Origin of the sequence: Streptomyces novaecaesareae (genome assembly GCF_000716875.1) — a bacterium.
GTDB lineage: Bacteria > Actinomycetota > Actinomycetes > Streptomycetales > Streptomycetaceae > Kitasatospora > Kitasatospora novaecaesareae.
On record NZ_JNWQ01000034.1, the window covers coordinates 1 to 57,289 of the forward strand.

A 57,289-nucleotide genomic window follows, 5' to 3' on the forward strand; every position below is an offset into this window, starting at 1 on the left:
CGCGTACGCCTTGGTGGTCACCTCGCCGGCCACGTGCACCTGGCCGGTGGTGATGAGCGTCTCCACGGCGACCCGGGAAGTCGGGTCCTCACGCAGGAGAGCGTCAAGGATGGTGTCGCTGATCTGGTCAGCGATCTTGTCGGGGTGTCCCTCGGTCACGGACTCCGAGGTGAACAGGCGGCGAGACACAGCGCTCCCTGGGGTTGCAGCGGCTGCTGACTGAAGTTCCCCGGGTGGACCGGGGAACTCCGGAAAGACTTGATTCCTGGATTCTAACGGTCTGGTTCCGTCGAACGTCACCCGCTTCAGGAATTCTCGAACCTTCCGCGGGCACTTTCGATCAGTTGCCGCCCGGTTCCAGCCGCTTTGCGACCAGGTCCCAAACCACGTCCGCGAGCGCCTCCTTCGGACCGACCGGAACGGCCGTCTCACTGCCGTCCGCGCCCAGCACGACGGCCTCGTTGACGTCCGTGCCGAAGGCCTTGCCGTTGCCCACCTCGTTGACGACGAGCAGGTCGCACCCCTTGCGGGCGAGCTTGGCGCGGCCGTTGGCGAGCACGTCGTCGGTCTCCGCCGCGAAACCCACGACCAGTTGGCCCGAACGGGTCCGGTGGGCCGACAGCTCGGCCAGGATGTCGGGGTTGCGGACCAGCGCGACCGGCGCCGGCTCGATCCCCTCGACCTTCTTGATCTTGCCGGTCGCGTACTCGGCGGGTCGGAAGTCGGCCACGGCGGCGGCCATCACCACCGCGTCCGCGTCCTCGGCGGCCTTCAGCGCCGCCTCGCGCAGCTCCAGCGCGGTCGAGACGTGCACCACGTCCACCCCGGCCGGGTCCGGCAGCTCGGCGTTGGCCGAGAGCAGGGTCACCCGGGCCCCGCGGGCCGCGGCCGTCACCGCGAGCGCGTAGCCCTGCTTGCCGGAGGAGCGGTTGCCGAGGAAGCGCACCGGGTCCAGCGGCTCCCGGGTGCCGCCGGCCGAGACCACCACGTGCCGGCCCGCCAGGTCGTGCGCCACCGCCCCGCCGCGGCGCAGCACGGCCCGGCAGGCGTCGAAGATCGCGGACGGCTCGGGCAGCCGCCCCTTGCCGGTGTCCTTGCCGGTGAGCCGCCCGACGGCCGGCTCCAGCACGATCACGCCCCGGCGGCGCAACGTGGCGACGTTGTCCCGGGTGGCGGGGTGCTCCCACATCTCGGTGTGCATGGCGGGCGCCACGACGACCGGGCAGCGGGCGGTGAGCAGGGTGTTGGTCAGCAGGTCGTCGGCCAGGCCGTGGGCGGCCTTGGCGATCAGGTCCGCGGTGGCCGGGGCGACCACGACCAGGTCGGCCTGCTGCCCGATCCGTACGTGCGGCACCTCGTGGACGCGCTCCCAGGTCTCGGTGGCGGCCGGGCGGCCGGACAGCGCGGCCCAGGTCGCCTCGCCGACGAAGTGCAGCGCGGCCTCGGTGGGCACCACGGTGACCTGGTGGCCGGACTCGGTGAACCGGCGCAGCAGCTCGCACGCCTTGTAGGCGGCGATCCCGCCGCTCACGCCGAGGACCACGCGGGGGGCGTCCGCTGGAGCGCTCATCTACCGACCTTTCTCCGCATCGGGAACCCGCCCACCCTACGGCCCGCCGGCCGCCACCCGCGCGGGTGCCCCACCCCCAGGCCGGAAAGCCCCCGGGAAGCCCCGGAACACCCTGGGCCACCCCCGAGACACCCCGGACACACGGAAGGGCCCGGCGGAAACGATTCCGCCGGGCCCTTCCGGAAACCAGGAAACTATCGACCGCCTCAGGCGGCCTCGACCGCCTCGGCGGTCAGCATGCCGGCGTTGATCTCGCGCAGCGCGATCGACAGCGGCTTCTCGTGCACGTGGGTGTCGACCAGCGGGCCGACGTACTCCAGCAGACCCTCACCGAGCTGGGAGTAGTACGCGTTGATCTGGCGCGCGCGCTTGGCGGCGTAGATCACGAGGCTGTACTTCGAGTCGGTGGCCTCAAGCAGCTCGTCGATCGGCGGGTTGATGATGCCCTCGGGCGCGGTCATGGAAGAGGACACGCGAAAACCTTCCGAAAGGGTGGAAAAGACAGACAGGTCAGGCTACACCGAGCAAGGCTAGCAGTTCGGTCGCTACCTGCTCGACCGAGGTGTTGACAAGGGTCGTGTCGAACTCGGGCTCGGCGGCGAGCTCGATCTTGGCGGCGTCGAGCCGCTTCTCGATCACGTCCTGCGCCTCGGTGCCCCGGCCGGTCAGCCGGCGGACCAGCTCGTCCCAGCTCGGCGGGGCCAGGAAGACCAGCTGGGCGTCGGGCATCGACTCGCGCACCTGCCGGGCACCCTGAAGGTCGATCTCCAGCAGCACGGGCTCGCCGCGCTCCAGCTTCTCCAGTACGGCCGCGCGCGGGGTGCCGTAGCGGTTCCCGGCGAACTCGGCCCACTCCAGCAGCTCGCCGTTGGCGACCAACTTGTCGAACTCGTCGTTGTCGACGAAGTGGTACTGGACCCCGTTCTTCTCGCCGGGCCTCGGGTGGCGGGTCGTCGCCGACACCGAGAGCCAGACCTCGGGGTGCATCTTCCTCATATGAGCGACGACCGTGCTCTTGCCGACCCCCGAGGGGCCGGAGAGCACGGTCAGCCGCGGACGCTCACTCATGCACCGATTATCCCGGATCGCGGAGCTTCCCGGGACCACCGGGGCACGGTCAGGCGGCACCCCCGCCGAACTCCCGCTCCAGGGAGGCGATCTGGTTCGTGCCGAGACCCCGGACGCGCCGGCTCTCGCTGATGCCGAGGCGCTCCATGATCTGCTTGGCGCGGACCTTGCCGACGCCCGGAAGGGACTCGAGCAGTGCCGAGACCTTCATCTTGCCGATGACGTCGTTGTCGGCCTTGCCGGCCTTGATCACCTCGTGCAGGGAGGCGCCGGAGTGCTTGAGCCGGTTCTTGACCTCGGCGCGCTCCCGGCGAGCCTCGGCGGCCTTGGCGAGCGCGGCGGTGCGCTGTTCAGGGGTAAGGGGCGGAAGAGCCACGCCGTTCACCTCAGGTGTGGATGGAAGGGATTGAGCTAGGACTGGTTCGGTACCGAGGACACCGTCCGCAAGGGGAACCACAAGGCCCTGACCTGCGGGAGACGCGTAAATCGCGGCTCGCCGATGACCTATCGCCGGACACTACCCGGATTGCGGCGCCACGTCAGGAAAAGAACACGAAAAGTCCTGGTCAGCCAAGGCCGACCAGGACTTTCCCGGGCAAAATGACCGCGATTGCGAGACTTTGACACTTCCGATGTGACGGCGCTCACGTCGACTCCGCGACGGCGCCGCCGTCCTGCGGACACTCCACACGGTCACCGGGCGGCTACCAAAGCCCCGCCTTCCGCAACCAGGCGGACGCCCTCCGTTACTTGACGGCCTCCGCGAACTCCCCGACGAAGCGGTCCGCCGCCTCCCGCAGCGCCGTCACCGAGGGGCCGTGCTTGAGCACGTCCCGGCTCACGCTGGGCACCACGTTCAGCACCGAGGCGCCGAACACCCGCGGCAGGTCCGCCATGGTCGCGCCCTGGGCGCCGATCCCGGGGGCCAGCAGCGGGCCGTTGATGGCCAGGTCCACGCCCGCGTCGGCCAGCGTCGCGCCGACCACCGCGCCGAAGGAGCCCAGCGGCTCGGCGCCCGCGTTCTCGGCCGCCAGCTGCCGCAGCACCGAGGCCGCGACCGGCTCGCCGTCCGCGCCCACCGCGCGCTGCACCTCGGCGCCCTCCGGGTTGGAGGTGAGCGCGAGCGCGAAGACGCCGCAGCCCTGCTCGCGGGCCAGGTCCAGGGCCGGGCGCAGCGAGCCGAAGCCCAGGTACGGGCTGACCGTCACGGCGTCCGAGAACAGCGGGCTTCCGGGCGACAGGAAGGCCTCGGCGTAGGCGGCCATGGTGGAGCCGATGTCGCCGCGCTTGGCGTCCATCAGGACCAGCGCGCCGGCCGCCCGGGCCTCCTCGACGGACTTCTCCAGCACCGCGATGCCCTTGCTGCCGAAGCGCTCGAAGAACGCGGCCTGCGGCTTGAGCACGGCGACCCGGTCGGCCAGGGCCTCGACCACGGTGCGGCTGAAGGTCTCCAGCCCGGCGAGGTCGTCGCCGAGCCCCCAGGCGGCGAGGAGGGAGGCGTGCGGGTCGATGCCGACGCAGAGCTGGCCGCGGGTGTCGAGGGCCTGGCGCAGCCGGGTGCCGAACGGGGCGAGGGTCATGTCGTCCTTTCCAGAGTTTCCGGAGTTTCCGGACTTTCCGGGACCGGTCGGGCCGGATCCGATGAGCGGGGTCACGAGCTGCGCACGGCGCTGCCGACGGCGGAGGCCAGGTCGTCGAAGCCCGCGGCCCGGAGCCGGGCGGACAGGCCCCGGTGGATCCGCCGGCACCAGAGCGGGCCCTCGTAGATGAAGGCGCTGTAGCCCTGGACCAGGTCGGCGCCGTGGATGATCCGCTGCCAGGCGTCCTCGGCGGTCTCGATGCCGCCGACCGAGACCAGGGTCAGCCGGCCCTCGGTGCGGGCGCGCAGCCGCTGCAGGACCTCCAGGGCGCGGGCCTTGAGCGGGGCGCCGGACAGGCCGCCCATGCCGATCTCCTCGACCCGCCCGGCGTCGGTGCGCAGGCCCTCGCGGCCGATCGTGGTGTTGGTGGCGATGATGCCGTCCAGGCCCAGCTCCAGGGCGAGGTCGGCGACGGCGTCGACGTCCTCGTCGGCCAGGTCGGGGGCGATCTTGACCAGCAGCGGCACGTGGTGCGCGGTGGTGCGGTCGGCGGCCTCGCGGACGGCGGCGAGCAGCGGGCGCAGGTGGTCCACGGCCTGCAGGTTGCGCAGCCCGGGGGTGTTCGGCGAGCTGACGTTGACCACCAGGTAGTCGGCGTACTTCGCCAGCCGCTCGGTGGACTTGACGTAGTCGGCGACGGCGTCGGCCTCCTCGACGACCTTGGTCTTGCCGATGTTGACGCCGATCACCGGGGTCGAGCTGGTGTGCGGGCGGGCGGCCAGCCGGGCGGCGACCCGGGCCGAGCCCTGGTTGTTGAAGCCCATCCGGTTGATCAGCGCGCGGTCCTCGACCAGGCGGAACAGCCGGGGCGTCGGATTGCCGGGCTGGGGCTCGCCGGTGATGGTGCCGATCTCGACGTAGTCGAAGCCGAGCATGGCCAGGCCGTCGATGCCGACGCCGTTCTTGTCGAAGCCGGCCGCGAGGCCGAACGGGCCGGGCAGGTCGAGGCCGAGGGCGCCGGTGCGCAGGGCCCGGTCGCGCGGTGCGAGCACCAGCCGCACCAGGGTGCGCAGGCCCGGCACCGAGGAGGCGAGCCGGATCCAGAAGAAGGCCAGGTGGTGGGCCTTCTCGGGGTCCATCTTCTTGAAGACCAGGTCGAACAGAAGCTTGTACAAGGGGGTCAACTCCCGGGTCCCGCAATGAACGTGGGCATGGAAGTGGGGGGCACCCGACTGGCTTCGGTGCCCCCCACTGCGGTGGTGCTACTTGCGGCCGGCGTTGATCAGCTCGGCGTGCTCCTGGAGCGACATCACCCCGACCTCCTCGCGCAGCAGCCGGTCGATGCCCTGGACGGCCGCGCCCATCGCCTGGACGGTGGTCAGGCAGGGCACCGCGCGGGCCACGGCCGCGGTGCGGATCTCGTAGCCGTCGAGGCGACCGCCGGTGCCGTACGGCGTGTTGATGATGAGGTCGACCTCACCGTCGTGGATCAGCTGGACGATCGTCTTCTCGCCGTTCGGGCCCTCGCCCTCGCTGTGCTTGCGCACCAGCGTGGACGGGATGCCGCCGCGCTGCAGCACCTCGGCGGTGCCGGCGGTGGCGAGCAGCTCGAAGCCGAGGCCGACCAGCGCGCGGGCCGGGAAGACCAGGTTGCGCTTGTCCCGGTTGGCGACGGAGACGAAGACCTTGCCCTTGGTGGGCAGCGCGCCGTAGGCGCCGGTCTGCGCCTTGGCGTAGGCGGTACCGAAGACCTTGTCGATGCCCATGACCTCACCGGTCGAGCGCATCTCCGGGCCGAGCACGGTGTCCACGCCGCGGCCGTGGATGTCGCGGAAACGGCTCCACGGCATCACGGCCTCCTTGACCGCGATCGGCGCGTCGGCGGGCAGCGTGCCGCCGTCGCCCTCGGCCGGGAGCAGGCCCTCGGCGCGCAGCTCGGCGACGGTGGCGCCGAGCGAGATCCGGGCGGCGGCCTTGGCCAGCGGCACGGCGGTCGCCTTGGAGGTGAACGGGACGGTCCGGGAGGCGCGCGGGTTGGCCTCCAGGACGTACAGGATGTCGCCGGAGAGGGCGAACTGGATGTTGATCAGACCGCGGACGCCGACACCGCGCGCGATGGCCTCGGTGGAGGCGCGCAGGCGCTTGATGTCGTGGCCGCCGAGGGTGATCGGCGGCAGCGCGCAGGCGGAGTCGCCGGAGTGGATGCCGGCCTCCTCGATGTGCTCCATGACGCCGCCGAGGTACAGCTCGGTGCCGTCGTAGAGCGCGTCGACGTCGATCTCCACCGCGTCGTCCAGGAAGCGGTCGATGAGCACCGGGTGCTCGGAGATCAGACCGGCGTGCCGCTCCAGGTAGGAGGCGAGCGAGGCCTCGTCGTAGACGATCTCCATGCCGCGGCCGCCGAGCACGTAGGACGGGCGGGCGAGCACCGGGTAGCCGATCTCGTCGGCGATCGCCTTGGCCTCCTCGAAGGAGAAGGCGGTGCCGTGCTTGGGGGCGGGCAGGCCGGCGTCGCGCAGGACGCGGCCGAAGGCGCCGCGCTCCTCGGCGAGGTCGATCGCCTCGGGCTGGGTGCCGACGATCGGCACGCCGTTGTCCTTGAGCGCCTGGGCCAGGCCCAGCGGGGTCTGGCCGCCGAGCTGGACGATGACGCCGGCGAGCGGGCCGGCCTGCTGCTCGGCGTGGACGATCTCCAGCACGTCCTCCAGGGTGAGCGGCTCGAAGTAGAGCCGGTCGGAGGTGTCGTAGTCGGTGGAGACGGTCTCCGGGTTGCAGTTGACCATGACGGTCTCGTACCCGGCGTCGGCGAGCGCGAAGGAGGCGTGCACGCAGGAGTAGTCGAACTCGATGCCCTGGCCGATGCGGTTCGGGCCGGAGCCCAGGATGATCACGGCGGGCTTGGTGCGCGGGGCAACCTCGTTCTCCTCGTCGTAGGACGAGTAGAAGTACGGGGTCTTGGCGGCGAACTCGGCGGCACAGGTGTCGACGGTCTTGAACACCGGGCGGATGCCGAGGGCGTGGCGCACCTCGCGGACGACGTCCGGCTTGAGGCCGCGGATCTCGCCGATCTGCTGGTCGGAGAAGCCGTGCCGCTTGGCGTGGCGCAGCAGCTCGGGGGTGAGCTCGGCGGCCTGGGCCAGCTCGTCGGCGATCTCGTCGAGCAGGAAGAGCTGGTCGACGAACCACGGGTCGATCTTGGTGGCCTCGAACACCTCCTCCGGGGTGGCGCCGGCGCGGATCGCGTCCATCACGGTGTTGATCCGGCCGTCGGTCGGCACGACCGCCTTGGCCAGCAGCTCGGCCTTCTCGCCCACCGGGGTGGTCCAGCTGAACTGGGAGCCCTTCTTCTCCAGCGAGCGCAGCGCCTTCTGCAGCGCCTCGGGGAAGTTGCGGCCCAGCGCCATGGCCTCGCCGACCGACTTCATGGTGGTGGTCAGCGTGGCGTCGGCGCTCGGGAACTTCTCGAACGCGAACCGCGGCACCTTGACCACGACGTAGTCGAGGGTCGGCTCGAAGGAGGCCGGGGTCTCCTCGGTGATGTCGTTGGGGATCTCGTCCAGGGTGTAGCCGACGGCCAGCTTGGCGGCGATCTTGGCGATCGGGAAGCCGGTGGCCTTGGAGGCGAGCGCCGAGGAGCGGGACACCCGCGGGTTCATCTCGATGACGATGACCCGGCCGTCCTCCGGGTTGACGGCGAACTGGATGTTGCAGCCGCCGGTGTCGACACCGACCTCGCGGATGACGGCGATGCCGATGTCGCGCAGGATCTGGTACTCGCGGTCGGTCAGCGTCATCGCCGGGGCGACGGTGATCGAGTCACCGGTGTGCACGCCCATCGGGTCGAAGTTCTCGATGGAGCAGACGACCACGACGTTGTCCTGCTTGTCGCGCATCAGCTCCAGCTCGTACTCCTTCCAGCCGAGGATGGACTCCTCCAGGAGCACCTCGGTGGTCGGCGAGAGGGTCAGGCCCTGGCCGGCGATGCGGCGCAGGTCCTCCTCGTTGTGGGCGAAGCCGGAGCCGGCGCCGCCCATGGTGAAGGAGGGGCGGACGACGACGGGGTAGCCGCCGAGCGTGTCGACGCCGGCCAGCACCTCGTCCATCGTGTGGCAGATGACCGAGCGGGCGGACTCGCCGTGGCCGATCTTGGCGTTGACGGCTTCGACGACGCCCTTGAACAGGTCGCGGTCCTCGCCCTTGTTGATCGCCTCGACGTCGGCGCCGATCAGCTCGACGCCGTACTTCTCCAGCGTGCCGGCCGCGTGCAGGGAGATCGCGGTGTTGAGCGCGGTCTGCCCGCCCAGGGTCGGCAGCAGCGCGTCGGGGCGCTCCTTGGCGATGATCTTCTCGACGAACTCCGGGGTGATCGGCTCGACGTAGGTGGCGTCGGCGATCTCCGGGTCGGTCATGATCGTGGCCGGGTTGGAGTTCACCAGCACGACCCGCAGGCCCTCGGCCTTGAGGACCCGGCAGGCCTGCGTACCCGAGTAGTCGAACTCGGCGGCCTGGCCGATCACGATCGGGCCGGAGCCGATGACCAGGACGGACTTGATGTCGGTGCGCTTAGGCACGCTGGCCCTCCATGAGGCTCACGAAACGGTCGAAGAGGTAGGCGGCGTCGTGCGGCCCGGCAGCGGCTTCGGGGTGGTACTGCACGCTGAAGGCGGGGACGTCGAGTGCCTGCAGGCCCTCGACCACGTCGTCGTTCAGGCAGACGTGGGAGACCTCGACCCGCCCGTACGGGGTGTCGCTCACCTTGTCCAGCGGAGCGTTCACGGCGAAGCCGTGGTTGTGCGCGGTCACCTCGACCTTGCCGGTGGTGCGGTCCTGCACCGGCTGGTTGATGCCGCGGTGGCCGTACTTGAGCTTGTAGGTGCCGAAGCCCAGCGCGCGGCCGAGGATCTGGTTGCCGAAGCAGATCCCGAAGAACGGGGTCTTGCGCTCCAGCACGCCCTGCGCCACGGCGACCTGGTGGTCGGCGGTGGCCGGGTCGCCCGGGCCGTTGGAGAAGAAGACGCCGTCCGGGTTGACGGCGTAGACGTCCTCCAGGGTCGAGTTGGCCGGCAGCACGTGCACCTCGATGCCGCGCTCGGCCATCCGCTGCGGGGTCATCGCCTTGATGCCGAGGTCCAGCGCGGCGACGGTGAAGCGCTTCTCACCGATCGCGGGCACCACGTACGGCTCGGTGGTGGCGACCTCGGCGCACAGGTCGGCGCCCTTCATCTCGGGCGACTGCTGCACCCGGGCGAGCAGGTCGGCCTGGTCGGCCAGCGCCGCGCCGGAGAAGATGCCGCAGCGCATCGCGCCGCGCTCGCGCAGGTGGCGGGTCAGCGCGCGGGTGTCGATGCCGCTGATGCCGACGACGCCCTGGCGGACGAGCTCCTCGTCGAGCGAGCGGCGGGAGCGCCAGTTGGAGGCGACCCGGGAGGGGTCGCGCACGACGTAGCCGGCGACCCAGATCTGCTGGGACTCGTCGTCCTCGTCGTTCCAGCCGGTGTTGCCGATCTGCGGCGCGGTCATCGCGACCACCTGGCGGTGGTACGACGGGTCGGTGAGGGTCTCCTGGTAGCCGGACATGCCGGTGTTGAAGACCGCCTCGCCGAAGGTCTCGCCGATCGCGCCGTAGGCCTGGCCGTGGAAGGTCCGGCCGTCCTCCAGGACGAGCACGGCGGCCGCACGATTCGAAACCGGGCGCTCCCGCCGTTGGCGCTGCGTGGTGGGGGCAGGTGCGGTCATTGTGCGGCCTCTTCCGTCATCTTCGTCTTCGTACGTGTTGCGAGCTGGGTGATCGCCTCGACCCAGGCGGCGTGCTCGTCGGGGTGGTCGGCCCGGAAGCCGGAGTCCAGCTCGGAGCCGTCGTGTGTCCAGGTGACGACGAGCAGCCCGGACGGGACGACCTTGCCGGCGATCCCGGAGTCCGTACGGGCACCGGTCAGGTGCTCCGCGGGGATCCAGAAGTCGACGTCGCCGGGGCGCCGGACCAGCAGGCCGTCCTCGCCGAGGGTGAGGTCGGCCCGGCTGCGGGTGCCCAGGCCGTGCGCGACGACCCGGTCGAGCCAGTTCCCGGCGGTGGTCGTGCCGTGGTACCGGCCGCTGGTCTCCAGGATGGTGCGCCCGGCGCGCTCCGGCACGGCGGGCAGCGGCGGGATGCCGGACTGCAGGGTGCGCCGCCAGTTCCAGCCCTGGCGCATCAGCCAGTAGACGAGGCCGATGAGGATCAGCAGGCCGATCGACCAGCCGATGTACCCGGGCCAGTTGGTGACCTTCGCCTGCTCCTTGGCGAGCGTGGCGTAGTCCATCAGACCGTGCCGTCCTGCTCGGCCGGCTCGCCGGCCAGGACGGTGGCGCGCCCGCGCAGGAAGGTGGCGTGCACCCGTCCGGGCAGGTCAAGGCCCTTGTAGGGGGTGTTGCGGCTGCGGGTGGCGAAGCTGTCCGGGTTCACGGCACCACGGTACGCGGGATCGAACAGCACCAGGTTGGCGGGCTCACCCACCGAGATCGGCCGGCCGTGCCCGGTGAGGCGGCCGATCCGGGCCGGGCGGTGCGACATCCGGTCGGCGACGCCCTCCCAGTTCAGCAGGCCGGTGTCGACCATGGTCTGCTGCACGACCGAGAGCGCGGTCTCCAGGCCGACCATGCCCATCGCGGCGACGGCCCACTCGCAGTCCTTGTCCTCAGCCGGGTGCGGCGCGTGGTCGGTGGCGACGGCGTCGATGGTGCCGTCGGCGAGCGCGGCGCGCAGCGCCTGGACGTCCTCGGCGGTGCGCAGCGGCGGGTTCACCTTGTACACCGGGTCGTAGGAGCGGACCAGTTCGTCGGTGAGCAGCAGGTGGTGCGGGGTCACCTCGGCGGTGACGTCCCAGCCCTTGGCCTTGGCCCAGCGGATGATCTCGACCGAGCCGGCCGTGGAGACGTGGCAGACGTGCAGCCGGGAGCCGACGTGCGCCGCGAGCAGCACGTCGCGGGCGATGATCGACTCCTCGGCGACGGCCGGCCAGCCACCGAGCCCGAGCTCGCCGGAGACCTGGCCCTCGTTCATCTGGGCGCCCTCGGTCAGCCGCGGCTCCTGCGCGTGCTGGGCGACGACGCCGTCGAAGGCCTTGACGTACTCCAGGGCGCGGCGCATCAGCACCGCGTCGTCCACGCACTTGCCGTCGTCGGAGAAGACCCGGACGTTCGCGGCGGACTCGTGCATCGCGCCGAGCTCGGCGAGCTTCTTGCCCTCCAGGCCGACGGTGACGGCGCCGACCGGCTGCACGTCGCAGTAGCCGGCCTCCTGGCCGAGCCGCCAGACCTGCTCGACCACGCCGGCGGTGTCGGCCACCGGGGTGGTGTTGGCCATCGCGTGCACGGCGGTGAAGCCGCCCATCGCGGCGGCCCGGGTGCCGGTGAGCACGGTCTCGGCGTCCTCGCGGCCGGGCTCGCGCAGGTGGGTGTGCAGGTCGACCAGGCCGGGCAGCACGATCAGCGCGGTGGCGTCGATCTCGATGTCCGCGTCGGCGGCCAGGCCGGTGCCGATCTCCTTGATCACACCGTCGGCGAGGAGAAGGTCCTGCGGGGCGCCGCCCAGGATCTGAGCGTTGCGGATCAGGTAGCTGGTCACTGGGCGGTCTCCACGGAGTCGGTGCGGGCGGGGTCGGCGGGTCCGTCGGTGAAGACGGCTCCGCCGAGCAGCAGGTAGAGGACGGCCATCCGGACGGAGACGCCGTTGGCGACCTGCTCGACGGCGGTGCAGCGCGGCGAGTCGGCGACCTCGGCGGTGATCTCCATGCCGCGGACCATCGGGCCGGGGTGCATCACGATCGCCTGCTCCGGCAGCTGGGCCATCCGCAGGCCGTTCATCCCGTAGCGGCGGCTGTACTCGCGCTCGGTCGGAAAGAACGCGGCGTTCATCCGCTCGCGCTGGACCCGCAGCATCATCAGTGCGTCGGTCTTGGGCAGCACGCTGTCCAGGTCGTAGCTGATCTCGCAGGGCCAGTTCTGGATGCCGATCGGCAGCAGCGTCGGCGGGGCGACGAAGGTGACCTGCGCACCGAGGGTGGTCAGCAGGTGCACGTTGGAGCGGGCGACCCGGCTGTGCAGGACGTCGCCGACGATCGTCACCCGGCGGCCCGCGAGATCGTGGCCGGCGCCCGGGTTGAGGTGGCGACGCATGGTGAAGGCGTCGAGCAGCGCCTGGGTGGGGTGCTCATGGGTGCCGTCACCGGCGTTGATCACACTGCCGTGCAGCCAGTCGGACTGGGCGAGGCGGGCCGGCGCGCCGGAGGCGTGGTGGCGGATGACCACCGCGTCGGCGCCCATGGCCTGCAGGGTCAGCGCGGTGTCCTTGAGGCTCTCGCCCTTGGAGACCGAGGAGCCCTTGGCGGAGAAGTTGATGACGTCGGCCGAGAGGCGCTTCTCGGCGACCTCGAAGGAGGTCTTCGTCCGGGTGGAGTCCTCGAAGAAGAGGTTGACGACGGTGCGGCCGCGCAGCGTGGGCAGCTTCTTGACGGCCCGGCCGGAGAGCTGGGCCAGCTCCTCGGCGGTGTCCAGGATCAGCAGCGCGTCGTCGCGGCTGAGATCGGCGGCGGAGACGAGGTGGCGCTTCACGCGGGCTACTCCGGGAGGTGCGGTTCGGTGGGCTTGGCGGCCATGGCCTGCGACGAGCGTGACGCGAAGTCGCGGTCGCCGACCAGGACGGCGTCCACGCCGTCGCTGTCCGACAGGCGCACCTGCACGGCCTCGCGCAGCGAGGTGGGGAGGTTCTTGCCCACGTAGTCGGCGCGGATCGGCAGCTCGCGGTGGCCGCGGTCGACCAGGACGGCGAGCTGGACGGCGCGCGGCCGGCCGATGTCGTTCAGCGCGTCGAGCGCGGCGCGGATGGTGCGGCCGGAGAAGAGCACGTCGTCGACCAGCACGACGAGCTTGCCGTCGATGCCGCCGGGCGGGATCTCGGTGTGCTCCAGGGCGCGGGCGGGCTTCAGCCGCAGGTCGTCCCGGTACATGGTGATGTCCAGGGTGCCCAGCGGGATCTCGCGCCCGGTGATCTGGGCCAGCCTGCCGTGCAGGCGGCGGGCGAGGTGGACGCCCCTGGTGTGGATGCCGAGCAGCACGACGTCCTCGGCGCCCTTGGCGCGCTCGACGATCTCGTGCGCTATCCGGGTGATGACCCGGGCGATGTCCGTGCCGTCCAGCACCTGGTGCGGCGGCCGGGGAGCCGGTTCCTGCAGCGTCGGTTCTTTGTCTGCGGTCATGCCGAAGCGGACCTCCTTCCCCGCCTCACTGGACGGGCCTTAAAGGATGTCTGGGATGGCCCCCGCCGGCTCGGCGTGGGCTTCGGGTCATCCTAGCAGTGCCCCGGGCGGCAAACCGAAGTCCACCATTCCGCTTCCTCTGGTTAACACCCCGGACGCGCCGACGATGCGGGCCATTCGCACGACTGCCCCATTCGGCTTGACGCAACTACCTTACTCTACGTAACCTCACAGTGAGTTACGAGACGGACGTCGAACCCACCGGTAACGGCGTCGGCAATCGCCCGTGACCCACCACTGAACGCGAAGCAATCTCGTCCGGGGAGATCAATGTCCAGCGACTACGCGAAGCAACTCGGAGGCAAGCTCCGAGCGATCCGCACTCAGCAGGGTCTCTCCCTGCACGGTGTCGAGGAGAAGTCCCAGGGGCGCTGGAAGGCAGTCGTCGTCGGCTCGTACGAGCGCGGCGACCGTGCGGTCACCGTGCAGCGGCTGGCCGAGCTGGCCGAGTTCTACGGCGTCCCGGTGCAGGAGCTGCTGCCCGGCGGCACCCCCGGCGGCGCGGCCGAGCCGCCGCCGCGCCTGGTCCTCGACCTGGAGAGACTGACCCAGGTCCCGTCCGAAAAGGCCGGCCCGCTGCAGCGCTACGCGGCGACCATCCAGAGCCAGCGCGGCGACTACAACGGCAAGGTGCTGTCGATCCGCCAGGACGACCTGCGCACCCTGGCCGTCATCTACGACCAGTCCCCGTCGATCCTCACCGAGCAGCTGATCTCCTGGGGCGTGCTGAACCCCGACGCGCGCCGTGCGGTGCGCGAGGAGGATGCGAGCTGAGGCTCACCGCACCGGCTCCCGCCAGCGGATCCTTGGCAGTTCCCGGCACTCCCTCTACCTACCTGTGCCGGCAAGCAGAAACGTCACGGCGCGGCACCCCGATCCGGGGGCCGCGCCGCGGCGTGTGCTGGTATCGGCTCCTCGGCCTCAGCAGACCGTGCCCAGGCTGTAGCCGGGCTGGGCCGCCACCCCGTCCAGCCGGACCGGCCGGTCCGCCGCCGCCCAGTCCTGGCCGCCGCTCGACCAGGCCCAGGAGGCCGGCAGGTACTCCCCGCAGGAGGCGGCCGAGCCCTGCGAACCGTGCAGCACCGCCACGCCCGGCAGCTCCAGCGCCAGCCCGGTGCACAGCACGGCGCAGACCAGCTCCAGGTCCTCGTCGTTGATCCGCACCACGCCGTCCTCCCACTGGAGCACCCGCGCCGCCGCGGTCAGCCGCCCGCCGGGGGCGTCCACCCGCAGGCGCAGCTCGTACACGCCGGCGCCCGCGCCGACCAGCATCCGGCGGAACACCTCTCCCCCGCGCTGGTAGGCGGCGCGCACCCAGCGGGCGTGCTCCTCGTCCTGCTCGTCCGCGCCCCCGTACAGGCCACCGTCGAGCAGCAGGTCGACGTGGCAGAGCGTCAGCCCGTTCTCCCGGGCCCGGACCAGGCGGGGCACGAAGTCCCCGGCCAGCTCCTCGCCCTGATAGGCGAGCAGCTGGGCCTGCAGCGGCGGGTTGACCAGGTAGCGGTCACGGGCGGCGGGCTCGGCCGGGTCCAGCCCGTGCAGCACGCAGAACTCCTCGAAGTCCTGCGGGTGGAACATCCGGGCCCGGACGGTGTCGAACCGCTCCAGCGCGTCGGCCAGCAGCTCGGCGGTGTCGGCCAGGTAGCGCTCGTGGTCGGGGGCGTCGGAGACCCCCCAGGCGCGGGCCCGGGCGAAGTCCGCCGCGCTGGCCAGCACCCCGATGACGAACGCCTGCTCGGCGCCCTCGGCCCCCTGCGGCCGGTGCGACGCCCGGACCGCGGGCCGGGAGCCGCCGGCGGTGCAGTCGGAGTTACGGCGGGAGCGGCCATTTCGAGTCATCGGTGGCTCCTGGCATCGGCGGGTGACGGTCTGCGGCGGGCTCGCCGCTGACCGTCTTCCTCCCCAACCGCGCGCGCCGCACACGTACGGCGTGTCACAGGAATGTAACCACCGGTAATAGCACCGATAACGGAGCCGGGACAGCCCTCGGGGCACGCGCTACCGCGGCACCCGGGCCAGCTGGCGGGACTGCGCGACCAGGCGGCCGGACTCGTCCCAGACCTCGGCGTCCTCCTCGAAGTACCCACCGGCCAGGTTGCGGGTCGCGTGGGTGACGCGCAGCCAGCCCGGGACGGGCTTGGCGCGCAGGTGGACGGTCAGCTCGACGGTCGGGGCCCAGCCCGGCATGCCCAGGTCGAAGGTGACCGGCGGCAGCGCGTCGGCGACCAGCAGGAGCAGCAGCGGGTCGGGGTCGCGGCCGTCGGCGAGCCGGAACCAGCCCTGGATCCGCCCGTTGCCGGACGGCTGTCCGAGTGCCCAGCCGACGGTGGCCGGGTCCAGCCGCAGGTCGAAGCGCTCCAGCAGGGCGGCCTGGGCGATCAGCTCCTTGGGCGCGTGCTCCACGCCGATGCACTGGTCCGGCGGGGGCAGCTGCGGCGGCTGCGCGCTGGTGCGCACCTCGCCGTCGGCGGTGGAGAGGTCGCCGTGGCTGGCCACCACGCGCAGTCGCTCGACGCCGTCCTGGCTGAGCGAGGCGGTGCCGGTGGAGAGCCCCCGCCCGCTGCGCAGTACCTCGGTGCGGATGGTGGCCGGGCCGGGGGTGGAGGCGGACAGGTAGTAACCACTGATCGACACCGGGTCGGGGTGGGTGCCGTGTTCCAGCGACAGCGCGTGTCCGGCCACGGCGAGCAGCAGCCCGCCGTTGACCCCGCCGCCGATCTGCCAGCCGGCGCCGAGCTCGGCCTCGTAGCGACCGGGCTCCTCGGGGTGTCTGGTCAGGGCGATGCCCTGGTCGAACTCGCTGCGGATCGCGGTGGTCATGTTGGGGGGACCTGCCCTTCACGCCTGGTTCCGGACGTCAAGTTACTGACGAGTAGGGCCCACCTTAGCCCGAGCGGGTGAAACGCGCGACGCCCGGGAACGCCGGACGGCCGCCGGCCCCGAAACCCGGGTCCGACGGCCGTCCGAAGGGCAGCATGACCGGCTACCGGCGGATGCTCGGCTTCAGCTCCTGGAAGCGGGCGAGCATGCCGTTCACGAAGGCCGGGGAGTCGTCCGTGGAGAACTCCTTGGCGATCTCGACGGCCTCGTCCAGGACGACCGCGTCCGGGACGCCGTCCTCCCAGATCAGCTCGTACGCGCCGAGCCGCAGGACGTTGCGGTCCACGATCGGCATGCGGTCGAGGGTCCAGCCCACCGCGTACTGCGAGATCAGGTCGTCGATGCGACGGGCGTGCTGGACGTACCCCTCGATCAGCTCCATGGTGTATTCGGCCACCTGGGGGGTGCCCTCGTCGGGCTTGGGCTCGCGAGCGCGGGCCACCCAGTCGGCGAGGACCTGCTGCGGATCGACCCCGCGGTGGTCGGCCTCGAAGAGGATCTGGAAGGCCCGGGTACGGGCCTTGCTGCGTGCGGCCGACACGGACTTACTTCACCCGGCCGAGGTAGCTGCCGTCGCGGGTGTCGACCTTGACCTTCTCACCGGTGGTGACGAAGAGCGGCACCTGGATCTCGGCGCCGGTCTCCAGGGTGGCCGGCTTGGTGCCACCGGTCGAGCGGTCGCCCTGGACGCCCGGCTCGGTCTCGGCGATGGTCAGCTCGACCGCGGCCGGGAGCTCGATGTACAGCACCGAGCCCTCGTTCTGCGCGACGGTGGCCTCGAAGCCCTCGAGCAGGTACTTGGCGGCGTCGCCCACGACGACCGGCTCGATGGTCAGCTGGTCGTAGGTGGTCATGTCCATGAACACGAAGTTCTCGCCGTCCTTGTACGAGAACTGCATGGTGCGCTTGTCGACGTTGGCGGTCTCGACCTTGGTGCCGGCGTTGAAGGTCTTGTCGACGACCTTGCCGGTCAGGACCTCCTTGAGCTTCGTGCGCACGAAGGCCGGGCCCTTGCCGGGCTTGACGTGCTGGAACTCGACGACGGACCAGAGCTTGCCGCCCTCCAGCTTGAGGACCATGCCGTTCTTGAGATCGTTCGTGGAAGCCACGGGCGCACTAACTCCTGGATATAGCTGTCAAGGAACCAAGGGGTTGCGTCCTGCCACCGGCGGCCGTCGCAAGGCCGCGGTCACAGGGCGAGGAGCTCCTTGGTGGTGATGGTGAGCAGCTCGGGCCCGCCCTCCTCGAGGGGGCGCACGACGAGCGTGTCCTCGATCCGGACACCGCCCTTGCCCGGGAGGTGTACCCCTGGGCCGACGGTGACCGGCACGCGGCTGTCCAGTTTACCCATGTCCGACGGACCGAGGCGCGGGGCCTCCCGGATCTCCAGCCCGATGCCGTGGCCCACCGGGTGCGGCGAGGCCTCCGTATGGCCCGCCGCCTCCAGGACCTGGCGGGCGGCCCGGTCGGGTACGCACTGCTCCACGCCCGGTCCGAGCGCCTCCCGGCCGGCCCGCTGCGCTCGGAAGACCAGCCGGTGCAGCTCCACCTGCCAGGGCGCGGGGGCGGCCCCGATCACGAAGGTCCGGGCGGTGGAGACGCCGTAACCGCGGTACTGGGCGCCCATCACCACGGTCAGGAAGTCGCCCTCCTCCACCCGGCGGTCGGTCGGCTGGTGGGCGGCCTGGCCGGAGTGGCTGCCGGTGCCGACCGAGACCGGGAAGGAGGCCCGGTCGGCACCGTGGTCGATCATCCGGCGCTCCAGCTCCATCGCCAGGTGCCGCTCGGTGCGGCCGACCAGGATCGACTCCAGCAGCTCGCCGAGCGCCTGGTCGGCGATCTCGGCGGCGATCCGCAGGTCGGCGATCTCGTGCTCGTCCTTGACCACCCGCAGCCGCTCCACCACCTGCCCCAGGTCGGCCAGCCGGGCCCGCTCGGCCAGACCCGCGACCGCCCGGTGCCGGCTGACGGTCAGGTCGTGCTCCTCCACCGCGAGACCCGCCACCCCGAAGCTCGCGGCGGCGGCGGCCGCGGCCAGCGCGGTGTCCGTCCCGGCCGCCACCGGCAGCTGCGTCACGTCCGGGGCGATCAGGTGCTCCCCGGAGTCGTCCGGCGGCAGGTCGTCCGGAACCGCGAGCAGCGCGCGCTCCCTGGTCAGCAGCAGGGTCGCCCCGCAGGGGGCGCAGCCCGTCAGATACCGCACGTTCGCCGCCCGGGTGATCAGCGCCGCATCGGCCCCGGCCGCACTGCAGTGCTCCCTCACCCGCTCCCGCCGACCCGCGTACGCATCCGCCATGCGTCGAGCCTACGAACCCCCACCCCAAAGCGCCCGCCGAGCACCCCCGACAGAACCCCCGGGTGCTTCTCCCCGCACCCGTCCGCGCCCCCGCACCACCGCCGCGGGGCCATCCCTCACACCTCCCGCGGGTCGATCAGCCCGCGCCGGTAGGCCGGGACGAGGTTCTGCGGGACGAGCAGCTCCCGGCCGTCCAGCGTGATCGGGACCAGCTTCGGCGGCGTCGCCTTCCACTGGGCCCGGCGGTGCCGGCAGTGCGCGGACATGGGTGCTCCCTGGCGTCCGGGAATGGGCAGGACCGGGCTCACGTTACACCACATGAAAATGACATCCATTTCGGTGTACGGTCTCGACCCAGCACCCCCAGACCGCCCCCAGACCGCCCCCAGACCGCCAGGAGGACGCCCCATGGCCCGCAGCGAACTGCGCCCCGTCATCAAGCTCCGCTCCACCGCCGGCACCGGGTTCACGTACGTGACCCGCAAGAACCGCCGCAACGACCCGGACCGGATGGTCCTGCGCAAGTACGACCCGGCCGCGGGCCGGCACGTCGACTTCCGCGAGGAGCGCTGAGCCGCCGAGCCGCCGCGCCGCTGAGCACCACCCCCGTAGCAGCCCTGAGAGGAGCCCGTCCATGAAGCCCGGCATCCACCCCGCCTACCGCCCGGTCGTCTTCCGCGACAAGGTCGGCGGCCTCGCCTTCCTGACCAGGTCGACGGTCACCAGCGACCGCACCGTCGACTGGGAGGACGGCAACACCTACCCGGTGATCGACGTCGAGATCTCCTCGGCGAGCCACCCCTTCTACACCGGCCAGTCCCGGGTGCTCGACACCGCCGGACGGGTCGAGCAGTTCCGCCGGCGCTACGGCGACCGGTTCTGAAAAACCCGAACGGCGCCTCCCCACCCCGGGGAGGCGCCGTTCGGCACGCGTACCGCTTTCGCTCACGCCCCCTGGGACGTCCAGCGCTTCTCGACCCGGGCGAGCTTCCAGTACCCGATCGCCACCGCCCAGACCACCACGAACAGCCCGGCGATCGCGTAGCCGACGTTGTCCAGCGAGATGTCGGCGATCCAGCCGGTCACCGGGTCGGTCAGGTCGAGCTTCTCGTGCAGCACCCCGACCAGCTCGATGGTGCCGATGATGAAGGCCACCGCGATCGACAGCCCGGTGATGGTCAGGTTGTAGTACACCTTGCGCACCGGGTTGGAGAACGCCCACTGGTACGCGAAGTTCATGAAGGTCCCGTCCAGCGTGTCGAACAGGCTCATGCCGGCCGCGAACAGCAGCGGCAGGCAGACGATGGCGTACCAGGGCAGCCCGGCGGCCGCACCCGAGCCGGCCATCACCATCAGGGTGACCTCGGTCGCGGTGTCGAAGCCCAGGCCCAGCACCATGCCGACCGGGAACATCTGCCCGGGTCGGGTGATCGAGCGGGTCGCCCGGTTCAGCACCCGGGCCATGAAGCCGCGCGAGTCCAGGTGCGCCTCCAGCTCCGCCTCGTCGTACTGCCCCGCCCGCATCGAGCGGAAGACCTTGAGGATGCCGAGCAGCGCCGCCAGGTTGAGCGCGCCGATCAGGTAGAGGAACACACCGGAGGTGGTGGTCCCGATCACGCCGAGCCACTTGTGGGTGGCCGACTCGTCGTCCATCAGCGTGTCCGCCAGCTGCGCGCCGCCCGCGACCAGCGCGGCCATGATGACCACCATCGACGAGTGCCCGAGGGCGAACCAGAAACCCACCGAGACCGGCCGCTTGCCGTCCGCCATCAGCTTGCGGGTGGTGTTGTCGATCACCGCGATGTGGTCGGCGTCGAAGGCGTGCCGCATCCCGAGGGTGTACGCGGTGATACCCAGGCCCACCCCGAAGACCTGGGTACCGACCGCGTACCGCTCGGGTGCGACCAGGAAGACGAGCGTCCCGAAGGCCACCACGTGCATGGCCAGGATCACCCCCATCAGCCCGGCCGTCCGGACGGTGTCCTCGCGCCTCCATCTGAACGTCGGCAGCACGGACGGGGCCGTCTTGGCCCCGTCGGCGACGGTTTCGGGCAGGGTCATCTCCGGATCACGCTCCAACACCTCGTGGAAAGACTTCGTGAAGTGCCGTGGCCGGTCTCCTGGCTTACGGGACATCCGGGTCCGCCTTCCCAGGCGCGCGAGGCACCCAGTGGCGTCGTGGACACGGACCGCATTCCGTCGCGGACGAAGGAATGACCCGATCACAGTGGCGAGGGCCGCTCCGGAATCCGGACCCCTGAGGGTCCGTCACCGGTCTTCCCGAGCACCACGGCGGGGAACACCGTAGGGGTCCCGCCCCACCCATGCAAGGCTGCGCACCTGCGCAGGTGTCCAGGATCACAGGCTCCCGCCTGCAAGAATGTACGCATGCATCTCGTACCGGCCGACCGCGCGGGCCACCGCACCATCGACGGACACCGGGTCTGCGAGGCCATCGCCGCGATCGGCGACACCGCGCACGTCCGGTCCTGGTCCGAGCGGTTCTCCCTGCTCGCCGACCCTGGGCGGCTCGCCCTGCTGCTCGCCCTGCACCGGGCCGGGCCGCTCGCCGTCAGCGACCTCGCGGTCGCCACCGGCATGCGCGACCCCGCCGTCTCCCAGGCCCTGCGGCTGCTCCGCACGGCCGGCGTGGTCACCGGCGACAAGGACGGACGTGTGGTGCGCTACCGGCTCGTGGACGAGAGCATGCGCCCCCTCCTCGACGAGTGCGCCGCCGCCGAACACCACGAGCCCACCGCGGCCGCGGGCTGACCGACACTCGGGGAACAGCACCCGGGCGGCACGCCGGATGAGTACGATCATGGCGTGCCGTCCCACCCCCACGCCTGGCCCGCCGACCGGTGGAACACCCGACCGGTCAAGGCCCGCGTCCTGGCGGTCGCCCGCACCCTCACCTCCGCCACCCGGGTCCTGGACGTCCTCACCCTGCTGAACCCGGACGGCGTCGAACGGTACTTCACCGTCAACCCCGGCTCCGTCTTCGCCGACCGCGCCCTGGACGACTACCTGCACGCCCTGCCCGGCTTCACCGTGCTGGACTGGGAGGACGCCGTCCGGCACCGCTTCGACCTCGCCGTCGCCTGCGCCGTCCACTCCTCCATGCACCGCCTGGACGCCCGCCTCGTCGTCCTCCCGCACGGCGCCGGCTACAACCGCCTGGTGACCGAGTCCACCCGCGACACGGTCAGCGCCGCCGGCCTCTCCCGCAACGAACTCACCCACCACGGGCGGGTGTTCGTCGACATCCTCGGCCTGTCCCACCCCGAACAACTGGACCGGCTACGGGCCTCCTGCCCCGAGGCACTGGACGTCGCCCGGGTCGTCGGCGACCCGTGCTTCGACCGGATGCTCGCCAGCCTGCGCTCCCGCGACGGCTACCGCGCCGCGCTCGGCGCCGTCGACGGCCGCCGCCTGATCGTCGTCAACTCCACCTGGAGCGAGCACTCGTTATTCGGCCGCCGCCCCGACCTGCCCCGGCGCCTGGTCCGCCGGCTGCCCGCCGACGAGTACACGGTGGCCGTCGTCCTGCACCCCAACATCTGGAGCCGGCACGACCCCGAGGCCCTGCTCGACACCGCCCGCCGGATGGGCCTGCGCCTGATCCCGCCCCACCAGGGCTGGCAGGCCGCCCTGGTCGCCGCCGACTGCCTCATCGGCGACCACGGCTCGGTCTCCGTCTACGGCGCCGCCCTGGAACGGCCCACCCTGCTCGCCGCCACCGGCGCCGCCGAACTCGACCCGGGCTCCCCCAGCTACGCCTTCGGCCAGGCCGCACCCCCGCTCGACCCCGACGGCGACCTCGCCGCCCAGCTCGAACAGGCCCTGCAGAAGCAGGACCCGGCCACCCTGCGCCCCATCACCGACCGCTCACTGAGCCGGCGCGGCCACTCCGCCGAACTGCTGCGCCCACTGCTCTACTCCTTCCTGGAGCACCTGGACGAACCCGAGCACGAACCGCACCTGCCGCCCTACCCCAAACCCGTCCCGCGCCCCGGCACCACCGACGGACCCACCGCGTACGACGTCGAGGGCGAACCGGAGGGCAACGAAGTCACCCTGCGCCGCTACCCCTTCGACCCCGGCGACCACACCCCGCGCGGCTTCCACGCACTCACCGACGAACACCCCGGCGACGCCCTGCGCTACACCGCCGAGGTACTGGCCCGCACCGAGGTCCGCGCCGAACGCCCCGCCACCCGCTGGCTCGCCGACTCCGCCGCCGAACTCCCCGGCCTCGCCGTCGCGGTGGCCGCCCTCGGCCCGGCCCGCCACCTACTCCGGCTGCGCACCGGCCTGCTCCTGGAGGCCAGCGCCGAACGCGACTGGAGCAGCCCCGAACCCCGCCTCGACCCGCTGCTGCTCGGCTCCGCCGTGGCCTGCTGGCTCACCGACGGCGGCGACCCGGCCCGCCTTCCCGAGCACGGACTCACCATCCGCACCGGCGACCACCGCACCCGGGTCTCCTTCACCACCGGGCCCTAACCTCGCAGCTCCCGCAGGCGCTCACGGCTGCGCTCCGCCAGCTCCTCGTCGTGCAGCTCCTCGGCGAGGGCGACCAGCAGGGTGTGCGCCTGCGCCTCCTTCGCGTACTGGCTCCGCTCCCTGGCCTGCCGGGCGCAGTCGCCGGCGTGGGCGACGGCGAGGTCGAGCTGCCCCAGGGCACGGTGGCCCCGGGCACGGACCAGCGGCAGCTTCATCAGCATGTCGTTGTCGTGGGTGTCCACGGCCTGCGCGGTGGCCCCGTCCAGAACGGCCAGCGCCTGCGCTGCGCGGCCGTCGGCGATCAGCGCCTGCGCCAGGTTGTAGCTCTGCACGATCTCGCCGTGCGCATCGCCCTCGTTGGCCTCGCGGGCCAGCGTGAACCGCTCGACCGCGTCGCCCGGCCGACCGTCGGCCAGGCACAGCAGGCCGTCCGTCTCGTGGAGCACGCCCACCACCCGGCGGTCCGCCACCAGCGGCACCTGTTCCGCTCCGAGCGCCAACTGCTCGGCGGCGAGCCGGTACTCCTGCCGTTCGAAGTGGGCGCGGGCGAGCTGGTTGCGCATCCGGACCACCGCGTCCGGCCGGTTGTCCCACTGGGCCGCCTCGACGCCGAGCCGGTGGGTGGCGATCCAGTCCTGGTAGAGCTTGCGGCCGTGGTAGAGCGGCCAGAGCGACTCGCAGAGCCGCCACACCTCGCCGTGCCACTGCCGCTTGGCCGCCTCCTCCACCACCGCGCGCAGGTTGGCCCGTTCGGCGTGCAGCCACTCCAGGGCCGCCCTGCCGGAGCCGAAGCCCGGCAGCCCCTCGCCGCCGTCCTCCTGCAGGCGCAGCCTGGCCCCCATCGCCCGGTCGGCCAGCGATGCCCGGCCCCGGTAGTAGGCCACCACACGGGCGAGGAGTTCCGTCCGGCCCGGGAGCTCGCGCGCACGGTCGTAGGCGTGCAACCGAACCACGTCGTGGGTCCGGAAGCGCGATTCCTGGTCGTCGTCCAGCACTTCGTCCAGCAGGTGGACGGCGCGCAGCTCCTTCAGGGCCGCCGCGGCCTGCACGACGCCCGCCGCACACGCCAACTCGGCCGACACAAAAGGGCCGGGGTGCACGCCGATCAGCTGGTAGAGCGCCCGGCCCTGCGGTGACAGCCGCTCGTGGACCAGGTCGTACGTCGCACCGAGCTCGCTCTCCTCGTCGTCCAACAGGGCCGATCCACCCTCCCGGTCGTGCAGTTCGGCCACCACTCGCCCGACCGGCAGGCTGTCGCGGTCCAGCAGCTGGCTCCCGACCGCGTTGAGGGCGAGCGGCAGCCCGCCGCACAGCTCGACCAGCTCCGCCAACTCCCCGTCGGTACCCCGCTCGGAACCCAGCCATGCCCGCACCAGATCGGCGCCGGCCCGCGCGCTCAGCGGGCCGAGCTGCCGCACCTCGGCGCCGTCCATCCGCAGCGCGGGCAGCCGCCGCCGGCTCGCGACCACCACCAGGCCGCAGGTCGGAAGCAGCGCACGGACCTCGGCGGCGTGCTCGACGTTGTCCAGGAAGAACAGGCACCGACGCTCGGCGGTGACCGTACGGAACCTCGTGAACCGCTCCGCCTCGACCGGCGGGGCCTCCGTACCGAGAGCGCGCAGGAAGCCGGCCACGATCTCGGAGAGGTCCACCCCGCCCTGGTGCCGGTAGGCCTGGAAGTCGGCGTAGAGGTCTCCGCCCGGGAACCGCGACCGGTAGTCCTTGGCGAACCTGGCGATCAGCTCGGTCTTCCCGACCCCGCCGAGACCGGTGAACACCACGATCCCGAGCCTGCCCGCCGCGACCCGCTCCAACGCCCCCACCAGCGCCGCGAGTTCCGGCTCACGATTGACGAAGCTCTCGCGCGGCGGCCGCACCTGGTGCGGGATCGGCGCCCTGGGCTCCGGGTGGACCGTGATGTTCCCGCCCTGGAACACGTTCCCGTACACCGTGCCCGACACCTTGTTGGACACCTCGTAGTTGTCCACCCGTACGCTCCCTCCGGCCGGCCCGGGCCCAGCCTACGGGCTCCGGGCCACGCCGGACCTGAGTCCGCCTCAGGCTGCCTGGCAGGTCGGGCACCAGAAGAGGTTGCGCGAGGCGTGCTCCTCCGTCCGCACGTCCGTGCCGCAGACCAGGCAGGGCATGGCCGCTCGCCGGTAGACGTACACCTCGCCGCCGTGGTCGTCCACGCGGGGCGGGCGGCCCATCGCCTCGGGGGTGTGCTCGGGGCGGACGGTGTCGATCCGGCCGGCCGTGACGCCCTCGCGCATCAGGGCGGCCAGGTCGGCCCAGATGGCGTCCCATTCGCGGCGGGTGAGGTCGCGCCCGGCCCGGTGGGGGTCGATGCCGTGCCGGAACAGCACCTCGGCCCGGTAGACGTTGCCGACGCCGGCCAGCACCTTCTGGTCCATCAGCAGCGCGGCGACGGTGGTCCGGCTGCCCGATATCCGGCGCCAGGCGGCTTCCGGGTCGGCGTCGGAGCGCAGCGGGTCGGGGCCGAGGCGGGTGGCGACGGCGGCCTTCTGGGCGTCGGTGACGAGCGCGCAGGTGTTGGGACCGCGCAGGTCGGCGTACCCGTCCTCGTTCTCCAGCCGCAGCCGGACCAGGCCGACCGGCTCGGGCGCGGGGCCGGTGCCGAAGGTGAAGCCGCCGTAGAGCCCGAGGTGGACGTGCACCCAGGCGCCCTCCTCGAAGCCGAGGAAGAGGTGCTTGCCGGTGGCCTCGGCGCCGGTGAGCAGCTGCCCGTCGATCACCTTGGCCTCGTCGGCGAACCGGCCCTGCGGGCTGGAGGCGCGGACCGGGCGGCCGCCGAAGGCCTTCCGGTTCTCGGCGGCGAGGCGGTGGATGATGTGGCCTTCCGGCACGGGCGTCAGCTCCCCCGGGTGGTTCGACAAGGCGGGCCGGCGGGCGGGCCCAAGGACTCGTCCATCATCGCAGCCGGCCCTGACAGGACCACGAACGCGCTGGTCAGCGGACCGGCATGCCCATCAGCCGGGCGAGGATGACGCGGTCCAGTTCGGCGGCCGTCCCGGCGACGTCCAGGTAGGAGTTGTCGATGATCGGCAGTCCGGAGTTGTACCAGCCGGCCATCCGCCCGTGGATGCGTGCCACCTCCTCGTCGCCGAGGCGCCGGTTGCCGCCGCGCCGGGCGTTGCGGCGCAGCACCGAGTCCAGGCTGGGCAGCAGGACGACGGGGATCATGCCGGGGCCGATGTGCCGCTTCCAGCCGCCGAGGCCGATGGCCGGGCGGTCCGGGAAGACGGCGTCGTCGATGATGCAGGAGATGCCGTTGGCCAGGTAGTTGCGGCAGGCGAAGCCGCAGGTGCGGCGGGCCAGCCGGTACTGCGCCTCGGAGGCGTTGTTCCAGCCGGTCTGCGGGTTGGCGAAGCCGGACTGCACCCATTCGCGGACGTCGTCCAGGCTGATGTGCGCGGTCGGGGTGGGCCGGCGCTCGGCCCAGTACCGGGCGACGGTGGTCTTGCCGGCCCCGGCGGGCCCGATCAGCAGGACGGCGATCGGCCCGGTGGGTGCGTGCTGCTGCTGCGGGTGCGCGGGCAGTTGCACGGGCGTCCCGGAGGGCAGCACGAAGTGCCCGGTGCCTCCGGCCGGGAGGGGCGCGCTGGGCGCGGGAGCGGAGGCGACCACCCGGGCCGGGGCTGCCGGCGCGGGAGCGGGCGCCGCGGGCACAGGAGCCGAAGCTGGAGCAGGAGCCGGCACCGGAGCCGCCGGCCCGGGCGCAGGAACAGGAGCAGGAGCAGGCACGGGCGCAGGACCGGCCGGTACGGGCCCCGCAGGCGTCGGCCGCACCGACGGCGGAGGTGGAGGCGGAGGCGGCGGAACCGGCGCCCCCGACAAGCTGACCCCCGACAGGCTCGCCCCCGACAGGCTCGCCCCCGCACCGCCCGGCGGCACCGGCGGAGCGGCGGGACGCGGCGGGACCTGCCCGCCTCCGGCGTACTGCGTCACGGCACCCTCCCGACACCTCTCAGCGGGGACACTACACGTCGGCCCGGCGGCGGGCACAGTCCGCCGCCGGGCCGTGGGCCCGCGCCCTCAGCGCGTGGTGAGCTGCTCGGCCAGCGCCCGCAGCGCCAGCTCGTAGGAGCCGATCCCGAATCCGGCGATGGTGCCGGAGGCGACCGCGGCGATCACCGAGGTGTGCCGGAAGGTCTCACGGGCGTACGGGTTGGAGATGTGCACCTCGATCAGCGGCGCGGTGCGCTGAGCGGCGGCGTCCCGCATCGCGTACGAGTAGTGCGTGAACGCGGCCGGGTTGATCACCACGGGCACCTGCCCGTCGGCCGCCTCGTGCAGCCATTCCACCATCTGCTGCTCGGAGTTGGTCTCGTGCACCTCGACCTCGAAGCCGAGCTCCTTGCCGAGCTCGGTGCAGCGTTCGACCAGCCCGGCGTACGAGGTGGCGCCGTAGACGTCCGGCTCGCGGCTGCCCAGCCGGCCGAGGTTGGGGCCGTTGAGCACCATCACCCGGGTCACGCCGAGACCTCCGCGTAGGCGGCGACCAGCAGGGACGGGTCGGGGCCTTCCAGGACGGAGGTCTTGCCGAGGCCGTCCAGGACGATGAAGCGGATCAGGTCGCCGCGCGACTTCTTGTCGATCTTCATCGCGTCCAGCAGCTTCGGCCAGGCGTCCGCCCGGTAGCTCAGCGGCAGGCCGACGGAGGCCAGCACGGTGCGGTGCCGGTCGGCCGTCTCGTCGTCCAACCGCCCGGCCAGGCGGCCGAGTTCGGCGGCGTAGACCATGCCGATGGAGATCGCGGCGCCGTGCCGCCACTTGTACCGCTCGTTGCGCTCGATGGCGTGGCCGAGGGTGTGGCCGTAGTTGAGGATCTCGCGCCGGCCGGATTCCTTGAGGTCCCCGGAGACCACGTCGGCCTTGACCTGGATGGCGCGGCGGATCAGCTCGACGGTGTGCGGGCCGGCCGGGGTCTTGGCGCCCTCCGGGTCGGCCTCGATCAGGTCGAGGATGGCCGGGTCGGCGATGAAGCCGCACTTGATGACCTCGGCGAGGCCGGAGACGTAGTCGTGCTTGGGCACGGTCTCCAGGGTGCCGAGGTCGGCCAGTACGCCCACCGGCGGGTGGAAGGCGCCGACCATGTTCTTGCCCTCGGCGATGTTGATGCCGGTCTTGCCGCCGACGGCCGCGTCGACCATGCCGAGCAGCGTGGTGGGCATGGAGATCCAGCGCACCCCGCGCAGCCAGGTGGCGGCGACGAAGCCGGCCAGGTCGGTGGTGGCGCCGCCGCCGAGGCCGACGACGACGTCGCTGCGGGTGAAGCCGGTCTGTCCGAGCACCGACCAGCAGTACGCGGCGACCTCGGCGCTCTTCGCGTCCTCGGCGTTGGGCACCTGCAGCGCGATCGCCTCGTAGCCCTCGCCGGCCAGGTCCTCGCGGATGGCGTCGGCGGTGGCGGCCAGCGCCTCCGGGTGGATGATCGCGACCCGCTTCGCCCGGGTGCCGATGAGCGGCGGCAGCTCTCCGAGCAGCTGGTGCCCGATCAGCACGTCGTACGGGTCGTGGCCGGCGCTGCCGCCGACGTGGATCCTGACGGTGGTGTCAGTCATGGGGGGTCTTCAGCTCCAGTGCTTCCAGTACGGCGTCCGCGACCTGCTCGGGGGTGCGCCCGGCGGTGTCGACCACGGCGGTGGCCACCGCCAGGTAGAGGGGGCGGCGGGCCTCCATCAGCTCGCGCCAGCGGGCCCGGGGGTTGACGGCCAGCAGCGGGCGGGGGGCGTCCAGGCCGACCCGCTTGACCGCGTCCGCGAGGGGGACCTCCAGGAAGACCACCGGCAGCTCGCGCAGCAGCTCGCGGGTGGCCTCGGCCATCACCGCGCCTCCGCCGAGTGCCAGTACCCCGTCGTGTCCCGAGGCGGCCGCGCTGACGGCCGCCACCTCCAGCGCGCGGAAGTGCGGCTCGCCCTCGTCGATGAAGATCTCCGGGATGGGCCGGCCGGCCGTCGCCTCGATGTCGGCGTCGGTGTCCCGGAAGCCGACGCCCAGGCGCTCGGCCAGGACCCGCCCGACGGTGGACTTGCCACTGCCGGGCGGGCCGACCAGCACGACAACGGGCAAGCTCATCGGATGATCAGGTTGTCGAGGTAGCCCTGCACGTTGCGACGCGTCTCGGAGACGTTGTCGCCGCCGAACTTCTCGTTCACGGCGTCCGCCAGCACCAGCGCCACCATCGCCTCGGCGACGATGCCCGCGGCCGGCACCGCGCAGACGTCCGAACGCTGGTGGTGCGCCTTGGCCGGCTCGCCGGTGCGCACGTCCAGGGTCTGCAGCGCCCGCGGCACGGTGGCGATCGGCTTCATCGCGGCACGCACCCGCAGCACCTCGCCGGTGGACAGGCCGCCCTCGGTGCCGCCGGAACGGCCGGAGGTGCGCTTGACGCCCTCGGGGGTCGGGACGATCTCGTCGTGCGCCTGGGAGCCCGGCACCCGGGCCAGCTCGAAGCCGTCGCCGACCTCGACGCCCTTGATCGCCTGGATGCCCATCAGCGCGGCGGCCAGCCGCGCGTCCAGACGACGGTCCCAGTGCACGTGCGAGCCGAGGCCCACCGGCACGCCGTACGCCAGGACCTCGACCACGCCGCCGAGGGTGTCGCCGTCCTTGTGGGCCTGGTCGATCTCGGCGACCATCGCCTTCGAGGCGTCCGCGTCCAGGCAGCGCACCGGGTCGGCGTCCAGCCGGGCCTCGTCCGAGGGCAGCGGCACCACACCGGCCGGCGCCTTCGCGGCGGCCAGCTCGACCACGTGGCTGACGATCTCGATCCCGGCCACCTCGCGCAGGTACGCACGGGCGACGGCGCCCAGCGCGACCCTGGCGGCCGTCTCCCGGGCGCTCGCGCGCTCCAGGATCGGCCGGGCCTCGTCGATCGAGTACTTCTGCATGCCGGCCAGGTCGGCGTGGCCGGGCCGGGGGCGGGTGAGCGCCTCGTTGCGGGCCAGGCCCGCCAGCACCTCGGGGTCGACCGGGTCGGCCGACATGACCTGCTCCCACTTCGGCCACTCGGTGTTGCCGACCATGATCGCCACCGGGCTGCCCATGGTCAGACCGTGCCGGACACCGCCGAGGAAGGTCACCTCGTCCTGCTCGAACTTCATCCGCGCCCCGCGGCCGTAACCGAGCCGGCGGCGCGCCAGCGCGTCGGCCACCACGTCGGTGGTGACCGGTACACCGGCGGGCAGGCCTTCCAGCGTCGCGACGAGTGCGGGGCCGTGCGACTCCCCCGCCGTCAGCCAGCGCAACGTACCCAACGGAGCTCCTTCATCAGCGGACCGGCCCACGGCACCGCCGGGGCCCGCCCGGGCGTGCCTTGTCCCTGAATCCTTTCATGCCCCAGCGGCACCCGGGGGCACAGTCCGCGTGACGGACGGCAACCGGCCACGATCCGGCCGGGATCCCCTCCGGGAACCGTCCGAAGGGCGGGCCGGGGCCCCGCCGAAGGCCCGGGCTCAGCGCCCGGCGAGCGCCTTCTCCCCCGCCTCGCGCATCGCCGCCAGCGGCCCTGGCGCCCGCCCGGTGAAGGCCTCGCTCTGCAGCACCGCCTGGTGCACCAGCAGGTCCAGCCCGCCCAGGACGGCCGCCCCGCGCTCGGCGCAGGCGGCGGCCAGCGCCGTCGGCCACGGGTGGTACAGCACGTCGAACAGCGCCCCCGGCGCGGCGGGCAGCGAACCGGCGAAGGCGTCGGTCGCGCCGACCGGCGTGGTGGAGACGGTCAGCGGCCGTGCCAGCGCCTCGGCGCCGCGCTCCCAGTCGGCGGTGCGCACGGCCACGCCCAGCCGCTCGCCCAGCTCGGCCATCTCCCGCGCCCGCTCGGCACTGCGCACGTAGACCGTCACCTCGCCGGTGCAGATCCGGGCGAGCGCCGCCAGCGCGGAGGAGGCGGTGGCCCCGGCGCCCAGCACGGCCGCCTCGGGCACCTCGGTGATCCCGCGCTCGCGCAGCGCGTTGACCAGCCCGGGGACGTCGGTGTTGTCCCCGGTGCGCCGGCCGTCGGCGGTGAACACCACGGTGTTCACCGCGTCCACCGAGCGGGCCGTCGCGCTGACCTCGTCCAGCAGCGGGACGATCGCCCGCTTCAGCGGCATGGTCAGCGACAGCCCGGCCCACTCGGCCTCGTCCAGCCCGGCGACGAAGCCGGGCAGGCCCGGCTCGTCGACCTCGAAGCGGTCGTAGCGCCAGCCGTCCAGCCCGAGCGCCGCGAAGGCGGCCCGGTGCAGGTCGGGCGAGAGCGAGTGGGCGATCGGCGAGCCGAGGACGGCTGCCCGATGTTTGGTGATCAACGCTGCCTCTCCGTGAACTACCGTCTGGCCCGGGCTACTTGCTGCAGTGCACGCCTTCCTTGTCGAGCTTCAGGCCCTGCTGCGCGCAGTAGTCCGCGACGTTCTTCTTGTGCTCCTCGTCGGTCTCGGCGAAGAGCGTCTTGGTCGGGGACATCGCGATGAAGTACAGCCACTTGCCGTCCGCCGGGTGCAGCGTCGCGTTGAGCGCGTCGTCGCCGGGGTTGGAGATCGGCGTCGGCGGCAGGCCCGGGTTGATGTAGGTGTTGTACTTGTTGGAGCCGTCGTTGATCTCCTTCGACGTGAGCTCCTTGCGGCCCAGCGAGTACTGCAGGGTGGTGTCCATCCCGAGGCGGTGCTTGATCATGCCGTCGGTGGCCAGCCGGTTCTGGATCGTCCTGGCCATCTTGGCGAAGTCTTCCGGGTTGTTGCCCTCGCGCTGCAGGATGCTCGCCTCGATGACGACCTCGTAGCCGTTCTTGAGGCCCACCGACGCGGCCTGCCCGTCCAGGTTGGCGTACTTGTCGATGGCGTTCTTGATCATCTGCTTCAGCAGCTCCTCGGGCTTCATGCCGTCGGAGATGTTGTAGCGGGTCGGCCAGAGGAAACCCTCGATGTTGCCGTTCGCGTACGAGGGCAGGCCGAGGCTCGGGAGCTGGGCCTTGGCGGCGCCCGCCGTGGTGCCCGGCGCCAGCTTCAGCTTGCCGTCGATCAGGGCGTAGATCTCGGTGGAGTTCTTGCCCTCGGGGATCACCAGACCGGCACCGCCGGCCCCAGTGAGCAGCTCGCTGAGCGCGGTCGCCGCCGGCAGCTCCTTCTTCATGTTGTAGAAGCCGGGCTGGATGGTCTTGCACTTGGGCTCGGCGTCGCAGACCTTGCTGAAGGCGTCGACGCTCTTGACCACGCCCGCGTTCTTCAGCGCGAGACCGATCTGCCCGCCGACGGCGCCCTGCTTGACCTCGACCTGCACGGCCCCGGTGCCCTCGCCCGTGAAGTCCGGCGGCGGGCCGAAGTGGTTCTGGTAGAAGCCGTAGCCCCACCAGCCGGCCCCGCCCACGGCGCCGAGCAGCACCAGCGCGACCAGCAGACAGGCGCCACCGTTGCGGCGGCCCGACTTCTTGCCCTTCTCCTTGCGCTTCTTCTTCGCCTCGCGGGAGTCGTCCTGCTCACCGAGGAAGCTGCCGGTCTCGTGCTGCTCGGCGTCCTCGTCCGGGTGGGCGCCGTCCTCGCGGTGGCCGTCGTCGTGGCCGTCCCACTCGTCCGTCCCGCCCTCGGGCGCGCCGCCGGCCGGATCGGCCCCGGCCTCCAGCGCGGCGGCCTCGGCCTCCCAGTCGATGCCGTCCGGCCCGGGGCCCGAGGCGGGCGCGGGTGCCGGAGCCGCCTGCGGCCGGGCCTGCTGCTGCTGCGGCGGAACGGCTTGCTGCTGCATCCCCGCCTGCTGCTGCGCACCGGGCTGCTGCTGCATCCCCGCCTGCTGCTGCGCACCGGGCTGCTGCTGCATCCCCGGCTGCTGGCCGCCCGGGAACCCCTGCTGCTGGTAACCCTGCGGCATCTGCTGCTGCGGGTAGCCCTGCTGCGGCACTTGCTGCTGGGGCATCTGCTGCTGCGGGTACCCCTGCTGCGGCATCTGCTGCTGGTAGCCCTGCTCCTGGTAGCCCTGCTGCTGCATCTGCTGCTGCGGGTGGCCCTGCTGCATCTGCTGTTGCGGATAGCCCTGCTGCTGGGGGTACCCCTGCTGCATCTGCTGCTGGGGGTAGCCGTGCTGGGGCATCTGCTGCTGCGGATACCCCTGCTGCACGTCCCCGTAGGACTGCTGGGCCTGCTGGCCCTGCTGCGGGTACTGCTGCTGCCACTGGCCGTCCTGCTGGCCGGGGACCGGCTGTCGGCCGTCGTACCCGGGATCACCGGGGTGCCACGGCTCGCCCTGGGGGCCGTAGCCCCCGCCCAGATCGGTCATTGATCCCCTTAACCGACGGTGACGGCCGGAGGATCGGACCGGCCGTCCGGGACGACGCGGTCCCGGCTGATTCTCGAACCGGCGTGCTAGCGCAGCGCCTGGAGGGAGACGTTACCGTACCGCAGCCTTACCCCCGCCCGGGTGGACGCACCGTCAGTGGGCGACCTCACCGACGGCACACAACACCGTTACGGGGTCACCGCACCGGAGCCGCCCGGCGCCCCGGAGCCCGCCGGGCCCCCGGTGGCCGCGCCGGGAGCCGAGCCTGCGGCCGAGCCGGACGAGGAGGCGGAGGCCGACACCGAGGCGCTCGGCTTCGCCGCCGCGCGGTTGGCGTTGAACTCCGCCACGTTGCGCTGGTGCACGTCGAAGCTGTCGGTGAACCGGGTGTCCCCGCGCTTCACGGTGACGAAGTAGAGCCAGTCCCCCGGCGTCGGGTCCAGCGCCGCCATGATCGCCTGCCGCCCGGGGTTGGAGATCGGGGTCGGCGGCAGCCCGGGGTGCAGGTAGGTGTTGTACGGGGAGTCCAGCTTGGTCTCGGTCACCGTCGTGTTCAGGGTCGAGCGGCCGAGCGCGTAGTTGATCGTGGAGTCCAGTTGCAGCGGCATGCCCTTGGCCAGCCGGTTGTAGATGACCCGGGCGACCTTGCCCATGTCCTCGGTGTTGTCGGCCTCGCCCTGGACCATGCTGGCCACGGTGATCAGCCCGTACACGGTCTGCCCGAGGTTCTGCGCGACGACGCCGGCGTCGTCCCGGCTGAACTCCTTGCCGGCCCGCTCCACCATCTGCTTCAGCAGGTCGATCGCGGTGGTGCTGTCGGTGACGCTGTACGTCGCCGGGAACAGGTAGCCCTCGGGGCTGCCGTTGGTGAAGTCCGGCAGGCCCAGCTCGGCGCCCTGCTCCTGGGCGGCGCGCTGGGCGGTGCCCTCGGGCAGGCCGAGCTTCGTGTCGATGGCCGCGTAGATCTGGTAGCCGCGCCAGCCCTCGGGGATGGTCAGGCCGTTCGCGTTGGCCGGGTCGATCAGGATCGCCAGCGCCGCCGCGGCCGACATCTTCTGCTTCAGCGTGTACGTCCCGGGCTGGATCCGCCCGGCGGCCGCCGCGCTGCCCTTCGCGGCCCGGGTGAAGGCGAGCGAGCTCGCGACCACCCCGTTGCGGACCAGCGCGGACGCGATCTGGTACAGGCCCGCGCCCTCCGGCACCGAGACCTGGACGCTGCCGGTGCCCTGCCCCGCGAAGTCGGCCGCGGCCGGAGGCTTGCGATGCGCCTGGAACCAGGTGTACCCGGTCAGCCCGATCCCGCCGAACACCGCGATCAGCGCGAACGCGGTGAGCCCGCAGGCCAGTCCGTTGCGCCGCCGGTGCGGATCCGGCGCATCGGAGCGCGGAGGGGGCGCGGACGGCGGACGGCCCTCCGGTTCCAGCACCGGCGCACCCAGGTGCCCGGGCGTGAGGCCGGGGTGGAAGTCCTGGTCGGTCATGGCTCGCGTCCCCTCGGCGGTCCCAGATCGCTCCGGATCGATCGGAAATCGATCCAAAACGGACTCGGAAACGAACGAAGAGGGGTCCGTGCGGACGCGTCCGCACGGACCCCTCGATTCGGGACGTTAGATCAGGCTCCTCAGCCGACCGCCTCGACGCTCTCACCGGGCGGGCGCCCGCTCACCCGTTCGGACTCAAGGGCGGTCTGCAGGATCACCACCGCGGCAGCCTGGTCGACCACCGAGCGGCCCTTCTTCGCCTTGACCCCCGAGGCACGCAGCCCGTGGGTCGCGGTGACGGTCGACATCCGCTCGTCCACCAGCCGCACCGGCACCGGGTAGAGCCGGTTCGCCAGCCGCACCGCGTACGCCCGGACCTTCTCCGCCGCCGGGCCCTCCTTGCCGCTCAGCGAGCGGGGCAGCCCGACGATCACCTCCATCGCGCCGTACTCCTCGACGATGGCGGCGATCCTGGCCTGCGACTTCACACCGGCCGGGACGGTCTCCACGGGCGTGGCGAGCACCCCGTCGGGGTCGCAGGACGCGACCCCGATCCGGGCGTCCCCGACGTCGACGGCGATCCGCCGTCCACGCCGGAAGGGCCTCTCCTCGAACTCCATCAGGACTCCATCAGCTGGCGCGCTCCGCGACCAGGCCGCGCACCGCGGCGATGGCCTCGCCGACCGCAGCCGGGTTGGAGCCGCCGCCCTGGGCGACGTCGTCCTTGCCGCCACCGCCGCCGCCGAGGGTCTTGGCGGCGGTCCGGACCAGCTCGCCGGCCTTGATGCCGCGGCCGCGGGCGTCCTCGTTGGTGGCGATGACGGTCAGCGGGCGGTCGTTCGCCACGGTGAAGGCGGCGACCACGGCCGGGCGCGAGCCGAGCCGGCCGCGCACGTCCAGGACCAGCTTGCGCAGCTCGTCCGCGCCCACGCCGTCGGCGACCTGCGCGGCGACCACGGCGATGCCGTGCACGTCCTCGGCCGAGTCGGCCAGGCCCGCCGCGGCGGCCAGCACCTTCTCGGCGCGGAAGCGCTCGATCTCCTTCTCGGCGTCCTTGAGCTTGGCGAGCATGCCCGAGATCTTCTCCGGCAGCTCCTCCGGACGGCCCTTGACCAGCTCGGTGAGCTGGGAGACCACGGTGTGCTCACGGGCCAGGAACTTGTACGCGTCGACGCCGACCAGCGCCTCCACCCGGCGCACCCCGGAGCCGATCGAGGACTCGCCGAGCAGCTTCACCAGGCCCAGCTGGGCGGTGTTGCCGACGTGGGTGCCACCGCACAGCTCCTTGGAGAAGTCGCCGATGGTGACGACCCGGACCTCGTCGCCGTACTTCTCGCCGAACATCGCGATGGCGCCGGCCTTGCGGGCCTGGTCCATCGTCATGACCTCGGCGGTGACGTCGAGCTCGCGGCCCAGCACGTCGTTGATCTTCTGCTCGACGTCGACCAGCACGCTGCCCGGGACGGCGGCGGGCGAGCCGAAGTCGAAGCGGAAGCGGCCGGGGGCGTTCTCGGAGCCGGCCTGGGCGGCCGTCGGGCCGAGCGCGTCGCGCAGCGCCTGGTGGGTCAGGTGGGTGGCCGAGTGGGCGCGGGCGATCGCCCGGCGGCGCTCGGTGTCGATCGTGGCGTACGCCGAGGCGCCCAGCACGACCTCGCCGAACAGCACCCCGCCGGAGTGCACGGTGACGCCCGGGACGGGCTGCTGTACGTCGCGGATCTCCACCACCGCGCCGGACTCCAGCCGGATCCGGCCGTGGTCGGCGAGCTGGCCGCCGCCCTCGGCGTAGAACGGGGTGCGGTCGAGGATGATCTCGACCTCGTCGCCCTCGGAGGCGGCCGGCGAGGGGACGCCGTCCACCAGCAGGCCGACCACGGTGGCCTCGCCCTCGGTGAGGGTGTAGCCGGTGAAGACGCTGGCGCCGGACTTGTCGGCGACGTCGCGGTAGGCGGCGACGTCGGCGTGGCCCATCTTCTTGGCCTTGGCGTCCGCCTTGGCGCGGTCCCGCTGCTCCTGCATCAGGCGGCGGAAGCCGGCCTCGTCGACCTGGAGGCCCTGCTCCTCGGCCATCTCCAGGGTCAGGTCGATCGGGAAGCCGTAGGTGTCGTGCAGCTTGAACGCCTGGTCGCCGGAGAGGACCGCGCCGCCGGCCTGCTTGGTCTCGGTGACCGCGGCGTCCAGCAGGCTGGTGCCGGCCTTCAGGGTCTGGAGGAAGGCCGCCTCCTCGCCGACGACGACCGTCTCGATGCGCTTGCGGTCGCTCTCCAGCTCCGGGTACTGCGGGGCCATCGCCTTGATGGCGATGTCGATGAGCTCCTTGGCCACCACGCCGGTCGCACCCAGCAGGCGCATGTTGCGGATGGCGCGACGCAGGATGCGGCGCAGCACGTAGCCGCGGCCCTCGTTGCCGGGGGTGACGCCGTCGCCGACCAGCATCAGCGCGGTGCGGATGTGGTCGGTGACCACGCGCAGCGAGACGTCCGACTTGTGGTCGGCGCCGTAGGTGTGGCCGGTGAGCTCGGCGGCGCGGTCGAGGATCATCCGGCTGGTGTCGATCTCGAAGAGGTTGTCGACGTCCTGCAGGATGGCGGCGAGGCGCTCCAGGCCGAGGCCGGTGTCGATGTTCTTGCTCGGCAGGTCGCCGAGGATCTCGAAGCCGTCCTTCCCGTCGCCGTGGCCGCGCTCGTACTGCATGAAGACCAGGTTCCAGATCTCCAGGTAGCGCTCGCCGTTGACGGCCGGGCCGCCCTCCTCGCCGTACGCGGGGCCGCGGTCGTAGTTGATCTCCGAGCACGGGCCGCACGGGCCGGGGACGCCCATCGACCAGAAGTTGTCCTTCATGCCGAGGCGCTGGATGCGCTCGGAGGGGACGCCGATGACGTCACGCCAGATCTGCTCGGCCTCGTCGTCGTCCTTGTAGACAGTGATCCAGAGCTTCTCCTTCTCCAGGCCGTAGCCACCGTCCGCGACGGGAGTGGTGAGCAGCTCCCACGCGAACTTGATGGCTCCTTCCTTGAAGTAGTCGCCGAAGGAGAAGTTGCCGCACATCTGGAAGAAGGAGCCGTGCCGGGTGGTCTTCCCGACCTCCTCGATGTCCAGGGTGCGCACGCACTTCTGGACGCTGGTGGCGCGCGAGAACTGCGGCTTGACCTCGCCCAGGAAGTAGGGCTTGAACGGCACCATGCCGGCGTTGACGAGCAGCAGGGTGGGGTCGTCGGCGACCAGGGACGCCGACGGAACGACGGTGTGGCCGCGCTCCTCGAAGAAGCGCAGCCAGCGGCGGCGGATCTCAGCCGACTCCATTAGTGGTCCTTCCGGTTCGGGGTGCCGCCCCGCGGCGGCAGGGCGCGGCGGGGCGTTTCTTCAATGGTCTGGGGGGTGGTGCGGCCCCTACCGTTGGGCAGGGCGCTGGACGGAGGCAGGGCGGCGGCCGGGCTGCCGGGCGCCGCCGAGATAGCTCGGTACTGCGGCTCGCCCCTGGCCACAAGGCGCTGCCGGGGCTCCACCACGGCGGTGCCGTGCAGACCGAGGTCGTCCTTCAGCTGTTCCTCGCGCTCGGCCATGCCGGCCTTCACGTCCAGGGCGAACTGCTTGGCCAGGTCCCCCAGGTGCAGCGCGCCGCGCGCGGCGGTGCCGGAGAGGCTGTCCGGGGTGAGCCGGTGGACGGCCTCGTTGGCCTTGTTCATGGCCCAGACGGTGGCGCCGGCGCCGACCGCCATCCAGAAGATGCGTCGCACCATGCCGTCAGCCCCTCACCGCTCGCCGGACCCGGGAGAGCAGGCCGCCGCGCGGCGCGTTCGCGGCCCGCACCTCGGCCCGGATCAGCCGGGCCAGCTCCTCGCGCTCGCCGGACTGCAGGGGTACGGACGGCAGGCCGCCCTGCTGCTTGGCGACGGCCTTGCGGACGCCGTAGCTGAAGGCCGCGACCTTCACCAGCGGTCCGCCCAGGGTGGCGGCCACGGTGGAGGAGAGCGCGTTGGCGTTGGCGGCGGCGTCCTGCACGTTGGCGGTGATCTCGTCCACCCGCTCCAGCTGCTCGTTGGCGCTGCGCACCGCGGCGCCCGCGTCGGTCAGCAGCGGCACGGCCTGCTCGGTGACCGCGGAGACCAGGACGGCGGCCTCCTTCAGGACCCGGGAGAGACGGACCAGCACGACGGCGAGCAGAGTGACCAGGACCGCCCAGAACACGGCGACGAGCAATCCCGCCAGCTCTCCCACGGACACCTTTGCGCGCTCCCTCGCCTGACTGTTCTCCAGACGGAACCCTATCGCGCCGACGCCCGGTTTCCGGACCGGGTTCTCCGCGCGCGCGATCCGACCGGGTGTGCGAACCGCGCGCGTAACCGACCGGCCGGTCACCTCGTTCTGCCGGGCAGGCCGTCGCCCGTACGGCCCGACGCACGTCCGGGCCTCGGCGGTCCGGCCTGGAACACGGGGAGCAGCGGTTGGCCGGCGACTGGACAGCACAGCCGAGGGAGCCCGCGGCGGGGCCGCGCGAGCCGGAGCCCGGCCGGCTGCCGGCCGAGGTGACCGGCTTCGTCGGGCGGCGGCGGGAGCTGGCCGAGCTGGCGGAGCTGCTGGCCGCCGCCCGGTTGGTGACGGTCACCGGGCCGGGCGGGGTGGGCAAGAGCCGGCTGGCGCTGCGGGCGGCGGCCCGCTCGGGCGGTACCTTCCCGGACGGCGCCTGGCTGGTGGACGTGGCGCCGGTGCAGGATCCGCTGCTGCTCGGCCACGCCCTCCTGGAGGCCCTGCGGTTGACCGACGGCACCGCCCGTCCGCCGCTGGACGTGCTGACCGAGCGGCTGGCCGACCGGCGCCTGCTGCTGGTGCTGGACGGCTGCGAGCACCTGGTGGAAGCGTGCGCCGAGCTGGCGGACGCGCTGCTGCGGGCGCTGCCCCGGCTGCGGCTGCTGACCACCAGCCGCACCGCGCTGCGGGCCTCGGGCGAGCACCTGCTGACCCTCGCGCCGCTGCCGGTCGGGCCGGCGTCCGAACGCCCGCTGTCCGAACGCCCGCTGTCCGACGGCCCGACGCCGGCGGGCGGGCTGCCGGCGGGCGAGCTGCCGGACGCGGTGCGGCTGTTCGCCGACCGGGCCCGGGCGGTACTGCCCTCCTTCCAGGTGACGGCGGCCAACGCGGAGGCGGTCGGCCTGCTCTGCCGCCGGCTGGACGGCATCCCGCTGGCCGTGGAGCTGGCCGCCGGGCGGCTGCGCGCGCTGTCGGTGGAGCAGATCACCGCCCGGCTGGACGACCGCTTCCGGCTGCTCACCGGAGGCTCCCGCACGGCCCTGCCGCGGCACCAGACGCTGCGGACGACGATCGGGTGGAGTCATGAGCTCTGTACGGTGCAGGAACGTTTACTCTGGGCCCGCCTGTCGGTCTTCGCCGGCAGCTTCGACCTGGAGGCCGCCGAGTACGTCTGCGCCGGCGAGGGCATCGAGCCCGAGGACGTGCTCGACCTGCTGGACGAACTGGTCGCCAAGTCGGTGGTCCTGCGCGAGGACAGCGCCTTCGGCGTCCGCTTCCGCCTGCTGGACACCCTGCGCGAGTACGGCGGCCACTGGCTGCGCGCCGCCGGCGAGGAGCCGCGGCTGCTGCGCCGCCACCGGGACTGGTACCTGGGCGTCGCCACCTGGGGCGAGGTCGAATGGTTCGGCCCCCGCCAGGCGGAGACCGCCGAGCGCACCGAGCTGGCCCACACCAACCTCCGCGCCGCGCTGGAGTTCTGCCTCGCCGAGCCCGGCGAGGAGCAGATCGCCCTGCTGATGGCCGGCACGCTCTGGTTCTACTGGGTCGGCTGCGGCCACCTCGGCGAGGGCCGGCACTGGCTGGACCGCGCGCTCGCCCTGGACCGCGAACCCACCGAGGCCCGCGCCAAGGCGCTCTGGGTGACCGGCTACATGGCCACGCTCCAGGGGGACCTGGGCGCCGCCCGCCCGGCGCTGGAGGAGTGCCGCCGCCAGGCCCTGGACACCGGCGACGACCGCGCCCTCGCCTACGCCGTCCACCGGCAGGGCTGCGCCGCCCTGATCGGCGACGACCCGAACCGCGCCGCCGAGCTGTTCGAGGAGGCGCTGTGGCACTACCGGACCATCGGCGAGCTCAACAGCAACGTGGTGATGGCCATGCTGGAGCTGGGCCTGGCCTACCTGTTCCAGGGGGACCTGGACAGCGGCGAGCTCTGGTTCGGCCAAGCCCGCGAACTCTGCGAGGAGCACGGCGAGCAGTGGGCGTACGCGTACGTGCTGTACACGACGGCGTACTCGCACTGGCTGGACGGCGCCGTCCAGCCGGCCCGCGCGCTGGCCCGGGAGTGCGTCCGGCTGAACCACCTGTTCCACGACCTGCTGGGCATCGTGCTGGGGATCGACCTGCTGGCCCTGCTGGAGACCGAGCCGAGCGGCCCGGGCGAGCCGGGCGACCTGTGCGAGGCCCGGGTGCTGCAGGGCGCCGCGCACCGGATCTGGCGCACGGTCGGCACGCCCTTCCTGGGCTCGCGGAACTTCTTCGGCACGCACCGGGAGTGCGCCGAGCGGGCCCGGGCCGGGCTGACCGAGCAGGAGTACGAGCAGTACTACGAGGCCGGCACGCGGCTGGACCTGGACGCCGCCGTCTCCCGGGCGCTCGGCGGCGGGGGCTCTGCGGACGGCTCGGAGCCGGGCCCGGGGCCCTGCTCGGTGCCGCCCGCTCCGGCGCCCTCGCCGGTCAGGAATAGTTGAAACTTGTCCATTGCTTGAGGGGGCAAGGAACCACCCGGAAGGAGCACCATGGCCGTCCACAACGCCGCCGACGAGTACCGCATGGCGAAGTTCTACTTCGACTCCAAGGCGTACGCCGACGCCGCCCGCATGCTCGAAGGCGTGCTGACGGAGGAGCCGGCCAACCTCTCCGTCCGGCTGCTGCTCGCCCGCAGCTACTACCACTCCGCCCAACTCGGCCGCGCCGAGGCCGAGTTGCTGCGGATCCTGGAGGCCGACCCGGCCGAGGACTACGCCCGGCTGATGCTCGGCCGCACCCTGGAGCGCCAGGGCCGCACCGAGGAGGCCCGCCCACACCTGCGGCTGGCCGCCGCGATGACCGGCGAGAACCGGTAAGCGGGAACCGAAAAAAGGGGCGAGCCCCCGCCGCCTCGAAAGGCGACGGGGGCTCGCTGGGTACCGCAGGTGCCGGAACGGCGGCGGGTCAGCGCGAGTAGTACTCGACGACCAGCTGCTCGTCACAGATCACCGGGACCTCCTTGCGCTGCGGCGCACGGTCCAGGCGGAAGGCCAGGGCCTTCAGGTTGACCTCGAGGTACTTCGGGGTCTGGCCCTCGCCCGCGTAGCCACCCTCACGGGCGACCTGGAACGGGACCTTCTCCTTGCTGCGCTCGCGGACGGTCACCACGTAGCCCGGCTTCATCTGGAACGACGGCTTGTTGACCTTGCCACCGTTGACCTCGATGTGGCCGTGGACGACCATCTGGCGGGCCTGGTAGATGGTGCGGGCGATGCCCGAACGCAGAACCAGGGAGTCCAGACGGGTCTCCAGGTCGGCGACGAGCGCCTCACCGGTCTTGCCCTCGGCCTTCTTCGCGCGGTCGAACGCGCGCGCCATCTGCTTCTCGCTCAGGTCGTACTGAGCGCGCAGACGCTGCTTCTCGAGCAGACGGACCTTGTAGTCCGAGTTCTGCTTGCGACCACGGCCGTGCTGGCCGGGCGGGTACGGGCGGGCCTCGAAGTACTTGACGGACTTCGGGGTCAGCGGCACGCCGAGCGCACGCGCGATCTTGACCTTGGGACGCTTCTGGTTCGCCATGAACCAAACCTTCCTTGCTTACGAATACGGCTTCACCAGGTGTTGACGGAGGTCGCATCTCGCGACCCGGAGACAACCCATCGCCGAGGCGATGCGGTCAGCCGCTCTCCGGAGCCGGGCACGAAAGTGCTTGTCACACGGACCTGCCCAGAATCTGGGCCGCCCGCGACACCGAAACGGTGCGCGACGCTCCTGGTGCGGACCCCTCGAAGGGGGTCTACGGCCGGTGCCCCGCTGGTGCGGCCGGTCGGTGGGGTCTCCCCCGCCGCCGTCCCGGGACATGGCACTCCGATCGAGTATACCGGTGGATCACTCGCCCTTTTCCTCGGGCTGCCTCCCGGCCTTCCCGTCGGCCTTCCCGTCGGCCTTCCCCCCGGCCTTCCGCTCCGGCTTCCGGTCCCCCCGCAGCCGCCCCCGGGTCCACTCCACGACGTCCGCGTACCGGGCCTCGCCGCCGCGCCTGGTCGGCTGGTAGTACTCCCTGCCGTGCACCGTGTCCGGCGCGTACTGCTGGGTGGCGATGCCCTCCGGCAGGTCGTGCGGGTACTGGTAGCCCTTGCCGTGGCCGAGCTTGCCCGCGCCGCCGTAGTGCGCGTCCCGCAGGTGCGCCGGCACCGCGCCCGCCAGGCCCTGCCGGACGTCCGCCAGGGCCGCGTCGATGGCCAGGTAGGCCGCGTTGGACTTGGGCGCGAGGGCGAGCGCGATCGCCGCCTGGGAGAGGATGATCCGCGCCTCCGGGAAGCCGATCAGCGCCACCGCCTGCGCGGCCGCGACCGCGGTCTGCAGCGCCGTCGGGTCCGCCAGGCCGACGTCCTCGCTGGCCGAGATCATCAGCCGGCGGGCGATGAACCGCGGGTCCTCGCCCGCCTCGATCATCCGGGCCAGGTAGTGCAGGGTGGCGTCCACGTCGCTGCCGCGGATCGACTTGATCAGGGCGCTGGCCACGTCGTAGTGCTGGTCGCCGTCCTTGTCGTAGCGCACCGCCGCCTGGTTGACGGCCGTCTCGGTGGTGGCCAGCGTGATGCCCGGCTCACCCTTCTCCAGCGCCGCCCCGGCTGCCGCCTCCAGCGTGGTGAGCGCCCGCCGGGCGTCCCCGCCGGCGAGGCGCACCAGGTGGTCCTCGGCCTCCTCGGTCAGCTCCAGCGCGCCCCCCAGGCCGCGCTCGTCGGCGACCGCCCGGCGCAGCAGCGCCCGGATGTCGTCGTCGGTCAGCGACTCCAGAGTGAGCAGCAGCGAACGGGACAGCAGCGGGGAGATCACCGAGAAGTACGGGTTCTCGGTGGTCGCCGCGATCAGGGTGACCCAGCGGTTCTCCACGGCCGGCAGCAGCGAGTCCTGCTGGGCCTTGGAGAAGCGGTGGATCTCGTCCAGGAAGAGCACTGTCTCCCGGCCCGACATCCCGACCGCCCGCCGGGCACCGTCGATCACCGCCCGGACCTCCTTGACCCCGGCGGTGATCGCGGACAGCTCGACGAAGCGCCCCTCGACAGCCTGGCTGATCACGTGCGCCAGGGTGGTCTTGCCGGTGCCGGGCGGCCCCCAGAGGATCACCGAGCTGGTCGCGGCCGGGCCGCGCGAGCCCGCGACCAGCCGCCGCAGCGGCGAGCCGGGCTTCAGCAGCTGCCGCTGCCCGGCCACCTCGTCCAGGGTGCGCGGGCGCATCCGTACGGCCAGGGGCGCCCGCCCGGGCTCCTTGGCCTGGCGTTCCTCGGCGGCGGCGGTGAAGAGGTCCGGTTCGTCCACACCGGAAGCCTATGCGAGGCCTCCGACACTCCTGTCCCTGCGCGGCCCGGCGGCCCTAGCCCTGCGTGGCACGGCGGTCCAGCAGGACGACCTCGAACTCCTCCAGCGACCGCAGGGTGCCGCCCAGCGCGGTCAGCGCCCGCGCCCGGGAGTCGGCCGTCGGCCCCCGCGCGGCGTCGAAGCTCGCCTGGTCCGCGTAGATCGCGCCCACGGACAGCCGGCCGGTCGCGCGGTCGGCCAGCATCGCGCCGGTCACGAAGCCGGCCTGCTTCGCCAGCACCGGCAGCACCTGGCCGCTGAAGAGCTCGGCAGCCGTGTCCACCTTGGCCGGGTCGACGTCGGACTTCGACAACCGGAACCTCGCGCCGGGTCCGGCCACACCGGGCGGAGCCGTCGCCACGGCCTCCCAGACGTCGGTGGTCACCGTGCCGGCCAGCGGCGCCAGCAGCGCGCGGCGGCGCTCGCCCAGGGCCGCGTCACTGGCGCGCTCGGCCTCGGCGGACTCCCACCACGAGCCCATCGTGATCTTGCCGACGGTCCGGTCCGCGAACAGGCCGAAGCCGCGGTAGCCGGGCTGGCCGGAGAGCAGGTCGACGGCCTCGGTGGCGAAGCCGTCGAGGGTCCGGTCGATCCGGTCCGGGTTGCCGGTGGCGTACACCGTACGAACGAACATGAGCGCGCCTCCTGTGGACGCCCGGGCGCCACGCGGGGCCGGTCTCGGTAGCAGCGCCCGGTGAGCCCCGTCTACTCCAGTCTGGCAGCGTGGTCCGGAACGTACTTCTGCAGGTCGCGCGGGGGCCGCTGGTAGCCGCGCGGGGCCGGGCGGGGCGGCAGCTCGATCTGCGGCGCCCTGATCTCGTGGTACGGCACGGTGGAGAGCAGGTGGGCGATCATGTTGATCCGCGCCCGGCGCTTGTCGTCGCTCTCCACCACGTTCCAGGGCGAGTCCGGGACGTCGGTGTGGAAGAACATCTCGTCCTTGGCCCGCGAGTAGTCCTCCCAGTGGGCGATCGACTCGACGTCCATCGGGGAGAGCTTCCAGCGCTTCATCGGGTCCTCCAGGCGGTCCCGGAAGCGGCGTTCCTGCTCGGTGTCGCTCACCGAGAACCAGTACTTGCGCAGCAGGATGCCGGCCTCGATCAGCATCCGCTCGAAGGTCGGGCACTGGTGCAGGAACTGCCAGTACTCCTCGTCGGTGCAGAAGCCCATCACCCGCTCGACCCCGGCGCGGTTGTACCAGCTGCGGTCGAACAGCACGATCTCCCCGGCCGCCGGCAGGTGCTCGACGTACCGCTGGAAGTACCACTGGGCCTTCTGCCGCTCGGTCGGTGTGGGCAGCGCCGCGACCCGGGCGATGCGCGGGTTCAGGTACTCCGTCACCCGCTTGATCGCTCCGCCCTTGCCCGCGGCGTCACGCCCCTCGAAGACCACCACCAGCCGGGCGCCCTCGACCCGCACCCACTCCTGGAGCTTCACCAGCTCCTGCTGCAGCCGCAGCAGCTCCCGCTCGTACGGCTTCCTCGCCAGTCGCTCCGGCTTCGCGGTGCGCTGCTTCCCGGCCACCCTCTGACCCTCCGTCCGGCTGGTGCTGATGCACACTCACCGTAGGCGCAGCACGGCGAGTCCGCAGGCCGGACCGAATGGGACAGGGGAAGCGGTGGCTAGACCGCGACGACGAAGGGCTCGGGGTAGCGGCAGAGCCCGCGCGGGTCGCCGTCGTACGCCGCCAGCGGCAGCGCCTGGAAGTAGGCCTCCGGCACCTCGAACGGGCCGAGGACCTCGTGCCGCCCGGCCGGCGTGAAGCCGAACCGTGCGTAGTACTCCGGGTCGCCGAGGACGACCACGAGCTTCTCGCCCGCCCCCTCGGCCTCCGACAGCGCGGCCCGGACGACGAGTTCGCCGACGCCCCTGCGCTGCCACTCGGGCGCCACGGCGACCGGCGCGAGCGCCAGCGCCTCGCCGTCCCCGACCCGCAGCCGGGTCAGCAGCGCGTGCCCGACCACCAGCCCGGTCTCGTCGACGGCGACCAGCGAGAGCCCGGGCAGCCAGGCCGGATCGCGGCGCAGCGCGTCCACCAGGTCCGCCTCGTCCGGGCCGGGGAACGCGGCCATGTGGACGCGTCTGGTCGCCGGGGCGTCCTGCGGACATTCGATTCTCGTAGTGACCTGCATGAGTCACCCTCCCTGTGTCTCACACCGTTGTGGACCGGCCCCGGACGGTGGGTGGACCGTCCGGGGCCGTTGCAGGCTAGCGGATGACGCGAAGTCAGGCCTTGGGCTGTGCCTCGGACTTGGCGTCCTCGCGGACCTTGGGCTGGGCGTCCACGCCGGCCTCGCGGCGCTGCGCCGGGGTGATCGGGGTCGGGGCCCCGGTCAGCGGGTCGCCGCCGGTGGACGTCTTCGGGAAGGCGATGACGTCGCGGATGGTGTCGTACCCGCCGAGCAGGGTGACGATCCGGTCCAGGCCGAAGGCGACACCGCCGTGCGGCGGCGGGCCGTAGTTGAAGGCGTCCAGCAGGAAGCCGAACTGCGAGGCCGCCTCCTCCTCGGAGAGGCCGATCGCGTCGAACGCCCGCTTCTGCACGTCGCGCTGGTGGATACGGATCGAACCGCCGCCCAGCTCCGAGCCGTTGAGGACCAGGTCGTACGCGTTGGACAGCGCCGCGCCCGGGTCGGTGTCGAAGGTGTCCAGCGACTCCCGGGTCGGGGCGGTGAACGGGTGGTGCACCGCGTGCCAGCCCTGGAACGCGCCCTTGTCGTCCTCGATCGGCTCGAACATCGGGAAGTCGACGACCCAGAGGAAGGCCCACGTCGACTCGTCGATCAGGCCGCAGCGGCGGCCGATCTCCAGACGGGCGGCGCCGAGCAGCTCCTGCGAGGCGCGCTCCTTGCCGGCGGCGAAGAAGACCGCGTCGCCGTTCTTGGCGCCCGCGGCGGCGGCCAGGCCGGCCAGGTGCTCCTCGGAGAGGTTCTTGGCGACCGGGCCGCGCAGCTCGCCGGTCTCGGCGTCGATCAGCACGTAGGCCAGGCCCTTGGCGCCGCGCGCCTTGGCCCAGTCCTGCCAGGCGTCCAGCTGCTTGCGCGGCTGCGAGGCGCCGCCGGGCATGACCACGGCGCCGACGTACGGGGCCTGGAAGACGCGGAACTCGGTGCCCTTGAAGTACTCGGTGAGGTCGGTGAGTTCCTGGCCGAAGCGGACGTCCGGCTTGTCGGAGCCGTAGCGGCCCATGGCGTCCGCGTAGGTCATCCGCGGCAGCGGGTTGGGGACCTCGTAGCCGTGCACCTCGCGCCAGACGGCGCCGATGATCTTCTCGCCGAGGGCCAGGATGTCCTCCTGGTCGACGAAGGAGGCCTCGATGTCCAGCTGGGTGAACTCCGGCTGGCGGTCGGCGCGGAAGTCCTCGTCGCGGAAGCAGCGGGCGATCTGGTAGTAGCGCTCCATGCCGGCCACCATCAGCAGCTGCTTGAACAGCTGGGGCGACTGCGGCAGCGCGTACCAGTGGCCGGGCTGCAGGCGGACCGGGACGAGGAAGTCGCGGGCGCCCTCGGGGGTGGAGCGGGTGAGGTACGGGGTCTCGATGTCGAGGAAGTCGTTCTCCTCCATCACCCGGCGGATGATGTTGTTGACCTTCGAGCGCAGCCGCAGGCCCTTGGCCGGGCCCTCGCGGCGCAGGTCCAGGTAGCGGTAGCGCAGCCGGACCTCCTCGTTGACGGTGCCCGGCTCGTACTCGGCGACGGGGAAGGGCAGCGGGGCGGCCTCGGAGAGCACCTCGATCGCGCTGACCACGACCTCGACGGCGCCGGTCGGGATGTCCGGGTTCTCGTTGCCCTCGGGGCGGACCCGGACGTCGCCGACGACCTTGACGCAGTACTCGGCGCGCAGGCCGTGCACCGAGTCCAGGTCGCGGACCACGATCTGCACGGTGCCGGAGGCGTCGCGCAGGTCGATGAAGGCCACGCCGCCGTGGTCGCGGCGGCGGGCGACCCAGCCGGCCAGGGTGACGGTGGTGCCTGCGTGCTCCGGGCGGAGCGTGCCCGCGTCGTGCGTGCGGATCACAGCTGCTTCTCCTTCAGGGTGGTGACGAGTGCGTCGAGGGCGACGGGGGACTGCTCGCCGGTGCTCATGTCCTTGAGCTGGACGACGCCCTCGGCGAGGTCCCGGTCCCCGGCGATCAGGGCGAAGCGGGCGCCGGACCGGTCGGCGGACTTCATGGCGTTCTTGATGCTCTTGACGCCGAAGGCGAGGTCGGTGGCCACGCCGGCCCGGCGCAGCTCGATCACCTTGGCGAACAGGACGTTCTTGGCCTCCTCGCCGAGCGCGACCGCGTACACGGCGGTGGCGGGCGGCAGGTCGAGGGTGACGCCCTCGGCCTCCAGGGCGAGGAAGGTGCGGTCCACCCCGAGGGCCCAGCCGACGGACGGCAGCGCCGGGCCGCCGATCATCTCGGACAGGCCGTCGTAGCGGCCGCCGCCGCCGATCGCGGACTGCGCGCCGAGGCCGTTGTGCACGAACTCGAAGGTGGTGCGGGTGTAGTAGTCCAGGCCGCGGACCAGCTTCGGGTCGTCGACGAAGGCCACGCCGGCCGCGGTGAGCAACTCGCGGACCTTCTCGTCGTACGCCTTGCAGTCCTCGCAGAGGAAGTCGCGCAGCATCGGCGCGTCGGTCAGCTGGGCCTGCACCGCCTCGCGCTTGTCGTCGAGGACACGCAGCGGGTTGATCTCGGCGCGGCGGCGGGTGTCCTCGTCCAGGTCGAGGCCGGAGAGGAACTCGATCAGCGCGGCGCGGTAGACCGGGCGGCACTGCTTGTCGCCGAGGCTGTTGAGCAGCAGGCTGTAGTTGCTCAGGCCCAGCGAGCGGAAGGCGTCGTCGGCCAGGATGATCAGCTCGGCGTCCAGCGCCGGGTCCTCGGCGCCGATCGCCTCGGCTCCGACCTGGGAGAACTGGCGGTAACGGCCCTTCTGGGCGCGCTCGTAGCGGTAGTACGAGCCGGAGTACCAGAGCTTGACCGGCAGGTTGCCCTGCTTGTGCAGGTTGGCCTGGAGCGCGGCGCGCAGGACCGAGGCGGTGCCCTCCGGGCGCAGCGCGAGCTCGTCGCCGCCCTTGGTGGTGAGGGTGTACATCTCCTTGGTCACGATGTCGGTGGACTCGCCGACGCCGCGGGAGAACAGCTTCACGTCCTCGAAGACCGGGGTCTCGACGTAGCCGTAGCCGGCCCGCCGGGCGGGCGCGGCGATGCGCTCGCGGATCGCCAGGAAGGTCGCGGAGCTGGGGGGCAGCAGGTCGTAGGTGCCCTTGGGGGCGGTGAAGGTGCTCAACTTCTCTATCCGTCACATTCCTCGTCGCGGGAAAGCCGGGGCGCCGACCGCCCCCGCTGCCTGTCGGAGGTAGGGGTTGGTGGCGCGCTCACGGCCGATGGTGGTCTGTCCGCCGTGGCCGGAGAGGACCACGGTGGTGTCGTCGAGGGGCAGGCACACCCGGGCCAGCGACGTCATGATCGCCTCGCTGTCCCCGCCCGGGAGGTCGGTACGCCCGATGGAGCCGGCGAACAGCAGGTCGCCCGAGAACAGCACCGGGGGGAGGTCCTCGGCACCGGGCGTCCGGAAGGTCACCGACCCCTTGGTATGGCCCGGGGCGTGGTCCACGGTGAGCTGCAGGCCGGCCAGCTCCAGCACGCTGCGGTCGGTGAGTTCGCGCACGTCGTCGGGCTCGCCGACGGTGATCTCGCCCATCAGCTGGGTGCCCAGGGAGCGGCCGAGCGCCTTCTCCGGGTCGGACATCATGTACCGGTCCTCGGGGTGGATCCAGGCCGGGACGCCGCGGGCGCCGCAGACCGGGACCACCGAGGCCACGTGGTCGATGTGGCCGTGCGTGAGCAGCACGGCGACGGGCTTCAGCCGGTGCTCGCGCACCATTTCCTCGACGCCGCGGGCCGCTTGGTGGCCGGGATCGACGATGACGCACTCCTCGCCCGCCGCCGGAGCGACCAGGTAGCAGTTGGTGCCCCAGGCTCCAGCGGGGAATCCGGCGATGAACACGCGCGTCCTTCGGGTGTGCGGCGGTCGGTTTGCGAGAACCACCAGGAGTGATGCTGCGAATCCGTTATTCAGGGGCAGCCTACCGGCGGTCCGGTCCCGGTTGCGAACCAGATGGCGGGCCGGGCGCGACCGTCCGACGGGTCCGTTGTCAGGTTCACCGTGTTCTTACGGGCCCGGTCCCTACACTTGGCCGCCGAGGGATGCGATGATCCGCTCCGGAATCCATCCACTTTTCCCGCACATCCGTAGGAGACACGGCCGGTGGTCAGTAGCGAACAGCGGCGGCGGCAGCTCGCCCGCGAGAAGTACGAGCGCCAGATGGAACGTCGCGCCGAGGCGATGGCCGCGCGCAAGCGCCGCAACACGATCCTGGGCGCCTCGCTCGCCGTCGTGGTCCTGGCCGGCGGCGGAACGCTGTTCGCCACCGGCGCGTTCAGCTCGGACGACAAGGGCAAGTCCGCCTCGGCGGCCGACTCTCCGAAGGCCGCGCCGACCAAGGCCGGCGAGCCGACGACGCCGACCCGCAAGCCGGTGGAGGGCTGCACCGACCCGGCGCCGGGCGCGCCCAACGGCAAGCAGTGGCAGGCCGAACCGGCCATGTCGGTCGACCCGAGCGGCTCGTACACGATGGCGCTGGACACCAACTGCGGCAAGGTGACGATCGCGCTGGACGCGGCCAAGGCCCCGCACACGGTGAACTCCTTCGCCTTCCTGGCCGGCGAGAAGTACTTCGACCACACCAAGTGCCACCGCCTCACCACCGACGGCATCTTCGTGCTGCAGTGCGGCGATCCGACCGCCAGCGCGACCGTCCCCGGCGGGACGGGCGGCCCCGGCTACAAGTTCGCGGACGAGAACCTGACCGGCGCGACCTACCCGGCGGGCACCGTGGCGATGGCCAACTCCGGCCCGGGCACCAACGGCAGCCAGTTCTTCCTGGTCTACAAGGACACCCAGCTGCCGCCGAAGTACACCCCCTTCGGCAAGATCACCGGCGGTCTGGACGTGGTGCAGAAGATCGCCGCCGCGGGCACCCTGGAGGGCTCCCCGGACGGCCACCCGATGGCCGACGTCACCTTCAACTCGGCTACGGTGTCGAAGGGTTGACCAGTTCCGGGGCCGCCCGCGAGCAGTGTCCGCGACACCCTCGGCCGGCCCCGGCCCGAAATCGCCCGGCCCGGATGCGGACAGCACCGGGCCTGGTCGCCTATGTTGGCGTTGTATAGGGTGCCCGGACCCGCCTAGCCGTCACCCTCGGCAGAAAGGCACGGCGGACGGGGACGGCGGACTCATCGGTCCGCCGCACATCAACTGTGGACGACGGTCGCGCGCCGCCCCGGCGCGGGCGCGACGTCATGTGGAGGACGCGCTATGAGCAGCGACCCGTGGGGCCGTGTGGACGAGCAGGGCACGGTCTACGTCAGGACGGCCGACGGCGAACGCGTCGTGGGTTCCTGGCAGGCCGGCTCGCCCGAGGAGGCCCTCGCCTACTTCGAGCGCAAGTACCAGGGCATCGAGGTGGAGATCGGCCTGCTGGAGAAGCGGGTGCGCACCACCGACCTGGCCGCCAAGGACGCCCAGACCGCGCTGGAGCACCTGCGCGCCCAGGTGGTCGAGGGGCACGCGGTCGGTGACCTGGAGGCCCTGGCCAAGCGGCTGGACACGCTCGCCGGCGAGATCGAGAGCCGGCGCGAGGAGCGCAAGGCCGCCCGCGCCAAGGCCCAGGACGAGGCCCGCTCGGCCAAGGAGGCGCTGGTCGCCGAGGCCGAGCAGCTCGCCGAGTCCACCCAGTGGCGGGAGGCCGGGGACCGGCTGCGCGCGCTGGTGGACACCTGGAAGGGCCTGCCGCGGCTGGACCGCAAGAGCGACGACGAGCTGTGGCACCGCTTCTCGCACGCCCGCTCGGTCTTCTCCAAGCACCGCAAGGCGCACTTCGCCACCCTGGACGCCGAGCGCGACAAGGCCCGGCAGACCAAGGAGGCGCTGGTCGCCGAGGCCGAGGCGCTGTCCTCGTCCACGGACTGGGGCAGCACCGCGGCGTCCTACCGCGACCTGATGGCGCGCTGGAAGGCCGCCGGCCGGGCCCAGCGGGACATCGAGGACGAGCTGTGGGCGCGGTTCCGCGGCGCGCAGGACGTCTTCTTCCAGGCCCGTTCCGCGGTGTTCAGCGAGCGGGACGCCGAGCAGGTGGAGAACCAGAAGCTCAAGGAGGCGCTGGCCACCGAGGCCGAGGCGATCCTGCCGATCACCGACCTGAAGGCCGCCAAGGCCGCGCTGCGCGAGGTGAACGAGCGCTGGGAGGCGATCGGGCACGTGCCGCGCGAGGTCCGTCCGAAGCTGGACGGTCGGCTGAACGCGGTCGAGCGGGCGATCCGCGAGGCCGAGGACGCCGAGTGGAAGCGCTCCAACCCGGAGGCCAAGGCCCGTGCGGCCGGCATGGTCGGCCTGTTCCAGGCCAAGGCCGACAAGATCCAGGCCGACCTGGACAAGGCCCGCGCGGCCGGCAACGCCGGCCGGACGGCCAAGCTGGAGTCCGAGCTGGCCGGTGTGCAGACGCTGCTGGAGCAGGCGCACAAGAGCCAGGAGGAGTTCAGCGGCTGATCGCGGAGCCGTACGAACGCCGAAACGCCGAAACGCCGAAGGGGCCCCAGGATCACCTGGGGCCCCTTCCCGTGTCCGCTACTTCCGGGCGGAGGTGACGCGGTAGACGTCGTACACGCCCTCGACGCCGCGCACCGCCTTGAGCACGTGGCCGAGGTGCTTCGGGTCGCCCATCTCGAAGGTGAAGCGGCTCATCGCCACCCGGTCGCGGGAGGTCTGCACCGCCGCCGACAGGATGTTGACGTGCTGGTCGGAGAGGACCCGGGTGACGTCCGAGAGCAGCCGGGAGCGGTCCAGCGCCTCGACCTGGATGGCCACCAGGAACACCGAGGACTGGGTGGCCGCCCACTCGACGTCGATCATCCGTTCCGGCTGCTGGCTGAGCGCCTCCACGTTGACGCAGTCGGCGCGGTGCACCGAGACGCCGTTGCCGCGGGTCACGAAGCCGACGATCGGGTCGCCCGGGACCGGGGTGCAGCAGCGGGACAGCTTGACCCAGACGTCCTCGACGCCCTTGACGATCACGCCCGGGTCGCCCTTGGCCCGGCGGCGCGCCGCACGGCGGTTGTCGTGCGTCGGGGTGGCGGTCTCCGCCAGGTCCTCGGTCGCGCCCTCCTCGCCGCCGAGCGCCTGGACCAGCTTCTGCACGATGTTCTGCGCGGCGACGTGGCCCTCGCCGATCGCGGCGTAGAGCGAGGAGATGTCGGGGTAGCGCATCTCGTGGGCCAGGGTGACCAGCGAGTCGCCGGTGAGGATCCGCTGGATCGGCAGGCCCTGCTTGCGCATCGCCCGGACGATCGCCTCCTTGCCGTGCTCGATCGCCTCCTCGCGGCGCTCCTTGGAGAACCAGGCGCGGATCTTGTTGCGGGCGCGCGGCGACTTGACGAAGCCCAGCCAGTCCCGGGACGGCCCGGCGTTCTCCGCCTTGGAGGTGAACACCTCGACGGTGTCGCCGTTCTCCAGGGTCGACTCCAGCGGCACCAGCCGCCCGTTCACCCGGGCGCCTATCGTCCGGTAGCCGACCTCGGTGTGCACCGCGAAGGCGAAGTCGACGGGGGTGGCGCCGGCCGGCAGGGCTATCACATCGCCCTTGGGGGTGAAGACGAAGACCTCGTTGCTGGCCAGGTCGAAGCGGAGCGACTCCAGGAACTCGCCCGGGTCGGCGGTCTCCTTCTGCCAGTCCAGCAGCTGCCGCAGCCAGGCCATCTCGTTGACGGCGCCGGCCTTGTCGTCCTTGCGGACCTGGGTCGGGGTGTCGGTGCGGACCTTGGAGGCCCCGGCGACCGCGCGCTGCTTGTACTTCCAGTGCGCGGCGATGCCGTACTCGGCCCGGCGGTGCATGTCGAAGGTGCGGATCTGGAGCTCGACGGGCTTGCCGCCGGGGCCGATCACCGTCGTGTGCAGCGACTGGTACATGTTGAACTTGGGCATCGCGATGTAGTCCTTGAACCGCCCCGGCACCGGGTTCCACCGCGCGTGGATGGTGCCCAGCGCCGCGTAGCAGTCGCGGACGGTGTCGACCAGGACCCGGATGCCCACCAGGTCGTAGATCTCGGCGAAGTCCCGGCCCCGGACGATCATCTTCTGGTAGACCGAGTAGTAGTGCTTCGGCCGGCCGGTGACGGAGGCGGTGATCCGGGCGCCGTGCAGGTCCGCCTGGACCTGGTCGATGACGGTCGCCAGGTACTCGTCCCGCTTGGGGGCCCGCTCGGCGACCAGCCGGACGATCTCGTCGTACATCTTGGGGTAGAGGATCGCGAAGGCGAGGTCCTCCAGCTCCCACTTGATGGTGTTCATGCCCAGCCGGTGCGCCAGCGGGGCGTAGATCTCCAGCGTCTCGCGGGCCTTCTTCTCCTGCTTCTCCCGCTTGAGGTAGCGCATCGTGCGCATGTTGTGCAGGCGGTCGGCCAGCTTGATCACCAGGACCCGCGGGTCCTTGGCCATCGCCACGACCATCTTGCGGACGGTCTCGGCCTGCGCGGCCTCGCCGAACTTGACCCGGTCCAGCTTGGTGACGCCGTCCACCAGCAGGGCCACCGAGTCGCCGAAGTCCTTGCGCAGGGTCTCCAGGCCGTAGTCGGTGTCCTCGACGGTGTCGTGCAGCAGCCCGGCCATCAGCGTCGGGGCGTCCATGCCGAGCTCGGCGAGGATCGTCGCGACGGCCAGCGGGTGGGTGATGTACGGGTCGCCGCTCTTGCGCTTCTGCCCGCGGTGCCACTTCTCGGCCACCGCGTACGCCTTCTCGATGTCACGCAGCAGCGCCGGGTCGGCCTTGGGGTCGTTGGCCCGGATCGAGCGGAACAACGGCTCCAGGACGGGGTTGAGCACGCTGGAGCGCTGGCCGCCGAGGCGGGCCAGGCGGGCCCGCATGCCGCCGGTGGAGCCGCGGCCGGACGGGGCGAGCGAACGCGAGGAGGTCGGCGCCGGGCGTGCCGGGGTGGCCCCCGAGGGCGTGGGACGGCTTTCGGGGGCGGCCGCTGCGGCCGTGGGCACAACCTCGTCGGGCAAGGACAACTCCTCGGGGCACCGGGCCGGCCCCTGCCGGGGCCCGAACGAACGGGGACAACCGGGAGGGGATGAATCTTCATGGTACCGAGCCGGGCGCCCCGGTGTTCATCCGGCCGGGCCCGGAAACGCAAGGGGCGGCGGTCGGGTGTGCCGACCGCCGCCCCTTCGCGTACGTACCTCAGACCGTGACCAGCGTCTCCAGCGGAGCGCCGGCCAGGTGCCCGGCCAGCCGCTCGCGGCCGTCCAGGAAGCCCAGCTCCATCAGCACCACGACGCCCACCAGCTCGGCGCCGGCCTCCTTCACCAGGTCCAGCGAGGCGCCGATGGTGCCGCCGGTGGCCAGCACGTCGTCCACCACCAGCACCCGCTCACCGGGCGCGAAGGCGTCGCACTGCACCTCCAGCGTCGCCGAGCCGTACTCCAGCTCGTACGAGCGCCGGAACACGTCGCCGGGCAGCTTGCCCTGCTTGCGGATCGGCACGAAGCCGAGCCCGGCCGCGAAGGCCGCCGGGGCCGCCAGCACGAAACCGCGGGCCTCCAGGCCCACCACCTTGGTCGCCCCGAGCTCCTTGGCCCGGTCGGCGAGCGCCCGGGTGAGGGCGGCGAACGCCTCGGCGTCGGCGAGCAGCGGCGCGATGTCCTTGAACAGCACACCCGGCTTCGGGTAGTCCGGGACGTCCCGGATGCGGCTGTTCAGCAGCTCGGCCAGTGTGGTGTCGGCGGTGGTCACGGTGTGTCCTCGGGGTCGTGGTACGGATCAGCGCTTGGTGGAGGGACGGCCCTTGGCACGCGAGGTGCCGGCCGCCCGGCCGCGCTGACCGACCATACCCGCAGGCTGGCCGTCCTCCGCGAGCTCGCCCTCGGGCACCGCGTCCGAGACCTCGGACTTGGCGGCCGCGGCGGCCCGGTGCTGCAGGACGCGCTTGCGCAGCGCCTTCAGCTCCGGCTGCTCCTCCTTGAGCTGCGCCAGCAGCGGGGTGGCGACGCAGATCGAGGAGTAGGCACCGGCCGCGAGACCGATGAACAGCGCGAGCGAGATGTCGTTCAGCGTGCCGGCGCCCAGGATGCCGCCACCGATGAACAGCAGCGCGGCGACCGGCAGCAGCGCGACCACGGTGGTGTTGAGCGAGCGCACCAGGGTCTGGTTGAGGCCCGCGTTGGCGGCCTCGCTGTAGGTGAGCTTGTTCTGCTTGGTGATCCCCTTGGTGTTCTCCTTCACGGTGTCGAAGACGACGACCGTGTCGTAGAGGGAGTAACCGAGGATCGTCAGGAAGCCGATCACCGTACCCGGGGTGACCTCGAAGCCCACCAGGGCGTAGACGCCGATGGTGATCAGGAGGTCGTGGATGAGGGCGACCAGCGCGGCCACCGCCATCCGCCACTCGAAGGCGATCGCCAGGTAGGCCGTCACCAGGATCATGAAGATGATCAGACCGGTGAGTGCCTTGTTGGAGATCTGCTTGCCCCAGCTGGGGCCGATCACCTGGGCCTCGACGGTGTCCAGCGGAACGCCGATCTTCTCGGCGAGCTGCGAACGCACCTCGTCCGAGCTCTTCGGCTCCTCGGTGCTGACCTGGATCCGGATCTTGCCGTTGTCGGTCGACTGCACCAGCGGGTGCGAGGAGACGACCTGGTCGGCCGTCTCCTGAGCCTGGGAGACGGTCAGACCGGGCT

The 57,289-nt window shown here is 72.1% G+C and carries 54 protein-coding genes and 1 riboswitch (1 of these 55 cut by a window edge); of the genes, 9 read left to right on the forward strand and 45 right to left on the reverse strand.

The features are described from left to right. From OP86_RS14985 to pyrR, 13 genes are all read right to left on the reverse strand, one after another. Positions 1-189, reverse strand: a 189-nt coding sequence (locus OP86_RS14985) for an S-adenosylmethionine synthetase N-terminal domain-containing protein (protein WP_030258952.1), incomplete at its 3' end; no start/stop codon positions are given. Between the two features lie 151 nt (positions 190-340). Continuing rightward, entirely contained in the window at positions 341-1,570 is a 1,230-nt protein-coding gene (gene coaBC, locus OP86_RS14990; RefSeq protein WP_030056184.1) for a bifunctional phosphopantothenoylcysteine decarboxylase/phosphopantothenate--cysteine ligase CoaBC, read from the reverse strand. Between the two features lie 206 nt (positions 1,571-1,776). After that, entirely contained in the window at positions 1,777-2,043 is a 267-nt protein-coding gene (rpoZ, locus tag OP86_RS14995) for a DNA-directed RNA polymerase subunit omega (protein WP_030056185.1), read from the reverse strand. Between the two features lie 37 nt (positions 2,044-2,080). Then, complete coding sequence (gene gmk / locus OP86_RS15000; protein ID WP_078589057.1) at positions 2,081-2,638, reverse strand: guanylate kinase; 558 nt, start codon at positions 2,636-2,638, stop codon at positions 2,081-2,083. A gap of 49 nt (positions 2,639-2,687) precedes the next feature. Further along, positions 2,688-3,014: an integration host factor, actinobacterial type gene (gene mihF, locus OP86_RS15005; protein ID WP_030056187.1), complete on the reverse strand. Its 327-nt coding sequence runs from the start codon at positions 3,012-3,014 to the stop codon at positions 2,688-2,690. A 370-nt stretch (positions 3,015-3,384) separates the two neighbouring features. Beyond that, the gene (gene pyrF / locus OP86_RS15010; RefSeq protein WP_030258949.1) at positions 3,385-4,218 is read right to left on the reverse strand and encodes an orotidine-5'-phosphate decarboxylase; all 834 of its coding nucleotides are present in this window, start codon (positions 4,216-4,218) and stop codon (positions 3,385-3,387) included. 71 nt (positions 4,219-4,289) lie between these two features. Then, positions 4,290-5,393, reverse strand: coding sequence for a quinone-dependent dihydroorotate dehydrogenase (locus tag OP86_RS15015; RefSeq protein WP_030056190.1), 1,104 nt, complete (start codon positions 5,391-5,393; stop codon positions 4,290-4,292). An 87-nt stretch (positions 5,394-5,480) separates the two neighbouring features. Next, on the reverse strand, positions 5,481-8,789 hold the full coding sequence (gene carB, locus OP86_RS15020) for a carbamoyl-phosphate synthase large subunit (protein WP_030056191.1): 3,309 nt from the start codon (positions 8,787-8,789) through the stop codon (positions 5,481-5,483). Continuing rightward, a complete protein-coding gene (carA, locus tag OP86_RS15025) occupies positions 8,782-9,954 on the reverse strand; it encodes a glutamine-hydrolyzing carbamoyl-phosphate synthase small subunit (protein WP_234435020.1) in 1,173 nt (390 codons plus the stop codon). Before carA ends, carB begins: the two co-directional genes overlap by 8 nt. After that, a complete protein-coding gene (locus OP86_RS15030) occupies positions 9,951-10,517 on the reverse strand; it encodes a PH-like domain-containing protein (protein WP_030056193.1) in 567 nt (188 codons plus the stop codon). Before OP86_RS15030 ends, carA begins: the two co-directional genes overlap by 4 nt. Next, a complete protein-coding gene (locus OP86_RS15035; protein WP_030258945.1) occupies positions 10,517-11,821 on the reverse strand; it encodes a dihydroorotase in 1,305 nt (434 codons plus the stop codon). Before OP86_RS15035 ends, OP86_RS15030 begins: the two co-directional genes overlap by 1 nt. Beyond that, positions 11,818-12,807, reverse strand: a complete 990-nt coding sequence (locus tag OP86_RS15040; protein ID WP_030056196.1) for an aspartate carbamoyltransferase catalytic subunit — start codon at positions 12,805-12,807, stop codon at positions 11,818-11,820. Before OP86_RS15040 ends, OP86_RS15035 begins: the two co-directional genes overlap by 4 nt. 5 nt (positions 12,808-12,812) lie before the next feature. Further along, on the reverse strand, positions 12,813-13,451 hold the full coding sequence (gene pyrR, locus OP86_RS15045) for a bifunctional pyr operon transcriptional regulator/uracil phosphoribosyltransferase PyrR (protein WP_051830107.1): 639 nt from the start codon (positions 13,449-13,451) through the stop codon (positions 12,813-12,815). Positions 13,452-13,781: 330 nt separating this feature from the next. On the opposite strand from pyrR, the gene bldD reads away from it, so the two are divergent. Then, entirely contained in the window at positions 13,782-14,285 is a 504-nt protein-coding gene (gene bldD / locus OP86_RS15050; protein WP_030056198.1) for a transcriptional regulator BldD, read from the forward strand. A 147-nt stretch (positions 14,286-14,432) separates the two neighbouring features. Here the strand turns inward: bldD and OP86_RS15055 are convergent, their stop codons facing one another. From OP86_RS15055 to OP86_RS15080, 6 genes are all read right to left on the reverse strand, one after another. Then, positions 14,433-15,350 carry a hypothetical protein gene (locus tag OP86_RS15055; protein WP_030056199.1) on the reverse strand — a complete coding sequence of 306 codons (918 nt, stop codon included), beginning with the start codon at positions 15,348-15,350 and terminating at the stop codon, positions 14,433-14,435. 159 nt (positions 15,351-15,509) lie between these two features. Further along, a complete protein-coding gene (locus OP86_RS15060; protein ID WP_030056200.1) occupies positions 15,510-16,331 on the reverse strand; it encodes a thioesterase family protein in 822 nt (273 codons plus the stop codon). A 163-nt stretch (positions 16,332-16,494) separates the two neighbouring features. Continuing rightward, positions 16,495-16,932, reverse strand: coding sequence for a transcription antitermination factor NusB (nusB, locus tag OP86_RS15065; RefSeq protein ID WP_030056201.1), 438 nt, complete (start codon positions 16,930-16,932; stop codon positions 16,495-16,497). A gap of 4 nt (positions 16,933-16,936) precedes the next feature. Then, positions 16,937-17,500, reverse strand: a complete 564-nt coding sequence (gene efp, locus OP86_RS15070; RefSeq protein WP_030056202.1) for an elongation factor P — start codon at positions 17,498-17,500, stop codon at positions 16,937-16,939. A gap of 80 nt (positions 17,501-17,580) precedes the next feature. Then, complete coding sequence (locus tag OP86_RS15075) at positions 17,581-18,687, reverse strand: M24 family metallopeptidase (protein ID WP_030258938.1); 1,107 nt, start codon at positions 18,685-18,687, stop codon at positions 17,581-17,583. A gap of 116 nt (positions 18,688-18,803) precedes the next feature. Further along, entirely contained in the window at positions 18,804-18,953 is a 150-nt protein-coding gene (locus tag OP86_RS15080; RefSeq protein WP_418952632.1) for a 50S ribosomal protein L32, read from the reverse strand. A 142-nt stretch (positions 18,954-19,095) separates the two neighbouring features. On the opposite strand from OP86_RS15080, the gene rpmG reads away from it, so the two are divergent. Both rpmG and OP86_RS15090 read left to right on the forward strand, forming a co-directional pair. Next, positions 19,096-19,260 (forward strand): 50S ribosomal protein L33, encoded by a 165-nt coding sequence (gene rpmG, locus OP86_RS15085; RefSeq protein WP_030056206.1) that lies wholly within the window; start codon positions 19,096-19,098, stop codon positions 19,258-19,260. A gap of 61 nt (positions 19,261-19,321) precedes the next feature. Beyond that, complete coding sequence (locus OP86_RS15090; protein ID WP_030056207.1) at positions 19,322-19,570, forward strand: type B 50S ribosomal protein L31; 249 nt, start codon at positions 19,322-19,324, stop codon at positions 19,568-19,570. Positions 19,571-19,632: 62 nt separating this feature from the next. On the opposite strand, the gene nicT is transcribed toward OP86_RS15090, so the two are convergent. Continuing rightward, positions 19,633-20,748 carry a Nickel transporter NicT gene (gene nicT, locus OP86_RS15095; protein ID WP_030056208.1) on the reverse strand — a complete coding sequence of 372 codons (1,116 nt, stop codon included), beginning with the start codon at positions 20,746-20,748 and terminating at the stop codon, positions 19,633-19,635. Positions 20,749-20,780: 32 nt separating this feature from the next. Further along, positions 20,781-20,994, reverse strand: a riboswitch (cobalamin riboswitch). A gap of 81 nt (positions 20,995-21,075) precedes the next feature. On the opposite strand from nicT, the gene OP86_RS15100 reads away from it, so the two are divergent. Together OP86_RS15100 and OP86_RS15105 are read left to right on the forward strand one after the other, a co-directional pair. After that, the gene (locus OP86_RS15100; protein ID WP_051830108.1) at positions 21,076-21,459 is read left to right on the forward strand and encodes an ArsR/SmtB family transcription factor; all 384 of its coding nucleotides are present in this window, start codon (positions 21,076-21,078) and stop codon (positions 21,457-21,459) included. Positions 21,460-21,513: 54 nt separating this feature from the next. After that, positions 21,514-23,190, forward strand: a complete 1,677-nt coding sequence (locus OP86_RS15105) for a hypothetical protein (RefSeq protein WP_033331980.1) — start codon at positions 21,514-21,516, stop codon at positions 23,188-23,190. On the opposite strand, the gene OP86_RS15110 is transcribed toward OP86_RS15105, so the two are convergent. The 14 genes from OP86_RS15110 to OP86_RS32935 form a co-directional block, all read right to left on the reverse strand. Then, positions 23,187-25,178, reverse strand: coding sequence for an AAA family ATPase (locus tag OP86_RS15110; protein ID WP_051830109.1), 1,992 nt, complete (start codon positions 25,176-25,178; stop codon positions 23,187-23,189). The two genes, OP86_RS15105 and OP86_RS15110, sit on opposite strands and share 4 nt — an antisense overlap. A 69-nt stretch (positions 25,179-25,247) precedes the next feature. Continuing rightward, positions 25,248-26,057 carry an Fpg/Nei family DNA glycosylase gene (locus OP86_RS15115; protein WP_030056213.1) on the reverse strand — a complete coding sequence of 270 codons (810 nt, stop codon included), beginning with the start codon at positions 26,055-26,057 and terminating at the stop codon, positions 25,248-25,250. Positions 26,058-26,160: 103 nt separating this feature from the next. Then, a complete protein-coding gene (locus tag OP86_RS15120) occupies positions 26,161-27,078 on the reverse strand; it encodes an AAA family ATPase (RefSeq protein ID WP_078589063.1) in 918 nt (305 codons plus the stop codon). Positions 27,079-27,246: 168 nt separating this feature from the next. Further along, the gene (gene aroQ, locus OP86_RS15125; protein WP_030056214.1) at positions 27,247-27,675 is read right to left on the reverse strand and encodes a type II 3-dehydroquinate dehydratase; all 429 of its coding nucleotides are present in this window, start codon (positions 27,673-27,675) and stop codon (positions 27,247-27,249) included. Positions 27,676-27,683: 8 nt separating this feature from the next. Then, on the reverse strand, positions 27,684-28,775 hold the full coding sequence (gene aroB, locus OP86_RS15130; RefSeq protein ID WP_030056215.1) for a 3-dehydroquinate synthase: 1,092 nt from the start codon (positions 28,773-28,775) through the stop codon (positions 27,684-27,686). Then, positions 28,768-29,289, reverse strand: a complete 522-nt coding sequence (locus tag OP86_RS15135; RefSeq protein ID WP_030056216.1) for a shikimate kinase — start codon at positions 29,287-29,289, stop codon at positions 28,768-28,770. Before OP86_RS15135 ends, aroB begins: the two co-directional genes overlap by 8 nt. Next, complete coding sequence (aroC, locus tag OP86_RS15140; RefSeq protein WP_106973428.1) at positions 29,286-30,470, reverse strand: chorismate synthase; 1,185 nt, start codon at positions 30,468-30,470, stop codon at positions 29,286-29,288. Before aroC ends, OP86_RS15135 begins: the two co-directional genes overlap by 4 nt. A gap of 198 nt (positions 30,471-30,668) precedes the next feature. Then, on the reverse strand, positions 30,669-31,499 hold the full coding sequence (locus OP86_RS15145; protein ID WP_030056218.1) for a shikimate dehydrogenase: 831 nt from the start codon (positions 31,497-31,499) through the stop codon (positions 30,669-30,671). A 34-nt stretch (positions 31,500-31,533) separates the two neighbouring features. Next, positions 31,534-33,453, reverse strand: a complete 1,920-nt coding sequence (gene mltG, locus OP86_RS15150) for an endolytic transglycosylase MltG (protein WP_157849741.1) — start codon at positions 33,451-33,453, stop codon at positions 31,534-31,536. Between the two features lie 188 nt (positions 33,454-33,641). After that, positions 33,642-34,934 (reverse strand): endolytic transglycosylase MltG, encoded by a 1,293-nt coding sequence (gene mltG, locus OP86_RS15160; RefSeq protein WP_051830112.1) that lies wholly within the window; start codon positions 34,932-34,934, stop codon positions 33,642-33,644. A gap of 140 nt (positions 34,935-35,074) precedes the next feature. Beyond that, on the reverse strand, positions 35,075-35,554 hold the full coding sequence (ruvX, locus tag OP86_RS15165) for a Holliday junction resolvase RuvX (protein WP_030056222.1): 480 nt from the start codon (positions 35,552-35,554) through the stop codon (positions 35,075-35,077). A 10-nt stretch (positions 35,555-35,564) separates the two neighbouring features. Then, entirely contained in the window at positions 35,565-38,234 is a 2,670-nt protein-coding gene (gene alaS, locus OP86_RS15170) for an alanine--tRNA ligase (protein ID WP_030056223.1), read from the reverse strand. Next, positions 38,234-38,671, reverse strand: a complete 438-nt coding sequence (locus OP86_RS37450) for a DUF6167 family protein (protein WP_063832383.1) — start codon at positions 38,669-38,671, stop codon at positions 38,234-38,236. Before OP86_RS37450 ends, alaS begins: the two co-directional genes overlap by 1 nt. Positions 38,672-38,675: 4 nt before the next feature. Continuing rightward, positions 38,676-39,155, reverse strand: coding sequence for a DUF948 domain-containing protein (locus OP86_RS32935; protein WP_063832384.1), 480 nt, complete (start codon positions 39,153-39,155; stop codon positions 38,676-38,678). Positions 39,156-39,376: 221 nt separating this feature from the next. Here OP86_RS32935 and OP86_RS15185 point away from each other — a divergent pair, with 221 nt between their 5' ends. Further along, on the forward strand, positions 39,377-41,650 hold the full coding sequence (locus OP86_RS15185; RefSeq protein WP_157849742.1) for an ATP-binding protein: 2,274 nt from the start codon (positions 39,377-39,379) through the stop codon (positions 41,648-41,650). 48 nt (positions 41,651-41,698) lie between these two features. Next, positions 41,699-42,025: a tetratricopeptide repeat protein gene (locus OP86_RS15190; protein ID WP_030258911.1), complete on the forward strand. Its 327-nt coding sequence runs from the start codon at positions 41,699-41,701 to the stop codon at positions 42,023-42,025. 88 nt (positions 42,026-42,113) lie between these two features. Here the strand turns inward: OP86_RS15190 and rpsD are convergent, their stop codons facing one another. The 8 genes from rpsD to OP86_RS15230 form a co-directional block, all read right to left on the reverse strand. Then, positions 42,114-42,728, reverse strand: coding sequence for a 30S ribosomal protein S4 (rpsD, locus tag OP86_RS15195; RefSeq protein WP_030056230.1), 615 nt, complete (start codon positions 42,726-42,728; stop codon positions 42,114-42,116). Positions 42,729-43,037: 309 nt separating this feature from the next. Beyond that, positions 43,038-44,471, reverse strand: coding sequence for a replication-associated recombination protein A (locus OP86_RS15200; RefSeq protein WP_167344209.1), 1,434 nt, complete (start codon positions 44,469-44,471; stop codon positions 43,038-43,040). Positions 44,472-44,526: 55 nt separating this feature from the next. Beyond that, the gene (locus tag OP86_RS15205; protein WP_030056232.1) at positions 44,527-45,144 is read right to left on the reverse strand and encodes an antibiotic biosynthesis monooxygenase; all 618 of its coding nucleotides are present in this window, start codon (positions 45,142-45,144) and stop codon (positions 44,527-44,529) included. Between the two features lie 71 nt (positions 45,145-45,215). Beyond that, entirely contained in the window at positions 45,216-46,034 is an 819-nt protein-coding gene (gene ppk2, locus OP86_RS15210; protein WP_030258899.1) for a polyphosphate kinase 2, read from the reverse strand. Positions 46,035-46,132: 98 nt separating this feature from the next. After that, positions 46,133-46,642 (reverse strand): GNAT family N-acetyltransferase, encoded by a 510-nt coding sequence (locus OP86_RS15215; protein ID WP_030056234.1) that lies wholly within the window; start codon positions 46,640-46,642, stop codon positions 46,133-46,135. A gap of 94 nt (positions 46,643-46,736) precedes the next feature. Further along, a complete protein-coding gene (gene aspS, locus OP86_RS15220; protein ID WP_030056235.1) occupies positions 46,737-48,527 on the reverse strand; it encodes an aspartate--tRNA ligase in 1,791 nt (596 codons plus the stop codon). Continuing rightward, positions 48,524-49,786: a histidine--tRNA ligase gene (hisS, locus tag OP86_RS15225; protein ID WP_030258896.1), complete on the reverse strand. Its 1,263-nt coding sequence runs from the start codon at positions 49,784-49,786 to the stop codon at positions 48,524-48,526. The genes aspS and hisS overlap by 4 nt, the downstream gene beginning before the upstream one ends. 12 nt (positions 49,787-49,798) lie before the next feature. Beyond that, positions 49,799-50,506 (reverse strand): MBL fold metallo-hydrolase, encoded by a 708-nt coding sequence (locus tag OP86_RS15230; RefSeq protein WP_030056238.1) that lies wholly within the window; start codon positions 50,504-50,506, stop codon positions 49,799-49,801. 261 nt (positions 50,507-50,767) lie between these two features. On the opposite strand from OP86_RS15230, the gene OP86_RS15235 reads away from it, so the two are divergent. Together OP86_RS15235 and OP86_RS15240 are read left to right on the forward strand one after the other, a co-directional pair. Continuing rightward, entirely contained in the window at positions 50,768-51,613 is an 846-nt protein-coding gene (locus tag OP86_RS15235; protein WP_030056239.1) for a peptidylprolyl isomerase, read from the forward strand. 264 nt (positions 51,614-51,877) lie between these two features. Next, positions 51,878-53,107, forward strand: a complete 1,230-nt coding sequence (locus OP86_RS15240; protein WP_030056240.1) for a DUF349 domain-containing protein — start codon at positions 51,878-51,880, stop codon at positions 53,105-53,107. A 78-nt stretch (positions 53,108-53,185) separates the two neighbouring features. Here the strand turns inward: OP86_RS15240 and OP86_RS15245 are convergent, their stop codons facing one another. From OP86_RS15245 to secF, 3 genes are all read right to left on the reverse strand, one after another. Continuing rightward, entirely contained in the window at positions 53,186-55,621 is a 2,436-nt protein-coding gene (locus tag OP86_RS15245) for a RelA/SpoT family protein (RefSeq protein ID WP_051830114.1), read from the reverse strand. Positions 55,622-55,793: 172 nt separating this feature from the next. Further along, a complete protein-coding gene (locus OP86_RS15250) occupies positions 55,794-56,345 on the reverse strand; it encodes an adenine phosphoribosyltransferase (RefSeq protein ID WP_030056242.1) in 552 nt (183 codons plus the stop codon). Between the two features lie 27 nt (positions 56,346-56,372). Continuing rightward, positions 56,373-57,289, reverse strand: partial view of a protein translocase subunit SecF gene (gene secF / locus OP86_RS15255; RefSeq protein ID WP_030056243.1) — the 3' portion only. 184 nt of this gene lie beyond the right edge of the window; only the last 917 of its 1,101 coding nucleotides appear in the window; the start codon falls outside the window, past its right edge; it ends in the stop codon at positions 56,373-56,375.

Excerpts from the sequence above, each read along its gene's own strand:
- coaBC (WP_030056184.1), bottom strand. The coding sequence starts at position 1,570 with ATGAGCGCTCCAGCGGACGCCCCCCGCGTGGTCCTCGGCGTGAGCGGC.
- gmk (WP_078589057.1), bottom strand. The coding sequence starts at position 2,638 with ATGAGTGAGCGTCCGCGGCTGACCGTGCTCTCCGGCCCCTCGGGGGTC.
- pyrF (WP_030258949.1), bottom strand. The coding sequence starts at position 4,218 with ATGACCCTCGCCCCGTTCGGCACCCGGCTGCGCCAGGCCCTCGACACC.
- carA (WP_234435020.1), bottom strand. The coding sequence starts at position 9,954 with ATGACCGCACCTGCCCCCACCACGCAGCGCCAACGGCGGGAGCGCCCG.
- OP86_RS15030 (WP_030056193.1), bottom strand. The coding sequence starts at position 10,517 with ATGGACTACGCCACGCTCGCCAAGGAGCAGGCGAAGGTCACCAACTGG.
- pyrR (WP_051830107.1), bottom strand. The coding sequence starts at position 13,451 with ATGACCGCAGACAAAGAACCGACGCTGCAGGAACCGGCTCCCCGGCCG.
- bldD (WP_030056198.1), top strand. The coding sequence starts at position 13,782 with ATGTCCAGCGACTACGCGAAGCAACTCGGAGGCAAGCTCCGAGCGATC.
- OP86_RS15055 (WP_030056199.1), bottom strand. The coding sequence starts at position 15,350 with ATGACTCGAAATGGCCGCTCCCGCCGTAACTCCGACTGCACCGCCGGC.
- OP86_RS15060 (WP_030056200.1), bottom strand. The coding sequence starts at position 16,331 with ATGACCACCGCGATCCGCAGCGAGTTCGACCAGGGCATCGCCCTGACC.
- OP86_RS15075 (WP_030258938.1), bottom strand. The coding sequence starts at position 18,687 with ATGGCGGATGCGTACGCGGGTCGGCGGGAGCGGGTGAGGGAGCACTGC.
- OP86_RS15080 (WP_418952632.1), bottom strand. The coding sequence starts at position 18,953 with ATGTCCGCGCACTGCCGGCACCGCCGGGCCCAGTGGAAGGCGACGCCG.
- rpmG (WP_030056206.1), top strand. The coding sequence starts at position 19,096 with ATGGCCCGCAGCGAACTGCGCCCCGTCATCAAGCTCCGCTCCACCGCC.
- OP86_RS15090 (WP_030056207.1), top strand. The coding sequence starts at position 19,322 with ATGAAGCCCGGCATCCACCCCGCCTACCGCCCGGTCGTCTTCCGCGAC.
- nicT (WP_030056208.1), bottom strand. The coding sequence starts at position 20,748 with ATGACCCTGCCCGAAACCGTCGCCGACGGGGCCAAGACGGCCCCGTCC.
- OP86_RS15100 (WP_051830108.1), top strand. The coding sequence starts at position 21,076 with ATGCATCTCGTACCGGCCGACCGCGCGGGCCACCGCACCATCGACGGA.
- aroQ (WP_030056214.1), bottom strand. The coding sequence starts at position 27,675 with ATGGTGCTCAACGGCCCCAACCTCGGCCGGCTGGGCAGCCGCGAGCCG.
- aroB (WP_030056215.1), bottom strand. The coding sequence starts at position 28,775 with ATGACTGACACCACCGTCAGGATCCACGTCGGCGGCAGCGCCGGCCAC.
- OP86_RS15135 (WP_030056216.1), bottom strand. The coding sequence starts at position 29,289 with ATGAGCTTGCCCGTTGTCGTGCTGGTCGGCCCGCCCGGCAGTGGCAAG.
- mltG (WP_157849741.1), bottom strand. The coding sequence starts at position 33,453 with ATGACCGATCTGGGCGGGGGCTACGGCCCCCAGGGCGAGCCGTGGCAC.
- mltG (WP_051830112.1), bottom strand. The coding sequence starts at position 34,934 with ATGACCGACCAGGACTTCCACCCCGGCCTCACGCCCGGGCACCTGGGT.
- ruvX (WP_030056222.1), bottom strand. The coding sequence starts at position 35,554 with ATGGAGTTCGAGGAGAGGCCCTTCCGGCGTGGACGGCGGATCGCCGTC.
- alaS (WP_030056223.1), bottom strand. The coding sequence starts at position 38,234 with ATGGAGTCGGCTGAGATCCGCCGCCGCTGGCTGCGCTTCTTCGAGGAG.
- OP86_RS37450 (WP_063832383.1), bottom strand. The coding sequence starts at position 38,671 with ATGGTGCGACGCATCTTCTGGATGGCGGTCGGCGCCGGCGCCACCGTC.
- OP86_RS15190 (WP_030258911.1), top strand. The coding sequence starts at position 41,699 with ATGGCCGTCCACAACGCCGCCGACGAGTACCGCATGGCGAAGTTCTAC.
- rpsD (WP_030056230.1), bottom strand. The coding sequence starts at position 42,728 with ATGGCGAACCAGAAGCGTCCCAAGGTCAAGATCGCGCGTGCGCTCGGC.
- OP86_RS15205 (WP_030056232.1), bottom strand. The coding sequence starts at position 45,144 with ATGTTCGTTCGTACGGTGTACGCCACCGGCAACCCGGACCGGATCGAC.
- OP86_RS15215 (WP_030056234.1), bottom strand. The coding sequence starts at position 46,642 with ATGCAGGTCACTACGAGAATCGAATGTCCGCAGGACGCCCCGGCGACC.
- OP86_RS15240 (WP_030056240.1), top strand. The coding sequence starts at position 51,878 with ATGAGCAGCGACCCGTGGGGCCGTGTGGACGAGCAGGGCACGGTCTAC.